Origin of the sequence: Paenibacillus sp. ICGEB2008 (assembly GCF_000307675.1) — a bacterium.
In the GTDB taxonomy this organism is placed as follows: domain Bacteria; phylum Bacillota; class Bacilli; order Paenibacillales; family Paenibacillaceae; genus Paenibacillus; species Paenibacillus polymyxa.
Genome location: NZ_AMQU01000022.1, coordinates 57,672 through 115,342 on the forward strand (window position 1 = coordinate 57,672; position 57,671 = coordinate 115,342).

Annotated in this window: 52 protein-coding genes and 4 pseudogenes (2 of these 56 cut by a window edge); 55 read left to right on the forward strand and 1 reads right to left on the reverse strand. The window is 45.6% G+C overall.

The window, feature by feature from the left end; all coding sequences use genetic code 11:
* The 22 genes and pseudogenes from fliM to C400_RS0119490 form a co-directional block, all read left to right on the forward strand.
* On the forward strand, window positions 1-159 hold the 3' portion of the coding sequence (gene fliM, locus C400_RS0119385) for a flagellar motor switch protein FliM (RefSeq protein ID WP_016820956.1). 840 nt of this gene lie to the left of the window's left edge; only the last 159 of its 999 coding nucleotides appear in the window; its start codon lies off the left edge, out of view; its stop codon occupies window positions 157-159.
* Window positions 149-1,459, forward strand: a complete 1,311-nt coding sequence (gene fliY, locus C400_RS0119390) for a flagellar motor switch phosphatase FliY (RefSeq protein WP_016820957.1) — start codon at window positions 149-151, stop codon at window positions 1,457-1,459. Before fliM ends, fliY begins: the two co-directional genes overlap by 11 nt.
* A 29-nt stretch (window positions 1,460-1,488) precedes the next feature.
* Window positions 1,489-1,854 carry a response regulator gene (locus C400_RS0119395; protein WP_013370687.1) on the forward strand — a complete coding sequence of 122 codons (366 nt, stop codon included), beginning with the start codon at window positions 1,489-1,491 and terminating at the stop codon, window positions 1,852-1,854.
* A gap of 12 nt (window positions 1,855-1,866) precedes the next feature.
* Complete coding sequence (locus tag C400_RS0119400; protein WP_017427929.1) at window positions 1,867-2,403, forward strand: flagellar biosynthetic protein FliO; 537 nt, start codon at window positions 1,867-1,869, stop codon at window positions 2,401-2,403.
* On the forward strand, window positions 2,400-3,155 hold the full coding sequence (fliP, locus tag C400_RS0119405; RefSeq protein ID WP_013309901.1) for a flagellar type III secretion system pore protein FliP: 756 nt from the start codon (window positions 2,400-2,402) through the stop codon (window positions 3,153-3,155). The genes C400_RS0119400 and fliP overlap by 4 nt, the downstream gene beginning before the upstream one ends.
* Window positions 3,156-3,192: 37 nt before the next feature.
* Complete coding sequence (gene fliQ / locus C400_RS0119410) at window positions 3,193-3,462, forward strand: flagellar biosynthesis protein FliQ (RefSeq protein WP_007430038.1); 270 nt, start codon at window positions 3,193-3,195, stop codon at window positions 3,460-3,462.
* Window positions 3,463-3,472: 10 nt separating this feature from the next.
* Complete coding sequence (gene fliR, locus C400_RS0119415; RefSeq protein WP_038978126.1) at window positions 3,473-4,258, forward strand: flagellar biosynthetic protein FliR; 786 nt, start codon at window positions 3,473-3,475, stop codon at window positions 4,256-4,258.
* Entirely contained in the window at window positions 4,258-5,370 is a 1,113-nt protein-coding gene (gene flhB / locus C400_RS0119420; RefSeq protein ID WP_016820962.1) for a flagellar biosynthesis protein FlhB, read from the forward strand. Before fliR ends, flhB begins: the two co-directional genes overlap by 1 nt.
* 23 nt (window positions 5,371-5,393) lie before the next feature.
* A complete protein-coding gene (gene flhA / locus C400_RS0119425) occupies window positions 5,394-7,427 on the forward strand; it encodes a flagellar biosynthesis protein FlhA (RefSeq protein WP_016820963.1) in 2,034 nt (677 codons plus the stop codon).
* On the forward strand, window positions 7,424-8,869 hold the full coding sequence (gene flhF, locus C400_RS0119430; RefSeq protein ID WP_017427932.1) for a flagellar biosynthesis protein FlhF: 1,446 nt from the start codon (window positions 7,424-7,426) through the stop codon (window positions 8,867-8,869). Before flhA ends, flhF begins: the two co-directional genes overlap by 4 nt.
* Entirely contained in the window at window positions 8,866-9,753 is an 888-nt protein-coding gene (locus C400_RS0119435; protein WP_017427933.1) for a MinD/ParA family protein, read from the forward strand. Before flhF ends, C400_RS0119435 begins: the two co-directional genes overlap by 4 nt.
* Before the next feature lie 31 nt (window positions 9,754-9,784).
* Window positions 9,785-11,329: a chemotaxis protein CheB gene (locus tag C400_RS0119440; RefSeq protein ID WP_016820966.1), complete on the forward strand. Its 1,545-nt coding sequence runs from the start codon at window positions 9,785-9,787 to the stop codon at window positions 11,327-11,329.
* A gap of 33 nt (window positions 11,330-11,362) precedes the next feature.
* Window positions 11,363-13,459, forward strand: a complete 2,097-nt coding sequence (locus tag C400_RS0119445) for a chemotaxis protein CheA (RefSeq protein ID WP_016820967.1) — start codon at window positions 11,363-11,365, stop codon at window positions 13,457-13,459.
* Window positions 13,460-13,521: 62 nt separating this feature from the next.
* Window positions 13,522-13,983, forward strand: coding sequence for a chemotaxis protein CheW (locus C400_RS0119450; protein ID WP_013370696.1), 462 nt, complete (start codon window positions 13,522-13,524; stop codon window positions 13,981-13,983).
* Window positions 13,984-13,986: 3 nt separating this feature from the next.
* On the forward strand, window positions 13,987-14,613 hold the full coding sequence (locus tag C400_RS0119455) for a chemotaxis protein CheC (protein ID WP_013309909.1): 627 nt from the start codon (window positions 13,987-13,989) through the stop codon (window positions 14,611-14,613).
* Entirely contained in the window at window positions 14,606-15,103 is a 498-nt protein-coding gene (locus C400_RS0119460) for a chemotaxis protein CheD (protein WP_010346358.1), read from the forward strand. The genes C400_RS0119455 and C400_RS0119460 overlap by 8 nt, the downstream gene beginning before the upstream one ends.
* Before the next feature lie 2 nt (window positions 15,104-15,105).
* A complete protein-coding gene (locus tag C400_RS0119465; protein WP_013370699.1) occupies window positions 15,106-15,519 on the forward strand; it encodes a hypothetical protein in 414 nt (137 codons plus the stop codon).
* A gap of 14 nt (window positions 15,520-15,533) precedes the next feature.
* The gene (locus C400_RS0119470) at window positions 15,534-16,322 is read left to right on the forward strand and encodes a FliA/WhiG family RNA polymerase sigma factor (protein WP_016820968.1); all 789 of its coding nucleotides are present in this window, start codon (window positions 15,534-15,536) and stop codon (window positions 16,320-16,322) included.
* 44 nt (window positions 16,323-16,366) lie between these two features.
* Window positions 16,367-17,775: pseudogene (locus tag C400_RS0119475) on the forward strand (DUF342 domain-containing protein).
* Between the two features lie 81 nt (window positions 17,776-17,856).
* A complete protein-coding gene (locus C400_RS0119480) occupies window positions 17,857-18,177 on the forward strand; it encodes a hypothetical protein (protein ID WP_017427934.1) in 321 nt (106 codons plus the stop codon).
* Window positions 18,178-18,218: 41 nt separating this feature from the next.
* On the forward strand, window positions 18,219-18,743 hold the full coding sequence (locus C400_RS0119485; protein WP_017427935.1) for a DUF6115 domain-containing protein: 525 nt from the start codon (window positions 18,219-18,221) through the stop codon (window positions 18,741-18,743).
* Entirely contained in the window at window positions 18,740-19,387 is a 648-nt protein-coding gene (locus C400_RS0119490) for an endolytic transglycosylase MltG (RefSeq protein WP_017427936.1), read from the forward strand. Before C400_RS0119485 ends, C400_RS0119490 begins: the two co-directional genes overlap by 4 nt.
* 341 nt (window positions 19,388-19,728) lie before the next feature.
* Here the strand turns inward: C400_RS0119490 and C400_RS28080 are convergent, their stop codons facing one another.
* Complete coding sequence (locus C400_RS28080; RefSeq protein WP_155764926.1) at window positions 19,729-19,968, reverse strand: hypothetical protein; 240 nt, start codon at window positions 19,966-19,968, stop codon at window positions 19,729-19,731.
* Window positions 19,969-20,582: 614 nt separating this feature from the next.
* Here C400_RS28080 and rpsB point away from each other — a divergent pair.
* From rpsB to C400_RS0119660, 33 genes and pseudogenes are all read left to right on the forward strand, one after another.
* Window positions 20,583-21,281, forward strand: a complete 699-nt coding sequence (gene rpsB, locus C400_RS0119500; RefSeq protein ID WP_013309916.1) for a 30S ribosomal protein S2 — start codon at window positions 20,583-20,585, stop codon at window positions 21,279-21,281.
* Between the two features lie 132 nt (window positions 21,282-21,413).
* Window positions 21,414-22,064 (forward strand): translation elongation factor Ts, encoded by a 651-nt coding sequence (gene tsf, locus C400_RS0119505; protein ID WP_013370709.1) that lies wholly within the window; start codon window positions 21,414-21,416, stop codon window positions 22,062-22,064.
* A gap of 120 nt (window positions 22,065-22,184) precedes the next feature.
* The gene (gene pyrH, locus C400_RS0119510) at window positions 22,185-22,913 is read left to right on the forward strand and encodes a UMP kinase (protein WP_017427938.1); all 729 of its coding nucleotides are present in this window, start codon (window positions 22,185-22,187) and stop codon (window positions 22,911-22,913) included.
* The gene (gene frr, locus C400_RS0119515) at window positions 22,913-23,467 is read left to right on the forward strand and encodes a ribosome recycling factor (RefSeq protein ID WP_014599669.1); all 555 of its coding nucleotides are present in this window, start codon (window positions 22,913-22,915) and stop codon (window positions 23,465-23,467) included. The genes pyrH and frr overlap by 1 nt, the downstream gene beginning before the upstream one ends.
* 85 nt (window positions 23,468-23,552) lie before the next feature.
* A pseudogene (locus C400_RS0119520) lies at window positions 23,553-24,321 on the forward strand (isoprenyl transferase).
* 17 nt (window positions 24,322-24,338) lie between these two features.
* Window positions 24,339-25,130: a phosphatidate cytidylyltransferase gene (locus C400_RS0119525; RefSeq protein WP_016820975.1), complete on the forward strand. Its 792-nt coding sequence runs from the start codon at window positions 24,339-24,341 to the stop codon at window positions 25,128-25,130.
* 145 nt (window positions 25,131-25,275) lie between these two features.
* Window positions 25,276-26,416, forward strand: a pseudogene (locus tag C400_RS0119530) (1-deoxy-D-xylulose-5-phosphate reductoisomerase).
* Between the two features lie 108 nt (window positions 26,417-26,524).
* Window positions 26,525-27,796 carry an RIP metalloprotease RseP gene (gene rseP / locus C400_RS0119535; protein ID WP_017427940.1) on the forward strand — a complete coding sequence of 424 codons (1,272 nt, stop codon included), beginning with the start codon at window positions 26,525-26,527 and terminating at the stop codon, window positions 27,794-27,796.
* A gap of 50 nt (window positions 27,797-27,846) precedes the next feature.
* The gene (proS, locus tag C400_RS0119540; protein ID WP_016820978.1) at window positions 27,847-29,295 is read left to right on the forward strand and encodes a proline--tRNA ligase; all 1,449 of its coding nucleotides are present in this window, start codon (window positions 27,847-27,849) and stop codon (window positions 29,293-29,295) included.
* A gap of 202 nt (window positions 29,296-29,497) precedes the next feature.
* Complete coding sequence (locus C400_RS0119545; RefSeq protein ID WP_017427941.1) at window positions 29,498-33,814, forward strand: PolC-type DNA polymerase III; 4,317 nt, start codon at window positions 29,498-29,500, stop codon at window positions 33,812-33,814.
* Window positions 33,815-34,128: 314 nt separating this feature from the next.
* Window positions 34,129-34,590 carry a ribosome maturation factor RimP gene (rimP, locus tag C400_RS0119550; RefSeq protein WP_013370719.1) on the forward strand — a complete coding sequence of 154 codons (462 nt, stop codon included), beginning with the start codon at window positions 34,129-34,131 and terminating at the stop codon, window positions 34,588-34,590.
* A gap of 101 nt (window positions 34,591-34,691) precedes the next feature.
* Entirely contained in the window at window positions 34,692-35,789 is a 1,098-nt protein-coding gene (gene nusA, locus C400_RS0119555) for a transcription termination factor NusA (protein ID WP_016820980.1), read from the forward strand.
* A gap of 24 nt (window positions 35,790-35,813) precedes the next feature.
* Window positions 35,814-36,122 (forward strand): RNase P modulator RnpM, encoded by a 309-nt coding sequence (gene rnpM / locus C400_RS0119560; RefSeq protein WP_007430067.1) that lies wholly within the window; start codon window positions 35,814-35,816, stop codon window positions 36,120-36,122.
* Window positions 36,115-36,438 (forward strand): L7Ae/L30e/S12e/Gadd45 family ribosomal protein, encoded by a 324-nt coding sequence (locus C400_RS0119565; protein ID WP_007430068.1) that lies wholly within the window; start codon window positions 36,115-36,117, stop codon window positions 36,436-36,438. Before rnpM ends, C400_RS0119565 begins: the two co-directional genes overlap by 8 nt.
* Complete coding sequence (gene infB / locus C400_RS0119570) at window positions 36,431-38,959, forward strand: translation initiation factor IF-2 (RefSeq protein ID WP_017427942.1); 2,529 nt, start codon at window positions 36,431-36,433, stop codon at window positions 38,957-38,959. The genes C400_RS0119565 and infB overlap by 8 nt, the downstream gene beginning before the upstream one ends.
* A gap of 20 nt (window positions 38,960-38,979) precedes the next feature.
* Window positions 38,980-39,330, forward strand: coding sequence for a 30S ribosome-binding factor RbfA (gene rbfA / locus C400_RS0119575; RefSeq protein ID WP_013370723.1), 351 nt, complete (start codon window positions 38,980-38,982; stop codon window positions 39,328-39,330).
* A gap of 49 nt (window positions 39,331-39,379) precedes the next feature.
* The gene (locus C400_RS0119580; RefSeq protein ID WP_016820982.1) at window positions 39,380-40,357 is read left to right on the forward strand and encodes a DHH family phosphoesterase; all 978 of its coding nucleotides are present in this window, start codon (window positions 39,380-39,382) and stop codon (window positions 40,355-40,357) included.
* Entirely contained in the window at window positions 40,354-41,292 is a 939-nt protein-coding gene (gene truB / locus C400_RS0119585) for a tRNA pseudouridine(55) synthase TruB (protein ID WP_017427943.1), read from the forward strand. The genes C400_RS0119580 and truB overlap by 4 nt, the downstream gene beginning before the upstream one ends.
* Window positions 41,293-41,459: 167 nt before the next feature.
* Entirely contained in the window at window positions 41,460-42,398 is a 939-nt protein-coding gene (locus C400_RS0119590) for a bifunctional riboflavin kinase/FAD synthetase (RefSeq protein ID WP_016820984.1), read from the forward strand.
* Between the two features lie 132 nt (window positions 42,399-42,530).
* Entirely contained in the window at window positions 42,531-42,800 is a 270-nt protein-coding gene (rpsO, locus tag C400_RS0119595) for a 30S ribosomal protein S15 (protein WP_007430074.1), read from the forward strand.
* A 215-nt stretch (window positions 42,801-43,015) separates the two neighbouring features.
* On the forward strand, window positions 43,016-45,118 hold the full coding sequence (gene pnp, locus C400_RS0119600; protein WP_016820985.1) for a polyribonucleotide nucleotidyltransferase: 2,103 nt from the start codon (window positions 43,016-43,018) through the stop codon (window positions 45,116-45,118).
* 224 nt (window positions 45,119-45,342) lie between these two features.
* Window positions 45,343-46,350, forward strand: a complete 1,008-nt coding sequence (locus C400_RS0119605) for a polysaccharide deacetylase family protein (RefSeq protein ID WP_017427945.1) — start codon at window positions 45,343-45,345, stop codon at window positions 46,348-46,350.
* Window positions 46,351-46,416: 66 nt separating this feature from the next.
* The gene (locus C400_RS0119610; protein WP_017427946.1) at window positions 46,417-47,676 is read left to right on the forward strand and encodes a M16 family metallopeptidase; all 1,260 of its coding nucleotides are present in this window, start codon (window positions 46,417-46,419) and stop codon (window positions 47,674-47,676) included.
* Window positions 47,660-48,106, forward strand: coding sequence for a dUTP diphosphatase (dut, locus tag C400_RS0119615; RefSeq protein ID WP_016820988.1), 447 nt, complete (start codon window positions 47,660-47,662; stop codon window positions 48,104-48,106). The genes C400_RS0119610 and dut overlap by 17 nt, the downstream gene beginning before the upstream one ends.
* 191 nt (window positions 48,107-48,297) lie before the next feature.
* Complete coding sequence (gene dpsA / locus C400_RS0119620; RefSeq protein WP_016820989.1) at window positions 48,298-49,197, forward strand: dipicolinate synthase subunit DpsA; 900 nt, start codon at window positions 48,298-48,300, stop codon at window positions 49,195-49,197.
* Window positions 49,194-49,786, forward strand: a pseudogene (locus tag C400_RS0119625) (dipicolinate synthase subunit B). Before dpsA ends, C400_RS0119625 begins: the two are co-directional and overlap by 4 nt.
* Window positions 49,787-49,920: 134 nt before the next feature.
* Complete coding sequence (locus tag C400_RS0119630) at window positions 49,921-50,958, forward strand: aspartate-semialdehyde dehydrogenase (RefSeq protein ID WP_016820991.1); 1,038 nt, start codon at window positions 49,921-49,923, stop codon at window positions 50,956-50,958.
* A gap of 36 nt (window positions 50,959-50,994) precedes the next feature.
* A complete protein-coding gene (gene dapG, locus C400_RS0119635) occupies window positions 50,995-52,212 on the forward strand; it encodes an aspartate kinase (RefSeq protein ID WP_017427947.1) in 1,218 nt (405 codons plus the stop codon).
* 41 nt (window positions 52,213-52,253) lie between these two features.
* On the forward strand, window positions 52,254-53,135 hold the full coding sequence (dapA, locus tag C400_RS0119640) for a 4-hydroxy-tetrahydrodipicolinate synthase (RefSeq protein WP_016820993.1): 882 nt from the start codon (window positions 52,254-52,256) through the stop codon (window positions 53,133-53,135).
* 345 nt (window positions 53,136-53,480) lie between these two features.
* A complete protein-coding gene (locus tag C400_RS0119645; protein ID WP_013370737.1) occupies window positions 53,481-55,160 on the forward strand; it encodes a ribonuclease J in 1,680 nt (559 codons plus the stop codon).
* Between the two features lie 229 nt (window positions 55,161-55,389).
* Window positions 55,390-56,238 (forward strand): ClpP family protease, encoded by an 849-nt coding sequence (locus C400_RS0119650; RefSeq protein ID WP_017427948.1) that lies wholly within the window; start codon window positions 55,390-55,392, stop codon window positions 56,236-56,238.
* Window positions 56,235-56,447: a YlzJ-like family protein gene (locus C400_RS0119655; protein WP_016820995.1), complete on the forward strand. Its 213-nt coding sequence runs from the start codon at window positions 56,235-56,237 to the stop codon at window positions 56,445-56,447. The genes C400_RS0119650 and C400_RS0119655 overlap by 4 nt, the downstream gene beginning before the upstream one ends.
* 103 nt (window positions 56,448-56,550) lie before the next feature.
* Window positions 56,551-57,671: the 5' end (the start) of an FtsK/SpoIIIE family DNA translocase gene (locus C400_RS0119660; protein ID WP_017427949.1), read on the forward strand. Its footprint extends 1,561 nt past the window's final position; only the first 1,121 of its 2,682 coding nucleotides appear in the window; it begins with the start codon at window positions 56,551-56,553; the stop codon falls past the right edge of the window.

The following is a 57,671-nucleotide window of genomic DNA, read 5'->3' on the forward strand; positions in this document are numbered from 1 at the left end:
GGGGATGTCATTTCATTGAACAAGCCAGTCAAAGAAGGACTATCCATCCGGGTAGGCGAGAGATTGAAGTTTATGGGAAGTCCCGGCATGGTAAGAGATCGTGTTGCCGTACAAATTGATGAAATTGTCAACGAAGGAGTTGAAGAAATTGACGAGTAAAGACTATTTGTCCCAGGAGGAAATTGATGCCTTGCTGAAACAGTCTGAAGCGGGGACGGATTCTACTCCCGCAGGCAAGACCGTTGACGATTTTCTGACTTCCCTGGAGCAAGATGCTCTCGGGGAAATCGGTAATATAACGTTCGGCAGCGCAGCTACGGCTCTTTCCACACTGCTCGGTCAAAAGGTGGATATTACGACACCTAAAGTTTCAATTATTACACGTTCTGAATTTGAAACTGCATTTCCAAAGCCGCACGTAGCCGTACATGTAAATTATGTCGATGGATTTGAAGGCATTAACTCGCTCGTAATTAAAAAGCGTGATGCGCAGGTTATAGCAGATTTAATGCTTGGTGGTGGAGGAAATCCGGCAGATGAAGAATTGAATGAAATTCACATCAGTGCCGTGCAGGAAGCGATGAACCAGATGATGGGATCGTCTGCGACCTCTATGTCTACCATGTTTAATCGTTTTGTTAATATATCTCCACCAGGGATTGATATTTTGGATCCTCTGCACGGTGATGGAGTATCCAGCCTGCCAGATGAAGAGACGTTGATTACAGTATCCTTCCGGTTATTGATTGGAGATCTGATTGACTCTACGCTGATGCAACTGTTACCTGTTAATTTCGCCAAGAAGATGGTGAGTATCTTAATGAATGGCGGAGAGGATGACGAGCAACCGCAAGCATCCGTACAGCAGGCAGCTGCAACAGCTGCTCCCGAAGCGCCGACACAAGCTAGTACTCCGCAGCCGCCGTCACCAGCCTACCAACAGCCGCCTGCAGCCGCGCAGGTGCCGCAAGATGTAGGCTATGGGCAACAACCGCCGATGTATCCTCAAGACCCGGGATATGGGCAGCAGGGCGCTCCAGGGTATGGAACGCCGGGTTATGGAATGCCAGCAGGTGTACCGCCGCAAGTGCCTTATGGAACGCCTCATCATTACGGAGCTGTACCGCCAGGGCGCAATGTAAATGTGCAGCCTGTACAATTTTCTAACTTGCAGTCCGGTGGATTTCCGCAAGTGGATGAAAACAATTTAAATTTATTGATGGACATTCCCCTTAGAGTCACCGTAGAATTAGGAAGGACCCAAAAGCAAATTAAAGATATTCTGGAGCTCTCACAAGGTTCAATTATTGAACTGGACAAGCTTGCCGGGGAGCCGGTGGACATTATGGTTAACAACAAACTGATTGCCAAGGGCGAGGTTGTCGTAATCGACGAGAACTTTGGCGTGCGTGTAACGGATATTGTAAGCCAATGGGACCGAATTCAAAAATTACAATAAAAGCATAATTTAGGGAGGATTTATTTCAGATGGCAAACCGTATTTTGATCGTGGACGATGCTGCATTTATGAGAATGATGATTCGGGACATCCTGTCCAAAAATGGATTTGAAGTAGTAGGAGAGGCCCAGGATGGATCACAGGCCATTGAAAAATTCAAGGAGCTTCGTCCGGACCTGATTACGATGGATATCACGATGCCTGAGATGGACGGCATTGCCGCTCTGAAGGAAATCAAACAAATTGACCCGAATGCAAAGGTTATCATGTGTTCCGCGATGGGTCAGCAAGCTATGGTAATTGATGCCATTCAAGCTGGCGCAAAAGATTTTATCGTTAAGCCATTCCAATCGGATCGGGTTATCGAAGCCATCAACAAAACACTGGGTGTGTAAGGCGCATCCAGTATGGATACACAACAGGGTGCCTCTGACGCTTTGAGTACATCCAGCAATATAGGAAACATTGCTTGGGTCCTTTTCGTGCTAATCTTTATCATCGTACTGATCGTGTACTTGATACGGTTTTTGAGTAAAAGAAATCAGAGCTGGTTCAGCAACCGCTCCGTTCGCATACTGGGAGGCGTGGGGCTTGGCCCCAATAAATCCCTTCAGCTTGTTGAAGTTGGTAGCAGTGTGTACCTCATTGGTGTGGGAGAAGATATCCGGCTTGTTGACAAAGTATCCGATCCTGAAGAAGTGGAGCAAATTTTGGCCGCACTGGAGCAGGAAGCTTCTCTGCAGCGCGGCCCAATTGCCCCGCTATTCGCTAAAATTGCGGATAAGCTTCGCCGGAACAACGCGGCACAGCAGCAGCAGTCTGAAGAGGAGACGTCTTTTCATGAGATGTTTGAATCCAAGCTCCGGCAGATGCCGAATCGCAAGGATAAACTTGAAAAGCTGCGCAATGAGGAGAATACTACAGATCGGTCGGGAGATTCATGAGAAAAAAGATTATACTAGCATGTTTGCTGCTTGTCTTATTCAGCTTCATTTCGGTGACGGCGGCCTCTGCGGAACCGATTCCGAACATTGATATTCAAGTCGGCAATTCGGACAAAGGACAGCCCGGTGCCACCTCGCTGTCTATTATTTTACTTATTACTGTCATTAGTGTAGCGCCCGCGTTGCTTGTACTTATGACAAGTTTTACGCGTATCGTGATTGTACTTGGCTTTGTGCGAACTTCACTGGGAACTCAGCAGATGCCACCCAATCAGGTGCTTGTCGGACTGGCCTTGTTTCTCACCTTATTTATTATGGCACCGACCTTCTCCGCTATGAACGAAACTGCGCTTCAGCCGTATCTCAAGGGGGATATAACACAGTCTCAGGCACTGGATAAGGCATCGGTACCCATTAAGACCTTTATGTTCTCTCATACACGTGAGAAGGATCTACTGCTCTTTATGAAATACACCAAGATGGAAAAACCAAAGAATTATCAAGATATTCCACTAACGGTGATGGTTCCGGCTTATGCAATCAGTGAGTTGAAAACGGCATTTCAGATGGGCTTTATGATTTTCATACCCTTTTTAGTTATAGACATTGTAGTGTCCAGTACACTCATGGCTATGGGGATGATGATGCTACCACCAGTAATGATCTCGCTTCCTTTTAAGATACTGCTCTTCGTACTTGTAGATGGTTGGTATTTGGTCGTCAAATCATTACTTCTGAGTTTTAATACATGAATACTTTCTGCAAGGACAGCAATCAAGGAGGACGGCAATGACTTCGGAGTTTATTATTTCCCTGGCTGGGCAAGCGGTGTACATTGTACTCAAGGTGAGTGCTCCGATGCTGATTTTGGGGCTAGTCGTGGGTTTGATCATTAGTATTTTTCAAGCGACAACTCAAATTCAGGAGCAGACACTGGCCTTTGTTCCGAAGATTGTCGCCGTATTGCTGGCATTGCTTTTGTTCGGGCCCTGGATATTGACCACATTAGTGGACTTTACGTATAACATTCTGGACAATCTGTACAAATATATAGGTTAGGCTGAAAGTGATGAACATATTGTTGCAGAGTTTTCCTGTTTTTTTGCTGATTTTTTGTCGGATTACCTCGTTTTTTGTAGTAGCGCCTATTTTTTCAACCCGAGGGGTACCTAATATCTTTAAGGTCGGAATTTCAGGATTTCTAGCTTTGGTCGTGTATCTTACATATGGTACGCATCAACAGGTGCCGAACGATGTAGCATATGTGCTGTTAGTAGGGCGTGAGGTGCTGATTGGGTTGTTGCTGGGATTTACTGCATATTTGTTCATGACAGCGATCCAAACCGCAGGTTCATTTATAGACCTACAGGTGGGATTCGGAATGGCCAGTGTATTTGATCCCATGACAGGGGCTTCAACGCCTCTTACGGGTAATTTCAAGTTCGCCATAGCTGTATTGTTCTTTTTGAGCATAAACGGGCACCATCATCTGCTAAACGCTATTTTATACAGTTATGATTGGGTACCGCTGACAAATGATTTTTTTATAAAGCTGTATGGTGGCAGTGTAACTGAATTCCTGGTACGTTCTTTTGCGGAATCGTTTATGCTGGCCTTTCAAATTGCTGCTCCCATTGTAGTAGCTACCTTTTTAACGGATGTGGGACTCGGTTTTTTAGCTAAAACAGCACCGCAATTTAATATTTTTGTCATTGGCGTGCCGCTAAAAATAATTGTGGGATTGTTCATGTTACTGCTTCTTATGCCAAGTTTTGCTTTTATATTCGAAAGATTGTTTTCTGTGATGTTCGAATCCATGCGCAACTTGTTGGATATTATGGGTAATCGTCCTTAATGTCTGGTCTGGAGGAACGTAGTTTGTCATTTAAATATGCTATGAACCTGCAGTTGTTCTCAGGGGAAAAAACGGAAAAAGCTACACCCAAGAAGAAACAGGATGCAAGACAAAAAGGGCAGGTTGCCAAGAGCATGGAGTTGCCCGCTGCTGGTGTCCTGCTAGTTACGTTTTTTTGCCTCATGATTTTCGGCGGGTATTTTAAGGATCATGCGGTCCGCTTATTTCGGGATATTTTTGTGAATCGGCTGTCTATGGAAGTAACACCGAATACAACGCTGCTCATGATGGGTGAGTATGGTGTGCAAATTTTAATTATGCTGGCTCCTATTTTTGTGGGTGCCATTGTCATCGGGGTAGTGGCGAATTACATGCAGATCGGTTTTTTATTAGTTGGAGAGGGTATTACACCCAAATTCAGCAAAATCGACCCAATTAAAGGATTCAAAAATATTTTTTCCATGAGGTCATTAGTTGAATTCCTGAAATCTGTTTTAAAAATGACCGTAATTGGTTATCTGGTGTACAGCGTACTTTGGAAAACAAAGGCTGACCTACCCAAACTGGCTGAGATGTCCGGCGACCAGATGTTGAGTTTTACGGCTTCATTAACAATGGAACTGGGACTCAAAATTGGTGTGGTGCTGTTCATTTTAGCAATATTGGATTATATGTATCAACGTTATGAGCATGAGAAAAATCTGAAAATGTCCAAACAGGATATCAAAGATGAGTACAAGAAAATGGAGGGTGACCCGCTGATCAAAGGGAAAATTCGCGAGCGGCAGCGCCGTATGGCTATGCAGCGCATGATGCAGGAGGTTCCTAATGCAGATGTCATCATCACCAACCCTACGCACTTTGCTGTGGCTTTGAAATATGACGGTTCGGAGATGGAGGCGCCGCAGATTATTGCGAAAGGACAAGATTATGTCGCGCTCCGAATTAAGGAAATTGCCAAGCAAAACGGCGTTATAACGATGGAAAACAAGCCGCTGGCGCGGGCGCTGTTTCAAAGAGCCGAAATCGGGGATGCGATACCAGCTGATCTTTTTCAGGCCGTTGCTGAAGTGCTGGCGTATGTATATAAATTAAAAGGTAAAGTGAAATAAAGGGATCGGAGGCCAAGAGACCCGTGAAAATAAAAGAAATAACCGTCCTTGCAGGCGTCATCGGTATCGTTCTTATGATGATTCTCCCGATCCCTTCATGGCTGCTGGATATTCTGCTCGTCATTAATATTTCTATTGCTTTGATGATTCTACTTGTTTCAATGAACACGAAGGAAGCTTTACAGTTCTCTATCTTTCCTTCATTGCTGCTCATTACAACGTTGTTTCGTTTGGCGCTCAACATTTCTACGACCAAACTTATTTTAGGTGAGGGTCATGCCGGCGAAGTAGTTGCTACGTTTGGTAGCTGGATTGCAGGCGGCCAAATTGCCGTCGGCTTTGTTGTCTTCCTCATTCTTGTGGTCGTACAGTTCATTGTTATTACCAAAGGATCGGAGCGGGTAGCAGAGGTGGGCGCCCGGTTTACATTGGATGCGATGCCAGGTAAACAAATGAGTATTGATGCTGATTTGAATGCAGGTCTAATTAATGAGCAGCAAGCCCGTGAACGACGCAGTAAAATCGAACGGGAAGCGGATTTTTACGGAGCTATGGATGGTGCGAGTAAATTTGTTAAAGGCGATGCGATCGCCAGTATTATCATTTTGATCATTAACCTGGTGGGCGGCTTTATTATCGGTATGGCCGTTCAGGGAAAAGGATTTCAAGAAGCGCTGTCAACGTATTCTGTTCTCACGATCGGTGATGGATTGGTCAGCCAGATTCCTGCGCTGCTCATATCCACGGCTTCAGGCTTGATTGTTACGCGGGCTACGTCGGATGGCAACTTGGCAGAAGATTTAACCGGACAGCTCTTTTCATATCCAAAATTGATCTACATAGTGGCTGCCACCATTGCATTATTGGGCCTTTTCACACCTATTCATATTATTACAACTCTTCCACTTGCGATTCTATTGTTTTTTGCAGCCCGAAGAATGCAGGGCAATATGGAACGCAAGCAAATTGCTGATGAACAGCTGGAGGAGGAGCAACAAATCGAAGAGGTGCGTAGTCCGGAAAGTGTCATTAATTTGCTTCAAGTAGATCCGATTGAATTTGAGTTTGGGTACGGGTTGATTCCGTTGGCGGATACACAGCAAGGCGGTGATCTACTGGATCGGATTATTATGATTCGCCGTCAATGCGCCTTGGAGCTGGGGTTGGTTGTGCCGGTTATTCGTATTCGGGATAACATTCAGCTCAAGCCTAACGAATATGTAATTAAAATTAAAGGCAATACGGTAGGCGGTGGAGAACTGTTGTTGAATCATTATCTGGCTATGAGTCCGGGATACGACGACGACTCCATTACAGGGATTGAAACGACAGAACCGGCCTTCGGACTGCCTGCGCTCTGGATTGACGAGAACACGAAGGATGTTGCTGAACTGTCAGGTTATACGGTGGTTGATCCACCTTCAGTTGTAGCTACTCATCTAACAGAGACGATCAAGAAACATGCCCATGAGTTGCTTGGCAGACAGGAAACACGTTCGCTGGTTGACAATCTCAAGGAGAATTATCCAGTGCTGGTGGACGACCTTATTCCTTCTGTGCTTGCGATTGGGGACGTACAAAAAGTGCTGGCCAAGCTGTTGAAAGAAAAAATCTCTATTCGCGATATGGTGACTATATTCGAGACGTTGGCTGACTATGGTACTTATACAAAAGATCCAGACGTGCTAACTGAATATGTTCGTCAAGCGTTATCACGTCAGATTACGCAGCAATTTGCACAGCAGGGAGAAACGTTGCGTGTTATTACCGTGGGACCAGGATTGGAGAAGAAAATTGCTGAGAGCGTGCAGCAGTCGGAGCAAGGTAGCTATTTGGCTCTTGATCCGGTGTCAACGCAAACGGTGTATCAAAGGATGATGGAGCAAATCAACCGTCTTATTCAATCGGGACAGCAGCCTATTGTGTTAACGTCACCGACAATACGTATGTATTTGCGGCAAGTGATGGAGCGGACGATGCAGGATGTCCCGGTGCTGTCGTACAGTGAGCTGGAGCCGAACGTTGAAATTCAAAGTGTCGGGGTGGTGAACTTATGAGAGTGAAACGATATCTAGTGGATACCATGCCAGAAGCCATGCTGCAAATCAGGGGTGACTTAGGAACAGATGCCGTCATTTTAAGTACCAAGGAAGTGAAGGTCGGCGGTTTTATGGGGATGTTCAGTAAAAAGAAAATTGAAGTGGTTGCTGCAGTTGAGGAGCAGCAACCTCAAAAGCCTCGGCGGACTGAACGCTCGTCACACCAGCTTGCCCGGGCTGCTTCGCCTCTAATGAACACCCCTGAGAAGCTAGAAAAACCATCAGTACCTGTAGTCCCCAGACAAGCAGCTCCAGAAGCTTATCGACGGGTTACACAACAGATAACCGGTAGTTCCAAAGAAGAACAAGCTGAATTAACGGTTAATACAGAACAAGTTGCATCAGCAACGGAGCATTTGTCGCCAAGGTCTGCTAATAACCTGGAGACTCTATCTCAGGCATTTGATCAAGAAGTATTGCTTTCGAACCTGAAATCATCCAGTGAGCTGCATAAACGGCCAATCGAAGCAAGTGTTCCAGACAAGAGTGGAGCTGAGGAAAATCAGGCATTGCTTAATGAATTGCGGGAAATGAAAGCGATGATGACTCGGTTCTCCAGAAACTCTTCAATGGAAAGTACTTGGCCTGAGGCGCTACAAGAGATTTGTGAGCATGTGTTGGAACAGGAAGTGGCACGTGATTTACTGGAATATTGGATCGAACAGGTACATGTGCGTCGAAGTGAGCATCCTTTTGCGCCTGAAACTTTTGATTGGGAACAAGCCTTTCGTGAGGAAGTGACCAGTTTTATACAGACAAGACTGGATAAAGGGATCTCCCAAGATACCAAAATTGTGTATGTTGCAGGACCTACCGGAGTAGGAAAAACGACAACCATTGCAAAGTTGGCAGCGGAACAGTTGTTCAAACATCATCGCAAAGTTGGATTTATTACTTCTGACACGTACCGGATTTCAGCCGTCGAGCAACTGCGTACATACGCTACGATTTTGAATGTACCGCTTGAAGTTGTGCAATCTCCCGGTGACGTCCAAAGGGCTATTCAACGTCTGGAGCATTGTGACTTGATCCTCATGGATACTGCAGGGCGAAATTATCGTAATGAACTGCTTGTATCAGAACTGCAAAGTCTGCTTTCGCCTATTAATGAAAGTGAGACGTATCTGGTACTCAGCCTGACATCCAAAAGCAGGGATATGCTCAATATAACTGGACATTTCAGTAAGTTTGGTCTTGGGAAGGTTGTATTTACCAAGATGGATGAGACGGGCAGTTGTGGCGGAATGTTCAATCTTTTGCACCAGTTTCCGATGCAGTTGGCCTATATTACGAATGGACAAAATGTTCCTGACGACCTGCTTCATCCCGATGCAGAAATGGTGACAAATATGCTGCTTGGAGCCAAAGTATCGTCAGGAGTTAACGGAGATTCCATATGAGTGATCAAGCCCAATCACTTAGACAAATGGCTTCATCTTTGGATAGGTATCGATTACCCCCACGTAATCGTCACGCAAAAATTATAACGATCACCAGTGGTAAAGGCGGGGTGGGCAAATCCAATTTTACGCTGAACTTTGCATTGGCCCTGCAATCTCTTGGTCGAAAGGTACTTGTGTTTGATGCTGACATCGGTATGGCTAATATTGATGTGTTGATGGGGGCCCATTCACAATACAATCTTCTTCACTTGTTAAAACGTGAAAGATCAATTGATGAGATTATTCAAACGGGTATAGGTGGTTTGCCTTATATTGCTGGAGGCTCAGGCTTAAGCGAACTGTTTGCGTTATCAGATGAGAATCTGAATTATTTTGCCGAAGAAGTAGAAAAAATGGCAGCAGACATGGATTATATTCTTTTTGATACAGGTGCAGGTTTATCCAAAGAAAATCTTAAATTCATCACTTCAGCTGACGAATGTATGGTAGTAACCACCCCAGAACCGACGTCTTTAACAGATGCGTATGCACTAATTAAAGTCGTCAACGGGTTGCAGAAAGATACGGTATTCAAAATTATAGTCAATCGTGCCGATAACGATAATGAGGCCCGTCAAGTTGCCGATAAGATCGCACTTGTTGCGAAACGCTTTTTGGAGATCGAAATCCCGCTGCTTGGACATATCAGTGATGATACTCATGTCATGCAGGCAGTCAAAAGACAAGTACCTTTTATGGTTGCTTTTCCGGGATGCGCGGCTTCAAAAGATGTACTGAATCTGGCACACCGTTTTGCAGCAATGCCACAGGTTCCACAACCAGGTGCATTGAGTGGAATCAAAGGATTTATGCAAAAATGGTTGCGGCGTTCTATGCATTGATTTTTGATGAGAGGAAACAGGGGTGTTTAACATGTGTGCTTACCGGGTGCTGGTTGTAGATGATTCGGCCTTTATGCGCAAAATTATTACAGATCTTATTGTAAGGGATGAGTCGTTCAACATCGTAGGTACAGCCGCCAATGGCAGAGAGGCTGTAGAGAAAGTGAAAGAATTGCAGCCTGATTTGGTCACCATGGATGTCGAAATGCCTGAAATGAATGGTCTTGAAGCATTGCCACTGATTATGGCAGCCCATCCGCTACCTGTCATTATGTTGTCAGGCATTAATGAACAAGGCATGAAGGAGACCATCATGGCTCTGGAGGCAGGAGCTTTCGATTTTATAAGAAAGCCTTCCATTGCTCATGCGCAAGATATTGAGCAGGTGAGCAAGGCATTGCTCGAACAGATGCATACTGCTATGCAAGCAGTACGTAGCCGCTTGGAGCGCAAGGAAGCGAATGAGCGCAAAGCTGCAATGGAACAAGCGAAAAAAACGCCAATGGAAAAGCCACCTGGACAGGCTGCGGCTGAGAAACGAGCTGGAAGTCAAGCTTCGGCAGACAAGCCTCCTGTTGTTCCGCTTGCTCCTCCACCTGCTGCATCGGCTCAACCCAAGAAAGATGCTGGGAAGTCCGTCCCAACAGCTGCCAAGCAGGAAACTAAAAAGCAGCTGTCTGGAACATCTGCTACAGGTGGCCGCATAGACAAGCCAGCTGTTCAGCCAAGGAAACCAGTGCAAGCACCTCATGTGCAGAAAAAAGAAGACTTGTCCATGAGTACGGGAATAACGTCGGGACAGCTGAAGAGCTCTGATCCGGCTGCTGGCAAATCAATACAGGGTAAGGATAAAGCAGGGCTTGTCAAGCCGGAGTCACGGAAGACGGTAACTTCATCAGCTTCTTCCGCTCCTGCGGCTGCAACGCCTCCAGTAACAGCACCTACAAGTCCAGCTGCACCACAGGGATTGTCACTTAAAAAAGGTGTGCATACGTCCAGCTTTCGAAAACTGGTGGCGGTCGGATGTTCTACTGGCGGACCACGGGCTCTTAAGACCCTGTTGGAGCGCATTCCTGGGGATTTTCCAGCTCCAATCGTTATCGTTCAGCATATGCCACCAAACTTTACTCGTTCGCTAGCACAACGTTTGAACACGTTGAGTCCACTACGCGTTGTGGAGGCTGAGCAGGGGATGACGCTAGAGACGGGAACAGCCTACATCGCACCAGGGGGATATCAGCTAAGAATTGTGCCTGGAGCCGGTGGTAAATACACGGTGTCACTGAAGATGGAGGAGGCTCGCAATGGTCACCGTCCTTCTGTAGATACGATGTTCGAATCGCTGCTCTCTTTAACCGCGCTGGAAAGACATCTAGTATTGCTTACTGGAATGGGTAGCGACGGGGCTAAAATGATGAAAAAGCTTTATGACGCTGGGGTTCAATCCACATTTGCTGAAAATGAGGAGACTTGTGTAGTGTACGGAATGCCCCGCTCAGCAGTTGAATTAAAATGTGTGCGCCACCTTCTGCCAATGCAGGAGATCGCCCCCAAGCTTGTACAAGTTGTGAAATAATCGGAGTGTAACTCATGGAGGAGGTGTCTCACAATGGACATGAACCAATATTTAAACATGTTTATTGATGAGTCGAATGATCATCTGCAATCTCTTAACGAAAATATGCTTCAACTGGAAAGCAACCCAACCGATCTAGGCATCGTTCAGGTGATTTTCCGTTCTGCCCATACCCTCAAAGGAATGGCTGCTACGATGGGGTTTGAAGACCTGGCATCGCTCACTCACCAAATGGAAAACGTTCTTGATCTGGTACGTAACAACAAGCTGGCGATGCATGAATTTATATTCGATACCTTATTTAAAGGTTTGGATGCCCTGGAATCCATGGTGCAGCACATTACAGAGGGAGGCGATGGAAAAGCGGATGTCTCCTCTATTGTATCTTCATTGCAATCTATCGTGAGCGGGGATTTCCTAAAGTCCGGCTCAAATGCTGCCACTGAAGAGTCTCCTTCTACAAAAGCAGGCACTAACGATAGTGCTGGATTGGTTTTGGACCAATTCCAGTATTCTGTACTGGAGCAATCGATTTCTGAAGGGCATCGTGTTCACTATATACAGGTAACAATCAGTTCAGAGAGCCAGCTGAAGGCGGCACGTGCCTTTATGGTATTCAACACACTGGAAAACTCTGGTGAAATCGTCAAGGCCTATCCGTCCGTACAGGATATCGAGCAGGAAAAATTCGAACAAAGCTTCTCGTTATATTACATAACGCAGAAAGAAGTTGGGGAGCTGGAAAAGGAAATCACGGGTATCTCTGAAATTGACACGGTCTCAGTGGTACAACTGGATCAGGAATCGCTTAAACAAATGAGCGAAGTTACTGCTGGACTTGCTGAGACAGCGGCGGTACAGGAAGCAGCTGTTGCCGTGCAGCCACCCGCTCCATCTCAGCCGCAGTCTCCAGCTGCGGCCTCTGTTGCCAAGCCAGCTGCAGGTAAAGCGCCAGCAGCCAAGGCGGCTGCTCCTACGCACAACCGTACGATTCGCGTAGATATTGAACGTCTGGATGTACTTATGAATTTATTCAGCGAGTTGCTCATTGACCGTGTGCGCTTAGAACAGTTAGCCAGTGAGGCTTCCAATCCAGCACTGACGGAAACGGTTGAGCATATGAGTCGTGTGAGCAGTGATTTGCAAAATGTTGTTCTCAAATTGCGGATGGTACCTGTAGATACTGTTTTCAACCGTTTCCCGCGTATGGTTCGCGATCTGGCCAAGTCGCTGGATAAAAAACTGGAATTGGTTATTACTGGAGCAGAGACTGAAATGGATCGGACGGTTATCGACGAGATTGGTGATCCTCTGGTGCATTTGCTACGTAACTCCGTGGATCATGGCATCGAGTCGGTAGCCGACCGGATTGCAGCTGGTAAACCAGAAACTGGAACCGTTCAACTGCGTGCTTTTCATAGCGGTAATAACGTATTTATCGAGATTGAGGATGATGGGAACGGGATTAACCGTGAAAAGGTACTAAACAGTGCTATTTCCAAAGGGATTTTGACAGCAGAACAAGCAGCTTCCATGACCGACGAGGAAGCTTATCAAGTATTGTTTGCTCCGGGCTTTAGTACAGCTGCAGTCATTTCAGACGTATCAGGACGCGGTGTCGGTCTGGATGTTGTTAAATCTAAAATTACCGCTTTGGGTGGTAATGTTACGGTTCACTCCACATTGGGCCAGGGCACTAATTTCTCTGTACAATTACCGTTGACTCTATCCATTATTGCAGCCATGATGATACAGATCGGTTCTGAAAAATATGCGATTCCTTTGTCTTCCATTGTGGAAACTGCGATCGTCAAGCGTAAGCAAATCCGTTCTGTGCATGGCAATAAGATGATTGCTTTCCGCGATTCTCATATCCCGCTTATCTCCTTGAGTCAGCTGTTTGAGGTACCGGACTTCAACGAAGATGAAGAAGAAGAGACAGAGGTCGTGGTCATCCGTAAGGGAGACCGTCTGGCAGCTCTTTCCGTACAGGACTTTTTGGGACAAAGTGAAATCGTCCTTAAAAATCTGGGCAAGTATCTTCCAAACATCCAAGGAATTTCAGGTGCCACGATTCTGGGTGACGGTCAGGTTGCTTTGATCATTGACCCGAATGTTTTCATTAAATAATGTCTTCATTAAAAATGAAAGAAATATGAGATTGCGGACATCAATAAGGAGGGTTTTTAAACATGGGAGAAGAAATTAAAGTTATCGTATTTAAGCTTGGTGAAGAGGAATACGGTGTTGAAGTAGAAAAAGTCCAATCTATTGAACGCATGGTGCCGATTACACGGGTTCCGAGAACTTACGATTTTGTTAAAGGTGTATTCAACATGAGAGGCGTGGTTATTCCGGTTATTGATCTTCGTGGCCGTTTTGGATTACCAGAAGCTGAATATACCGATCAAACACGTATTATTATCGTTGCTGTGGGCGAGATGCAAGTCGGCTTTATCGTGGATTCAGCGAATGATGTTATTGACCTGAATACTGACAACATTGAGACACCACCGGAAGTGGTTGGCGGTGTTAAGGCTAAATATCTTCGCGGAGTTGCTAAAATTGGTGAAGAACGTCTGTTGATTATGCTGAACTTGTCCGAAGTTTTGAACCGTAGCGAAATGAACCAACTGGAAGGTTTAGAGGATTAATATATGGAGAATCTGGGAAATCTCGAAGACTTCAAGTTGGATGTATTGAAAGAAGTCGGCAACATTGGCTCGGGGAACGCTGCTACAGCGCTCTCCCGGCTTCTCAATAAACCAGTCGATATGGGTGTGCCCAAAGTGCAAATGCTGCCCTTTGAGGAAATTGCGGACAAAGTCGGCGGAAATGAACAACTTGTTGTTGCAATATTTTTTAGAGTCGAAGGGGAAGCCCCTGGTAATCTATTCTTCATATTGCAACCTCAGGCGGCGAAAAGCTTACTTTCCCGTTTGGCGAATATTCCTTCGGATGACGAGGATAGCTTTAACGAAATGGAGCATTCAGCTCTGTCGGAGATCGGTAACATTTTAGCAGGCTCCTACCTTTCTTCGTTGGCGGATTTCACACGTTTATCCATGTATCCAACAGTCCCTGCGCTGGCACTGGATATGGCAGGAGCTATTCTCAGCTACGGACTGCTGCAGTTTGGGCAGATGGGGGATGCTGCTTTATTGATTGACACATCGTTTCTGGAAGGGCAGAATCAGATTGAGGGTCAATTTTTCCTGATTCCTGATCCAGAATCGTTCGGGAAAATCTTTAGGTCGTTAGGAGTCCCGATGAACGATGATTGAGGATAAAAGCATCATTAAAGTCGGCATGGCAGATTTAAATGTTACCAGCAACCCGAACTCGATTCGCACGACAGGGCTTGGCTCCTGCGTCGGATTGACCCTCTATGATCCTCATTTGAAACTGGCAGGCATGGCACATGTGATGTTACCGTCCTCGGATATTGCGCGTGAAGGGCAGTTGAATATTGCCAAATATGCGGATACAGCACTGCCAGAGTTATTTGAACGAATGTTGAAACTGGGTGCTGAACGGCGCAGACTGATTGCCAAAATGGCAGGAGGAGCGCAGATGTTTGCCTTTGCAGGTAGTGGAGACACCATGCGGATTGGCCCGCGCAATGTAGAATCGTGCAAGGAAATGCTTGTAGATCTGGGCATTCCTTTAATTGCGGAAGATACGGGTGGCAATTATGGACGAACGATTGAGTTGGACTCTGAAACTGGCGTTTTGAATATTCGAAGCGTACAAAAAGGTGTAAAGGAATTATAAACATGTTATTTGGTAGCTTACGCATTAATCTTTGGTCTGGAGTAGTCGGATTTATTCTGACTTTTGTGTTGTCCGTTGGCAGCAATCTGCTGACCACGAGCTTAATTCGTGGCTTAATCGCCTTCGTTTTTTGGTTCCTACTTGCATTTGTGCTGCGCTGGACACTGGGTGTGGTAGCGCGGCCAGATCTGGGTAATGCCCAAGACCGGGCAAGCTCTCAGGTAGATGGCGTAGGGGGAAATCTGGACCTGACGACACCAGACGAAAATGAAAACCTGAATGAATTGCTGAAACCGAAACCAGAGCAGACGGACGAGGGGAATAATGGTTTTGCACCTTTAAACCCACCCAAGCTGGTTTCCAACAAGGACCCTGAAGAATTGGCCAAGGCCGTTCGTCACCTGACAGACAAATAAGGAGGGTGAAGCCGATGAACGAGCGAAAAGCCGCTCATTTGAACCATTCCGAGCTGTGGGAGCAATGGAAAGAACACGGTGACAAGGAAGCAAAAAAGCAGTTAATTGAAAAGTATCTCCATATTGTGGAATATGTGTCGGGTCGTCTTGCAGTAGGTTTACCTAAAAATGTATCCAAGGATGATCTGGCGAGCAACGGTGTTATGGGTTTGATTGATGCTTTAGAGAAATTTGATTATGAGCGTGGTTTGCAGTTTGAGACTTATGCTTCTTGGCGTGTTCGCGGAGCAATTTTGGATGGTCTTCGTCAAGGAGATTGGGTTCCTCGTTCAGTTAGGGAAAAAGCGAAAAAAATCGAAGACGCCTACCAGCATTTAGAACAAAGGTATTTACGCACAGTAAGCGACGAAGAGATGAGTCATTATTTGGACGTCTCCGAGAAAGAGTTTCAAAGTATGATCCAAGAGGTCGCTGTAATGTCGATTGTCTCACTGGAGGACCCGATCCGCGAAGAAGAGTCGGAAACACGGCTTTCCTTGTTGGTAGATGAAAAGGCGAAAAATCCAGATCATAAGGTCAATGAATTTACACTGCGTGATGCCTTGGCACAAGGCATTGATAAATTAACTGAAAAAGAGCGTATCGTTGTTTCTTTATTGTATTACGAGGATTTGTCACTCAGCGAAATTGCTGAGGTCATGTCACTTTCTCCTTCGCGAATTTCTCAGTTGCATTCCAAAGCAATATTACGTCTGAGAGCGACACTGGACAAACAACGGGATTTGCTAATGCGTAAAGATTAACGTACGGGAGGTTACAGTAACAGTTAGACGGAAGGAGCACCCATGTGGAGAAGCAGTATGCTTTGGATCAGTTTTTAAAAGTGGTTGTCTCACCTGACAAACAATCCGCCTACTTGGAGTTTGCCAAACGTGAAGAAGGCTTTGCCTGTTCTGTGGAAGAATTAGAACGTTTTCTAAGCAACCAAAAAATATCCTACGGTGTAATTACCGATGCAATCCGCACATTTGCGGCAAATCCGGAAGATCATTTCTTCGGGAAATTACTGATTGCTCAGGGAAAGCAGCCGATCCACGGTACAGACGGAAAAATTAATCTGGCCGATATTGTGACCGGGGAAGATGCACATAAGCCACTTGAAACTGTGGATGGACGGGTAGATTATAAAGAATTAACTCGTCTAAGAAATGTAAAACGTGGACAACTGATTGCCGAACGTGTGGATCCTCTGCCAGGTGCACCAGGGATTGCTGTAACCGGAGAGGAAATTCCTTTTCTTCCAGGTAAAGAGGCACGCTTTAAAGTTGGAAAAAATGTAGTGATCCATCCGGAAGGCGTTGCGATGTATGCGGCTATTGATGGTTTAGTGACTACAACTGAAAAGGGCAAGCTTAATGTGTTCCCTGTGTATGAAGTGAACGGGGATGTCGATTATAGCGTCGGTAACATCGATTTTGTTGGAACCGTCGTCATTCGCGGGAATGTCTTGACCGGTTTTCGCGTTCGGGCGGCTGGTGACATTCGTGTCATTGGCGGTGTGGAAGGCGCTGAAATTGAGGCAGATGGTTCAGTGGAAATCAGCGGCGGTATTATCGGATACCATAAAGGATTTGTGAAAGCTGCACAAAATGTGAAATGCTCGTTTATACAAGATGGTAACGTCATCGCGGGAGCCGATGTGCTTGTATCCCAGAGCATCATGCATTCCCAGATCAAAGCGAGTAATAATGTAATCTGCGAAGGCACAAAAGGCTTATCGTAGGGGGCAGTGTACAAGCTGGTAAAAAGGTAGTGGCTCGTACCGTCGGTAACACGATGTCCACAGCTACTAATATTGAAGTGGGTGTGCTTCCCGAACTGCGTGATGAACTGACAGAACTTCGCGCACGGTTGAAGCAACAGACAGACAGCCAGGATAAAACGAACAAAGCTCTTACAATATTGGATCAGCTAGCGGCTGCTGGACAGCTTGCACCTGACAGAATGGCTATGCGAATCAAGCTGACATCTACTAAAAAATCTAATGAACAGGAACTTTTGGAAACTAAGTCCAGAATGCTTGAAATAGAACGAACATTAGAAGATACGAGCCGCGCCCGGGTAGAAGTGAAAAATGTAATTTATGGTGGCTCTAAGATAGTTATCGGCAGATATACAAAATTTATTAAAGATTCTGTGGAAAGAATGGCGTTTTATTATCATGAGGGAGATATCAGCATGTCCTCCTACATGTAATTCATTACACTGATAATAATTCAATTTATTATATTTCTCGGTAGTCTGATACGGATGCCCAATCGGAAAGGGTGTGGTCCCATGAGCTTGAAGGCTGTTGAATTGCAAATTGCTGTACCTCGCACCAGTGAAGCAGGCAAATACCATAGTGAGTCCCAGCAGCGGCCAATGAATGACCAGGCATTACTTGGACAAAAGACTGCGCTGGAGACGGAGAACATGCGTCAGCGAAGCAGTGCCATAGATCAGTCTGCGGAAACATTCGTCGGGGAGAGGCAAACAGGTGAGCAGAGCAAAGATTCTTCCCAGCAGAGCCGCTCTCGCTCAGATGAGACTGAGCTGCCTAAGGAGCATCCGGCAGAGCATCCGTATAAGGGACATCATATTGATTTTTCGCTCTGATCCAATGGGTGGAGAAGCGTTATAAAAGGAGACGATGGGCAGTGGATCAACCATGGATTTATATTGTTCTGCTGGGAGCCGCAGCTGTTGTCTACGCCTGGCTTCTGCCAAAGCGCCAGCCAAGCCGGGGAACAGAAGAGGCCGTCGTTCAAAAGGTTGAGGCTACATTGGAGCAATATATGGCCGATATTGAAAACGATAATGACGAGCTGATTGAACTCGTATCTGGTATGAAGCAGGAGCATGCGGTTAAGCAGGCAGCATTACAGGAGCAAGTAGCTGAGCTTCGGAATCGTATTGTGGAGCTTGAGCGTCAGGCAATGCTTGCTACCGCCTCTATGCCAATCTCAGATTCAGAAGCTTCTTTTGTAACTTTAGAGGAGCAAACGGCATTGCAAGAGCCTCAAACTGAGCAGGAACAAGAGTCCATCCGAGATCGTTATCAAGAGTTGTTCGCGATGCATGAGCAAGGCAAGTCGGTGGATTATATAGCTAAGCAATCAGGCATCCAGCGGGGCGAAGTACAGCTCATATTACAACTCGCAGAACGGGAGGATGTGACATGATCAAAAACCGCTCATTTATGTTAGGCATGGGTACTGGTCTTATCATGGGGGCATTGCTGCTGCAGCTGGCAATAATTGGTCAGGGGCAGTCGCAGCAATCTTCGGCAGACCCGAAAAACATGACGCGAGAACAACTAGAAAAGGCAGCAGCCGAGTTAAATCTTCAGATCAGTGACAGTTCTGATCCGAAAATGACAGAAGAGGAATGGCGTAATAAGCTGATCAAGGAAGGCAACAAGACTCCAGTTGCACCTCAAAAGGCTAAACCAGCTCGAACGCCTTCAACACCTAAGGTACCTACAAACAGCACATCCTCGGCTGCTTCTAAGCCTTCGACCAGCACGTCGGTACCACAAAGTCCGAACAAGCCGGAAGCTCAAAGAACTGGCACTACAACTACTCCTAATATTCCCAAGCATCCTGCCCCCCCACAAGTGCAATATAGCATTGCATCAGGGAGTAATTTAAGAAGTGTGGCATCTGGATTGGAACGGGCAGGTGTCGTATCGGATGCTAGTGCATTTGAGGCAGCAGCTAAGGCTCAAAAAATCAATACCAAAATTCGTACAGGCACCTATCAGTTTGCTAAAGGTGAGGATTTCAGTTCTATTATTACTAAAATAACGAAAAAGCCGTCCAACTGACCTAATCAGGAAGAGGACGGCTTTTTATTTTTTTCAGTGCAAATAAAGTATTTTGTCAGTGTTTAGTTCAGAAGAGGGTGTGAACCGCCCCCCCATAGTTTATAACATAGCCTATTGCAATTCAGAGCTAGTGAACATAAAAAGACCCCTGAAGGATTCAAAGGTCATTTCCTGGCGGATTACACCATGGTGTATTGTTAAAACTATCCTCAATTTGGATCAATATTCAGATCTATCGGAGAGGGATATAAAATAAATTGAACACAAATTAACGCTATGAAATAATCGATAGCGGCATTGATGAATAAAAAACAATAAAACAATTCTATTCCTAATTTTCTCTATTCATCTTGTCCCGTATATCGGTGGATTCTCCGCTCTGGGTTATTATCCCATGCATCTGCACCATGGGTCTCGGAATGGGCTTCTCCATGATGCCGCTCAACACGCATGTTCTGAACTCTGCGCCTTGCCGCCTGGTGAGCCGAGTCACACCATTGACAACAGCGGCTCAGCAAGTTGTCCTCTCGTTCGCGGTCGCAGGCCTGACGGGTTATCTGACGTCGCAAATCGCTTCCCACACCGCAAATGCGGGAGCGGACGCGAATCCGTTGAATGCTGTCGTCGCAGGTTACGGCGATACGTTCTTCCTGTCCGCGTGCCTAACGACTGCGGGTGTAGCTCTGTCGCTCCTTCTGCGTAAACCGCAGCAGCAGGAAGAAGAAGGTACCGTCGGCGGGGACAGCTAGGACCCAGCGATGATGGTGCACTAATCGGGAATTGGTACCGATTTCGATCGTGTGTAAAAAGCCTTGGCCGTTAGTCGGTCATGGCTTTTTAATGTACGCCCAGCATGGCGCCATCTATATAAGAAAGACTTGAACAGATGCGGCTAACAGGGCACATATTGGAACTATCTGTCCGTTCAATGCAGTGCGAGAGTCTAACACTTTATTTTCACAAACATTTTTCTAAGAAGCCAGGCAGATGGAAGTGTACAGGCCGCTTTGTACACCGTTTCAATTATTGTCGAAAAGCTGGTTGCAACGCTGCAAGTGTTATGGTATATTAATTGACGGTGTTAAAAACGCACGTCGGTTAATTTTATAAAGGGTGCTTCTAATAGGAAGTCTTTATAAAAAATGATGTCGGCGGAGGACACACAAAAAAAACCAAACTTAGGAGGTGCGTGAAGATGGCAGTAATCTCCATGAAACAGCTTTTGGAAGCTGGGGTTCACTTTGGTCACCAAACACGTCGCTGGAACCCGAAAATGGATCGTTATATCTTCACTGAAAGAAACGGTATTTACATCATTGACTTGCAAAAGACAGTGAAAAAGGTTGAGGAAGCTTACAACTTCGTAAAAAGCATTGCAGCTGAGAATGGTACAATTCTGTTCGTAGGCACGAAGAAACAAGCGCAAGATTCTGTTAAAGAAGAAGCAGCACGCGCTGGTCAATTCTACATCAACCAACGTTGGTTGGGTGGTACACTGACTAACTTCCAAACCATTCAAAAACGTATTGATCGTTTGAAACAATTGGAAGCTTGGGAAGAAGATGGTACATTTGCTGTTCTTCCTAAAAAAGAAGTTATCATTCTTCGCAAAGAAAAAGATCGTCTTGAAAAATTCTTGGGCGGTATCAAGAACATGAAGGGCCTTCCAAGTGCTCTGTTCATCATTGATCCGCGCAAAGAACGTATCGCGGTTGCTGAAGCTCGCAAATTGGGTATCCCAATCGTGGGTATCGTTGATACAAACTGCGATCCAGACGAAATCGACTATGTTATCCCAGGTAATGACGACGCGATCCGCGCTGTTAAATTGCTGACAGGTAAAATGGCTGATGCAGTTATGGAAGCTAACCAAGGCGAAGAAACTACAGCATAATATTTCCAAACGGAAATACCTATACGAATTAAATGAAAAGGGTGGTTGGTAGGTGGAAAACCTCTCACTACCCTTTTTTTAAGGAATAAAGCTCGCATATACCACTGAAAATCAAATTTGGAGGGAAATAATATGGCAGTTAATGCTAGCGCAGTAAAAGAGCTTCGTGAAAAAACAGGCGCAGGAATGCTGGATTGTAAAAAAGCGCTTGAAGAAGCAAATGGTGATTTGACAAAAGCGGTTGAAGTTCTACGTGAAAAAGGACTTGCAGCTGCAGCCAACAAAGCAGGCCGTATTGCTACTGAAGGCGTTGTTGAATCCTACATCCATGCTGGCGGCCGTATCGGCGTACTGGTAGAAGTAAACTGCGAAACAGACTTCGTGGCGAAAACTGACCAGTTCAAAGATTTTGTTCGTGACATTGCAATGCATATCGCTGCATCGAACCCTCGTTATGTTCGTCGCGAAGAAGTGCCTCAGGAAGAGATTGAAAAAGAAAAAGAAATCCTGAAAGCACAAGCTTTGAACGAAGGTAAACCAGAAAAAATCGTTGAAAAAATGGTTGAAGGCCGCATCGGTAAATTCTATGAAGAATTCTGCTTGCTGGAGCAATCTTTCATTAAAGATCCAGACAAAACGATTTCCACACTGATCAACGAGAAAATCAGTACGATTGGTGAAAACATCTCCGTACGTCGCTTTGTTCGTTTCGAACTGGGTGAAGGTCTGGAGAAAAAAGAAGACAACTTCTACGAAGAAGTTATGTCTCAAGTGAAACAATAATTACCAACGATCGGTAATTGCATATGAATAAACAGAAATGGAACACATCGGTGTTCCTTTTCTTGCAACAGGACACCTATCCTGTTACATAAAGAATATATGAAATTGGAGGGTGATCATTTGGATAAACCTGTGTTTAAACGTGTTGTTCTGAAAGTTAGTGGGGAGTCGCTGTCAGGTCCTAACGGTTACGGTATTGATGCGGATACTATTGCGTCGATTGCTGAGCAAGTCAAGGACGTGGTGGAACTAGGAGTAGAAGTTGCTATTGTGTGCGGAGGCGGTAATATCTGGCGTGGTATTGCTGGAAGTGCCAATGGGATTGACCGGGCAACGGCAGATTACATGGGTATGCTCGCAACCGTGATGAACTCACTGGCTTTACAGGATGCTTTGGAACAAATTGAAGTGCCTACGCGTGTACAAACATCCATAGCGATGCAACAGATTGCAGAACCTTACATCCGCCGTAGAGCTATCCGTCATCTGGAAAAAGGTCGGGTCGTAATTTTTGCTGCAGGTACGGGTAATCCGTTCTTCTCGACTGATACTACAGCTGCTCTACGTGCCGCTGAGATCGAAGCAGAAGTGATTCTGATGGCTAAAAATAAAGTAGATGGTGTGTACTCCGCCGATCCGTTTAAAGATAGCACAGCTGAAAAATATGAGCAGCTTACGTATTTGGATGTGCTTAACAAAAATCTCGGTGTCATGGATTCTACAGCTTCCTCGCTGTGCATGGATAACAATATTCCGTTGATTGTCTTTGCTATTACAGAGCAAGGTAACATTAAACGTGTCGTACTGGGTGAAAAAATTGGTACGATCGTCAAAGGGAGTGTAAATTAATGCCACAATCTGTGAAAAAGAGCGCTGAAGAGCGCATGCAAAAAGCAATCCAGGCATTGCAACGTGATCTTGCATCTTTGCGTGCAGGACGGGCAACACCAGCATTACTGGACCGTGTGCAGGTTGAATATTACGGCGCAATGACTCCAGTCAATCAGCTGGCGAATATCAATACACCTGACAGTCGGACCTTGATGATTCAGCCTTGGGACAAATCTTCTTTGGCTGATATCGAGCGTGCTATCCAAAAATCCGATTTAGGTTTGACGCCTTCGAATGATGGTAACACCATTCGTCTGAGTATTCCTGCTTTAACGGAGGAGCGCAGAACTGATTTGGTGAAGCTGACGAAAAAGAGCGGTGAAGAAGCAAAAATCGCTATTCGTAACATTCGTCGTGATGCAAATGATGATATCAAAAAAATGGAGAAAAGTGATATTTCCGAGGACGAATCTCGTAAGCATCAGGAAGATATCCAGAAGACGACTGACAAGTTTATCGCTGAAGTAGATAAAGTTTTAGCTGCAAAAGAAAAAGAAATTATGGAAGTTTAAAAAGATTGGCAGCCCCTCCCTTACGGTGGGGTTTGTCTCTTTTCAAGCCTGAGGCACATTTTCAGAGAATGCTGGAGGAACTGGAATGATCAAACGGGTTCGGTCTTGGTGGAACGGGGAACAAAAACAGCAAACACCGGCCATTTCAAAAGACAATATTCCGCAGCATGTTGCTGTCATCATGGATGGGAACGGCAGATGGGCCAAACGGATTGGAATGCCGCGGATTGTAGGGCATCAAAATGGAATGAAGGCAGTGAAACGCACAGCAATTGCAGCGGATGAACTGGGTATTAAGTATTTAACTTTATTTGCTTTTTCAACTGAGAATTGGACACGTCCAAAGGACGAAGTTGATTTTCTAATGAAACTGCCTCAAGAATTTTTGGCAATTGAGCTGGATGAGCTAGTTGAAAAAAAATGTGCAAGTGCGTATGATGGGAAACAAGGAGCATTTACCTTCTCATACCGTTGAAGCGCTGACTGAAGCGACTCGACGTACCGAAAATAATACCGGACTTGTACTTAATTTTGCATTAAATTATGGCAGTCGGTTGGAGATCACAGAATGCATGCAAGCATTGGGCCGTCAAATTGAGGATGGAAAGCTGAAGCCGGAAGATATAACATCTGAGCTAATTGGCAACACGTTGCTTTCTACGGGTATGCCAGATCCTGATTTATTGATTCGAACAAGCGGGGAGCTTAGACTCAGTAATTTTATGCTTTGGCAGCTTGCTTACAGTGAACTGTGGTTTACTGATATTTATTGGCCCGAGTTTAAGAAAGAGCACTTATACGAAGCAGTGATCGAATATCAGAAAAGATCACGACGGTATGGCGGACTGAAGTAAATGGAGGATGAAAGCCGTTGAGACAGAGATTAATTACCGGTATTCTGGCAGGCATATTCTTTTTGGCAATGGTCCTGTGGGGCGGCTTGGCCTACCATTTGCTTATATTGGTGATGGCCCTAATCGGATTTTATGAGTTCGCTCGAATGACGCAGGTATCTCCTTTTGGAGGTACAGCAATACTTGGCTACGTAAGCATATTAGCATTTGTATTCCCATATCAACCTTTGGGTTTGCATTCACCGCTACCCTTTGCCAGTTTGCTCTGGTTGGTAATGATAGTGTTTATGATGATCACAGTAGGAACGAAAAATAAAATCCCGATTCAAACGGTAGCTATACTATTTCTTGGTACTGTATATATAGGATTTGGATTTTCGTATATTGCGGAATCACGTCATATGGAACATGGACTGTTATGGACTTTTTTGTTGTTGTCTTGTATTTGGGCAAGCGATGCAGGGGCATATTTTGTAGGCAAAATGGCAGGGAAGACGAAGCTATGGCCTGCGATTAGTCCAAATAAAACGGTCGAAGGGTCCATTGGCGGAGTTGTTTTAGCGCTGGTTATAGCTCTGGTATTCGCTGGTTTGTCAGGTGGACTGTTACCCTGGGGTAAAGCCTTCGGCATCGGTTTGTCATGTGCTGTTGTAGGACAACTGGGCGATTTGGTACAATCTGCATACAAACGAGTGTACGGCATCAAAGATTCTGGTAATCTGCTGCCAGGGCACGGTGGTATACTAGACCGCTGCGACAGCTGGATTGTCGTTTTTCCATTTGTACATATGCTGATGCTGCTTCCATAAGCCTGGTGATTACAACTTATGCTGAGGATCAACCTTTATACTGTTAGCCTTGCGCTATTAGAAGGATAAAATCAGCTCCATAGTTGCCTGGATAACAAACAATGAGCTCCTGATAAAAGTGATTTTCAGGATAGGAAGGTGCATCATGAAAAGAATTACGGTACTTGGTTCAACCGGATCTATTGGAACTCAAACGTTGGATGTGGTGTCCATGCACCCAGATCAGTTCACTGTTGAGGCTTTAGCAGGTGGCTCCAATATAAAGTTGCTTGCTGAGCAAGCGCGTCTCTATCATCCCAAAAAAAGTGTCTGTCGGTACTCAGCAGTTAGCGGATGAAATTCGTCCTTTACTGCCTTCTGGAATCGAACTACACTGGGGAAATGAAGGACTCGTTGAGCTGGCCGCGAACACAGAGGCGGATATGGTTGTGACAGCTGTAATGGGCAGTGTCGGATTGCACTCCACGCTGGCCGCGATTGAGGCTGGAAAACAGATCGGTTTGGCCAATAAGGAAACACTGGTTACGGCTGGTCATCTGGTCACAGCGCGGGCTCGGGCGAAAGGAGTGCCGTTGCTGCCGATTGACAGTGAGCATTCAGCTATTTTCCAATGCTTGAATGGTGAGCGTATGAAAGATGTGGCACATATTACCCTCACAGCATCAGGCGGTTCTTTTCGAGATTTGACAAGAGAACAGCTGCGTGAAGTTACCGTGGAAGATGCACTTAAGCATCCTAATTGGTCAATGGGGGCCAAAATTACAATTGATTCAGCAACGATGGTAAACAAAGGGCTGGAAGTCATCGAGGCACATTGGTTGTTCGGGCTTAGCTATGAGCAGATCCATGTGCTGCTTCATCCGGAAAGCATTATTCACTCCTACGTCGAGTTTCAAGATACAAGCATTGTTGCTCAACTTGGGAACCCTGACATGAGAGTACCCATTCAATATGCATTAACTTATCCTGAGCGGATGAAGTCTCCGGCAAAGCCTCTGTCATTGGCTGAAGTGGGCAAACTCCACTTTAAGGAAATGGATTTTAATCGTTTTCCTTGTTTAAGGCTTGCCTTCGAATGTGGTAAAATGGGTGGTACAGCACCGACCGCTTTTAATGCTGCTAATGAGATTGCTGTTGCTCGTTTCTTACGTGGAGAAATTTCTTTTCTGCATATTGAAGCGATTATTGAACAGGTGCTAGAACAGCATGTCAATATGGCTGATCCTGATTTGTCTGCGATTGAAACTTGTGACCGCGAGACTCGTAGTATAGCTTCGAAGTTGTAGGTTAATGTTGGGGTCAAGAAACGAATTGTGATTCTCTTGTGCGGGTTCGGAGAATAATGATAATCTAGGAAGACAAACTCGATCTCATTGAAAGGGGAACGGAAACGATTGGAAACGATTCAAATAGTGTTGATGACGGTGCTCATGTTTTTCGTCATAGTGACGGTGCATGAATGGGGGCATTATTATTTTGCCAAACGCGCCGGGATTCTGGTACGGGAGTTTGCGATCGGTTTCGGTCCGAAACTGTTCTCTTATAAAAGAAACGAGACACGATTTACGCTACGGTTGCTGCCGTTCGGTGGTTTTGCACGTATGGCGGGAGAAGATCCGGAGGTCAATGAAATTGAAACCGGACAAACGATTGCTGTACGCGTGACAGATGGCGTCGTTAAGACCATCTATTTGGACCAACTGGATAACCGCAAGAATGTAGTGCGCGGTGAAGTGTTGGAGATTGATCTGGAACAAGCGTTAACTGTAAAATTGGATGTGGATGGCGAAGATCAGCAATACACTGTACACCCACAAGCGATGATGGTAACCAAAGGACAATCCATTCAAATTGCACCGAAGGATCGACAGTATGGGAGTAAAACAGTAGGACAGCGTGCGATGGCTATATTTGCTGGACCCCTGATGAATTTTATTCTTGCCTTTATTCTGTTTGGTTTGCACATCCAGATGGTCGGCATACAAGTGGACAACCCGACGTATGTCCAAATTAGTGAAATTACAGCAGGTATGCCAGCTGCTGAAGCTGATTTGCATAAGGGAGATATCATCGAATCGGTGAACGGAGTTGCAATTGGTGCGAATGTTGAAAACATGATCAAACTGATTGCGGATTCTCAAGACAAGCCGATGAAGTGGACAGTTCGCCGTGATGATAAAACCTTTGATCTTACGATTACACCTCGTGCAATGGAAGGACAAAAGGGTGGCAAGGTGGGCATTGTGCCTGAACTTCCAAAACGTCAAGCTGGTGTAGGGGAAACATTCAAATTTGCCGGACAATCCATGGTCAGAACGACAGATATTATTTTTCAAGGATTTAGCCAGCTTATCCAACGTTTTTCTATCAATGACCTGGGAGGCCCCGTACGTACTTTTGAAGTGACCGGACAAATCGCTAAGCAAGGCATTGAGCAGTTGACATATTGGACTGCGATCATGAGTCTTTATCTGGGGATATTCAATCTACTGCCTATTCCGGCGTTGGATGGAAGTAGACTTGTTTTCCTTGGTGTTGAGGCGGTAAGAGGACGTCCTGTTGATCCGAGCAGGGAAGGAATGGTCCATTTCGTTGGTTTTGCTATGCTATTCCTGCTAATGATTGCGGTCACGTATAACGATATTTTACGCTTAATTAATGGTTAATTAGAGACGGTCATTATAAAAATGGTCTGTATGGGAGGACATGCATTTCTATGTCGAACGATAAACAGTTTGTCGAGGAAATCACGCCGCAGAGCGAAGATTTTTCCCGATGGTATATTGATGTTATTAAAAAAGCAGAACTGATGGATTACTCGCCAGTTCGCGGGTGTATTGTATTCCGTCCCGATGGTTTTGAGATTTGGGAGCACATTAAGGAAGCTATGGATGTGCGTTTCAGAGAAACGGGACATCGCAATGCTTATTTTCCAATGTTTATCCCAGAAAGCTTTTTCCAAAAAGAAAAAGAGCATGTGGAGGGATTTAATCCTGAACTGCCATGGGTGACTGAGGCTGGTGGGGAAAAGCTGGAAGAGCGTCTTGCAATCCGTCCAACTTCGGAAACCATGATCGGTCATATGTACTCGAAATGGATTCAATCCTATCGTGACCTGCCTGTGCTAATTAACCAATGGGCTAATGTGGTGCGTTGGGAAAAACGTACGTTGCCTTTCTTGCGCACAAGTGAATTTTTGTGGCAAGAAGGTCACACAGCACATGAAACAGAAGAAGAAGCACGTGAAGAAACGATGAAAATGCTGGAAGTTTATCGTGAGGTCATCGAGGAAGTTCTAGCTATTCCGGTTATTACTGGACAGAAAACACCTTCTGAAAAGTTTGCAGGTGCGAAGGATACATTTTCACTGGAAGCGATGATGAAAGATGGACGAGCGGTACAAGCTGGAACATCCCACTATATGGGGACTAATTTTGCCGTTGCATTTGACATTAAATATTTGAGCCGTGAAAACAACCTGGAATTCGCGCATACGACTTCATGGGGAACAAGTACACGTTTGATCGGTGCATTGATTATGGTCCATGGAGATGACCGTGGTCTTGCACTGCCTCCTAAGGTGGCACCTACGCAGGTTATTATGGTTCCTATTGGACCACCTAAGAAACGTGATGCAGTTATCGCTCGTGCAGATGAATTGTTTGCCGAGTTGAAACAAGCGGGTGTCCGTGTTAAAATGGACGACCGCAGCGATGTAAGTCCAGGCTGGAAGTTTAATGAATATGAAATGCGTGGTGTACCGGTTCGTCTGGAAATCGGCCCTCGTGATATGGAAAACGGTGTCTGTGTGCTCGTATCCCGTATCAGCGGCGAGAAAAAGATTGTCCAACAGGACAATCTGCTTGAAGAAGTACACGCGATGCTCGCACAGGTACAACAAGAGATGTTTGACCGTGCAAAGAACTTCATGGAAGAAAACTTCTATTCCGTCGATACATTGGATGAGATGAAGACTCTCATGGAAGAGAAACGTGGCTTTACTTTGGCTGGTTGGTGCGGATCTGAAGAATGTGAAGACAAAGTTAAAGAAGTGACAGGCGCTACAAGCCGTAACATACCGTTTAAAACAACCGAGCAAAAGACAACATGTTTGTGCTGTGGCAAACCAGCCAAGCATACAGTAGTGTTCGCACGGGCGTACTAATAAAGAAGAGCAATACCCTATACTCACTTCATTCTCTTCGCCAACAGGAATAGCTGTTACGGATTAATATTCCGGACTACTATCTATATTATTGTGATGAGGGTTGAAGAAGGCTACGAAAAGCTTTTGCGGTCGGAGATGTTTTAGACGCAGAAGCTTTTCATGTTTTCAGAAAGGTAGATTGGAAATCGGGGGGAGAGCCATGGGCGGAGCTGAAGAAAAGAGAAAGCGGCTGGAGCTGCTAATGAAGCAGGTTGTAATGCCGGCAGGAGTGGTGGATCCTTATTTTTTGGACGGTTGGATCGATCAGGTTGAGATTAGCCGTACCAACAAGGATTGGAATATCACTATTGCCAAGGAGACACTGGTCCCCGCTCAGGTGTATCGTACGTTCTGTATTCAAGTACAGGAAAAAATGAGTCATATCGCTAAAATCACATTCCGCTTTCAGTACAGTGAGCAGGTTCAACCTGGTGATATTATCGGTGAATACTGGAAGCTTTTTTTAGAGTGGGTGCACCGTGAAATTCCATCTGTTAACGGTTGGATGAACCGGGCTGTGCATGAGTGGGAAGACGGTCTATTATTACTAACAATGAGCGATAGTATGTCATTGGAACTAGCGCGTAAAAAGCAGATAGATCAAGCTATTATTAAGTTTTACGATAAATATTTCGGGCTCTCTATGCGTATTAAAGTTCAGGTGGGTGAAAGTAACCAGGAGGCATTACAGGAATTCCAGGAAAAGAAAATGCAGGAAGAACGCGAAGTCATTCAGCAGATGATGGAAAGTATGGAAGCTGAAATGCCGCCTTTGGAAGAAGAAGAAGGGGACGTGCGGCTTCAATTTGGTTATGACATCAAAGAACCCGCTATTCCGATGCAAGAGATTCAGGACGAAGAGAAGAAAGTCACCCTACAAGGAACAATCTTCGGTTTGGACAGTAAAGAATTGCGCAATGGCAGTACGTTGTTTACGTATTATTTGACAGACTTTAGTGATTCCTTGCAAATGAAAATGTTTGCTAAAACTAAAGAAGATCTAAAAATTCTCAGTCTGTTGGCTAACGGTAAATGGGTCAAAGTGCGGGGACGAGTTGAATATGACCGTTTTATGCAAATTCCTGAGCTGGTTATGATTCCTTCCGATCTAGTTGAAGTACAGGCTCCACCCGGACGTAAGGATAATGCAGCGGAAAAACGGGTTGAGTTTCATCTACACACAAAGATGAGCGCCATGGATGCTGTCGCCTCGATTGATCAATATGTCAAAACAGCCGCCAAATGGGGGCACAAAGCGATTGCGGTCACAGATCATGGCGGTGTGCAATGCTACCCTGATGCTGCTAAGGCTGCAAAGAAGAACGGCATTAAAATGATCTACGGCATTGAGGCCAATGTAGTTAATGATGCTGTCGAGGTTGTAATGCAGGCACAGCCTTTAAATTTGAAAACAGCGACTTATGTCGTTTTTGATATTGAAACCACCGGTTTGTCAGTTACACAAAATAAAATCATTGAGATTGCTGCTGTTAAAATGCATGAGGGCAAGGAAATTGATCGTTATGCAACCTTTGTCAATCCGCATGAACGTATACCCTACAACATTCAGCAACTGACCAACATTAACGATGAAATGGTCAAGGATGCGCCGGATGTCGAACCTGTTATAAAGGAGTTCGTAGCTTTTGCTGGTGATGCAGTATTGGTTGCTCATAATGCGCGGTTTGATGTCGGCTTTATCCAGGCCACTCTTCGAAAGATGGGTTTGCCCGAAATGACCAATCCGGTGCTGGATACGCTGGAACTGGCTCGTTTGCTGTTTCCTACGTTGAAAAATCACCGTCTGAACACACTGACTACTAAATATAAAGTCGCGTTGGAAAGCCATCACCGGGCTATTGATGATACAGTTGCGTTGGCAGAAGTGTTAAACGGACTACTAAACGATGCAGAGCAAATTAAGGGTTTTAAAATGCTCGACCGCTTGAATGATTATGTGGGAAAGGACCTATCGACTGTTCGTCCTTTCCACTGCTGCATTTATGCTCTCAATCCGGTTGGTAAAAAAAATCTGTACAAGCTGGTTTCTATGTCTCATACCGAATATTTCAAGCGTGTGCCTTGTATTCCTAAATCGAAATTGTCTGAGATGAGAGACGGATTGCTTATTATTTCTGGCTGCGAAAAAGGAGAATTCTTCGAGGCCGTGTTAAACAAGTCCGAGGAAGAAGCCGAGGAGATTGCACAGTTTTATGATGTGTTGGAAATTCAACCTTTGACGATGTATATGCATCTGGTGGAAAAGCAACTGGTAAGCGGGCCTGATGCACTAAAAACGGCCATACGTAAAGTATGCGAAATAGGAAAACGTCTTGATAAGCCCGTGATTGCTACAGGCAATGTTCACTATTTGGAAACTCGCGATAAGCTGTACCGTGATATTACCATTCACGGCATTACTGGATTTAGCCCGCTAAAGGATATCCGAAAGCCAGATGCTCATTTACGTACAACGGATGAAATGCTGGCAGAGTTCGAGTTTTTGGGTGAGGAAAAAGCGTATGAAGTTGTTGTGACAAATACTAGCGAGCTGGCAGAGCGTTTTGAAGAACTGGAACTGTTCCCTGACAAGCTTTTTACGCCATTACTGGACGGAGCAGATGAGGAAATTCGCAATACATGCTATGAGACGGCTCGATCCATTTATGGTGAATCCTTACCTGAGGTTGTTGTAGCTCGCCTTGAAAAAGAATTGGAACCTATTATTAAATACGGTTTCTCCGCTAACTATCTCATTTCTGAACGTCTGGTTAAAAAGTCTAACCAGGATGGATACTTGGTAGGTTCACGGGGGTCTGTTGGTTCTTCTGTAGTTGCTACTTTTCTCGGTATTTCTGAGGTAAATCCGCTGCCCGCCCATTATATTTGCGGTAATTCTGACTGTAAACACAGCGAATGGTTTTTGGATGGAAGTGTTCCAAGCGGTTTTGACTTGCCAGATAAAAACTGTCCAAATTGCGGTGGCAAGCTCAAGGGTGAGGGGCAGGATATACCTTTTGAAACGTTCCTCGGTTTTAAAGGAGATAAAGTTCCCGATATTGACTTGAACTTCTCTGGTGAATATCAACCTGTTGCCCATAATTATACGAAAGTATTGTTTGGTGAAAAAAGCGTTTTCCGTGCAGGAACTATTGGTACAGTAGCTGAGAAAACGGCGTTTGGATTTGCCAAAAAATATGAAGAGGCACATCATAAAAAATGGCGCGGAGCCGAGCTGAACAGGCTGGCTTCTGGTTGTACGGGTGTAAAACGTAGTACCGGACAGCATCCGGGCGGGATCGTTGTTGTTCCTGATTATATTGAGGTCGAGGACATTACACCAGTACAGTATCCGGCTGATGATACGAGCTCGGAATGGAAAACGACGCATTTTGATTATCACGCTTTTGATGCGAACTTACTCAAGCTCGATATTCTGGGCCATGATGATCCGACCATGATGAGAATGCTTCAGGATTTGACCGGGGTTGACCCTACGACCATTCCAATGAATGACCCCAAGGTGATGAGCATGTTCAACTCCACGGAGGCACTCGGTGTAACACCGCAGCAAATCCGCACGCCTGTTGCCACCTATGGTGTACCAGAGATGGGGACCAAATTTGTACGCCAGATGCTGGTAGAGTCGCAGCCGAGTTCTTTTGCCGATTTACTGCAAATATCCGGTTTGTCTCACGGTACGGGTGTATGGCTGGGGAACGCACAAGAGTTGATTAAAAATAATACATGTAACATCAAGACCGTAATTGGTTGTCGGGATGATATTATGCTGTTTTTGATTTACAAGGCGGGGATGGATGCAGGTCTGGCCTTTAAAATTACGGAGAGCGTACGTAAAGGTAAAGGGCTTAGTGCCGAATGGATTGAAGAAATGAAAAAATGCAAGGTGCCGCAGTGGTACATTGATTCCTGTCTAAAAATCCAGTACATGTTTCCGAAGGCGCATGCTGCAGCCTATGTTATTTCAGCAGTGCGTACAGCGTATTTCAAGCTGTATCATCCGATCGAGTATTATGCAACTTACTTCTCAGTACGTGCGGCCGATTTTGATATTGATCTGTGCTGTCAAGGGTATGATGCGATTGCACGGAAGATTGTCGAAATTGAGCAGCTTGGTTTTCAGGCTCCACCTAAAGAAAAAGGGATGCTTCCAATTCTGGAGATGGCTTTGGAAATGACGGCTCGCGGGTTTAGTTTTAAATCTATTGATTTGTACCGTTCCGAAGCTACTCGTTTCAAAGTGGACGGGGACTCGCTCATTCCTCCGTTCGGAGCTCTTCAGGGTATTGGAGATAATGCAGCACGTAACATCGCAGCGGCCCGTGAACAGGGTGAATTTTTGTCCGTTGAGGATTTTCAACAGAAATCGAAGGCTAGTAAAACCATTGTCGAAATGCTGTCCCAAATGGGTTGCTTTCGAGGTCTGCCAGAGAGTAATCAGCTGTCTCTGTTTTAATCTGAACCACAGTAGTCAAGCTCTGGCACTTGTCACATAACTACGGTTATGTTATAATTTTTTTGGTAATCATGGAGATAAAACCGTTGCTAAAAGAGTGGGGAAACCCACTCTTTACTGTTTGATATACAGGTACAACGTGAAAAAAGGTTATTTTTGGGCAGGCAACCGGTACGCCGGTTTATTTGCAGTGAGCCCAAAATGAACATTACATCAAATGAAAATGAAAATGCCGGTGATGGAGAAGCATTGCCCACAGTAAGAGGGTATCTCTTTTTCACCACAGGAAAGTTCACTTTTGGAGGTTATAATCTTTGAGCACACCAAAGATCAAATCAGTAGTAGAAGAAATGGCCCAACCTTACCTCGATGAGCATGGTTTTGAACTGGTCGATGTCGAGTATGTCAAAGAGGGTAGCAATTGGTTTCTTCGCGTTTTTGTAGATAAAGACGGAGGAATTGATCTGGACGACTGTAGTATGATCAGTGAATATTTGGGTCAAAAGCTGGATGAAAATGACCCTGTTTCTACAGCATATTTTCTGGAAGTGTCTTCACCAGGCGCCGAAAGACCGCTGAAAAAAGCGGAGGATGTCACTAAAGCGGTAGGCAAAAACGTATTCGTTACTACATACGAGCCGATTAACGGTCTGAAGGAATTCGAAGGCCGTTTGCTTTCTTTTGAAGATGGGGAACTTACCGTCCAAAGCGGACAAAAGAAGCATACCATACCTTATGACAAGGTAGCTGGTGCAAGGCTCGCGATCATATTTTAATTCAGATTTGATTGTTGCTGTTTGACATGTACTACATGTTTTTTGCCTCGTGTGCCGACCAGTACGCAGGTGCCATCATTTGAAAGGGGGAGCAGTAATCCATGAGTATGGATTTTATTGAAGCAATGAACGAGTTGGAAAGAGAAAAGGGGATCAGTAAGGACGTGCTGTTTGAGGCCATTGAAGCAGCCCTGATTTCCAGCTACAAACGGAATTTCAATACCGCACAAAACGTGCGTGTTGATATGAACCGCAACTCGGGAGTCATTAAGGTATATGCCCGCAAGCTGATCGTTGAGGAGGTATTGGACCCTCGCACCGAGATTTCGTTGCCAGCAGCCCGTGAGATCAACCCACATTTTCAGTTGGAGGATATCGCTGAAATTGAAGTCACACCACGTGATTTTGGACGGATTGCTGCACAAACAGCGAAGCAGGTTGTGACTCAGCGCATTCGCGAAGCGGAACGGGGATTGATCTACAACAAGTTTGTGGACAAGGAAGAGGATATTGTAACAGGAACTGTACAGCGCCAAGACCCACGTAATATTTATATTGATCTTGGCAAGGTGGAAGCAGTTCTTCCGTTGAGCGAGCTGATGCCTAATGAGAAATTCAACCATTTGGATCGGATTAAGGCTTATATTACCAAGGTGGAGAACACAACCAAAGGACCGCAAATTATGCTGTCCCGATCACATCCGGGTCTGCTTAAGCGTTTGTTCGAACTCGAAGTACCTGAAATTTTTGACGGTGTTGTAGAGATTCGTTCCGTAGCGCGTGAAGCAGGCTTCCGTTCTAAGATCGCAGTTCATTCTCGTAACGCCGAGGTTGATCCAGTAGGTTCTTGTGTGGGACCAAGAGGAACGCGGGTGCAGACCATTGTAAACGAGCTGCGTGGCGAAAAAATCGACATTGTACGCTATTCTGATAATGTTGATGAATACGTGGCTAATGCTTTGAGTCCGTCCAAGGTGCTTGAAGTACAGGTATTTGAAGAAGAGAAAATGGCTCGCGTTATAGTACCTGATTATCAACTTTCTCTAGCTATTGGTATCAAAGGGCAAAATGCTCGCCTTGCTGCTAAGCTTACTGGCTGGAAAATTGATATTAAGAGTGAAACACAGGCGGAGGAAGAGCTCGGCAGACCGAGAACATCCACCGATGAAATGCATCAGGATTCCGTTTCTGTAGATTAAGCGGAGTGTAGGGGGGGTTAATGCATGAAACAGAGAAAGATACCTTTGCGCAAATGTGTCGCCTGTCATGAAATGATGCCAAAGAAACAGTTAATCCGTGTCGTCAAAACCCCTGAAGACGAAGTGTTGATTGACTTGACTGGCAAAAAGTCGGGACGCGGCGCTTACTTGTGCGGCAAAGCCGCCTGCTTCAAGCTGGCTCAAAAGAGCAAGGCACTGGATCGAGCATTGAAGCACTCGGTCCATCCTGATATTTATGAGCAGCTAAGTCGTGATTTTGCTGCCGTCGAGGAAGAATTCCTGGCGGCACAAGGCAGCGTGCAGGATGAATAAGGCGCTGTCTGGATTGGGGCTTGCCATGAGAGCTGGCAAGCTGCTAACAGGTGATGAGATCGTTTATAAAGCGATCAGGTCTTCAGAAGCCAAGCTGGTCATTCTTGCGAAAGATGCTTCAATGAATACTCAAAAGAAATTCCGCGACAAATGCGGGACGTACAAAATCCCCTTATTGATAGGATTTGACCGGGAAAGCTTGGGAAGCAGCATCGGCAAACCTGAACGGGTCGTGCTGGCTGTGACGGATCAAGGATTCGCGAAATTGATCATGAAACATGCGGGGATAATGTCGGAGGTGGAGTATATTGAGTAAACAAGAAAGCAAAGACAAAGTGCGGGTATACGAATACGCCAAATCGTTGAACATGAGCAGCAAAGAAATTATCACCATTCTTAAACGGCTGGATATTCCCGTAAACAACCATATGAGCGTCATGGAACATGATGCCGTAGGTAAAGTGGAAAACTTTTTTAAGAATATTAAATCCAATGCTGCGGTCAAGCAAGGCGAAGCAGGCACGGCGCAAGTAAGCTCGAATCAGACCGGTTCAAGCCAGAATAGTAATCATTCAACGGAGCAAACCAAAAATCAACAGGAAAAGCAGGTAAGTATGAATAGGACAAACAACAACCAAAACAGTAACCGAAGTAGCGCTCCAAAAGCGCAAAGCAGTCAGCAGGGCGGTCAAAACCGCAGTCAACAAGGTTCTAGTAGACCAAGCGGCCAGCAAGGCACTCAGAACCGCAGTAATGGTCAACAGCAGGGAGGACAACAGCGTACCGGTAGCAATAACACAGGTTCGCGTCCTCAGGGAAGCAGCCAGGGTGGTGCGGCAGTAAGAACTTCTTCTTCCGCAGGAAGCAACAATTCCAACCGCAGTGGTGGCAACCGTACAGGTGGTAACTCCAACAACAGCGGTAACCGTTTCGGTCAAGGACGTTTTGACGATAACCGTCAAGGCGGAGGACGGGGTGGTAACGGTGGCCGTGGAGGCAACAACCGCGGTGGAAACAATCGTGGCGGCAAATTCAACAACCGTGGTAAAGGTCAACAACAGGAGCGTCGCGAGAAAATCGACAACACGCCTAAGAAAATTATTGTGCGTGGTGAGATGACTGTTGGTGAAACAGCCAAGCTTCTTCATAAGGATGCGTCAGAAGTCATCAAGAAGCTAATTATGCTCGGAACAATGGCGACCATCAACCAAGAACTGGATATGGATACCATTCTCTTGCTTGCTGGTGACTTTGGCGTCGAGGTAGAAGTGAAAATCCCAGTGGAAGAAGATCGTTTTGAAACTGTGGAAGAAAATGATGATCCAGCGGATTTGAGAACACGTCCACCGGTTGTAACCATTATGGGTCACGTCGATCATGGTAAAACAACTTTGCTGGATGCCATTCGCTCCACGAATGTAACAGGTGGCGAAGCTGGTGGTATTACACAGCACATTGGTGCATACCAAGTTGAAATTAACAGCAAAAAAATCACTTTCTTAGATACACCGGGTCACGAAGCCTTTACCGCTATGCGTGCACGTGGTGCTCAAGTAACAGATATGACGATTATTGTGGTTGCAGCTGATGACGGTGTTATGCCACAAACGGTTGAAGCCATTAGCCATGCAAAAGCAGCAGGTCTACCAATAATCGTTGCTGTAAACAAGATCGACAAACCGGATGCCAACCCGGACAAAGTAAAGCAGGAACTTACAGAATATGAATTGGTGCCCGAAGAGTGGGGCGGCGATACAATTTTCGTTAACGTTTCCGCTAAACAAAGAATGGGTCTGGAAGACTTGCTCGAAATGATCCTGCTCGTAGCTGAAGTGAATGAGTACAAAGCGAACCCTGATAAACGGGCACGTGGTACTATTATTGAGGCTGAGCTGGATAAAGGTCGCGGTTCTGTAGCCCGTATTCTCGTTCAAAACGGGACACTGAAAGTCGGCGACGCATTCGTAGCAGGTAACTGCTTCGGACGTGTACGTGCCATGGTCAACGATAAAGGCCGTCGTCTTAAGGAAGCAGGTCCTTCCACACCAGTTGAAATTACTGGTTTGACAGAAGTTCCACTTGCAGGCGATCCGTTCATGGTGTTCGAGGATGAGCGTAAAGCTCGTGCTATCGCTGATAAACGTGCGATTACACAACGTCAATCCGATCTGGGCAGTAATACCCGCGTAACGCTGGATGACCTGTTCCAACACATCAAGGATGGCGAGATGAAGGATCTGAATGTCATTATTAAGGGTGACGTACAAGGTTCTGTCGAAGCGCTGAAAGGCTCCTTGAACAAGATTGAAGTTGAAGGTGTACGCGTCAAAATCCTTCACAGTGGTGCAGGTGCAATCACTGAATCCGATATTATTTTGGCTGCGGCATCCAATGCCATTGTTATTGGCTTTAACGTTCGTCCTGATAATCAGGCGAAGTCTACAGCAGAAGCTGAAAAAGTGGACATTCGTCTACATCGCGTCATTTACAATGTCATTGAAGAAATCGAGCAGGCTATGAAAGGCATGCTGGACCCTGAATATAAAGAAAATGTGATTGGTCACGCTGAAGTTCGTAACGTGTTTAAAGTTACTAAAGTCGGTACGATTGCTGGTTGTATGGTAACGTCTGGTAAAATTACTCGTTCAGCAGAAGCACGTCTGGTCCGTGACGGTATCGTTATTTTTGAAGGTAAAATCGACTCACTGAAACGCTTTAAGGACGACGCAAAAGAAGTTGCCCAAGGTTACGAATGTGGTATCACCCTTGATGGTTATAATGATGTTAAGGAATCCGACATTATTGAAGCGTTCGTCATGGAAACAGTGGAGCGCTAACGGCAGAGAGGTGAACACCCATGGCTAAAATACGTACAGGTCGAGTTGGCGAACAGATTAAGAAAGAACTAAGCCTACTCATACAGACCGAATTAAAAGACCCACGTATCGGTTTTATTACGGTGACTGGTGTCGATGTCACAAACGATTTGTCCCAAGCGAAAGTATACTTGAGCGTACTTGGAGATGAAGAACAAAAAACTTCTTCTCTAAAGGCGCTGGACAAAGCGAACGGTTATCTTCGTTCTGAACTTGGCAAACGGATACGGCTTCGCCATATTCCTGAGCTGATTTTCAAAATTGACGAATCTATTGCTTATGGCAGCCGAATTGAAAAGCTGTTGAGTGATATCGACAAGGATGAGAAATAGGGATTTTTGTTAGTCTGAAGAACCATAACTGAATGTAAAGGAGACGGCAATGCATACCTATGAACAGGCGCTTCAACAAGCGAAGGAATTTATTCTGGAGCATGATGATTACCTGATCGTATCGCATGTACAGCCGGACGGAGACGCAGTCAGCTCCACCGTAACGGTGGGCTGGCTTCTCTCATGTCTGGGGAAGAAATTTACCATGCTGAATGAGGGACCTATTCCTAAACGCATGGATTTTTTATGGCATGCCGATGAGATTATGGATATGAGTCAACAACCGCCAGAACGGAAATACAACCGAATCATTTGTGTAGATTGTGCGGATTACCGTCGTGTTGGTTTGACAGAGCAGTTTTTTACGGAAGATGCCATTATTCTGAATATTGATCATCATCCAACGAACGACGCTTATGGTGCAATTAATGTGATTAAGTCAGATGCTGCGGCAACAGCGGAAATTCTTTTTGATTTATTGGAAAAGTTTGCAGTAACTTGGGATGTAGAAGTAGCAACAGCTGTATATACAGGGTTGTTAACGGATACGGGAGGCTTCCGCTACTCCAACACTTCACCGAAAGTGATGTCTACGGTATCGCAACTACTTGCTTATGGTGTTGATGGCCCATTTTTGTCCGAGAAATTGCTCGAGGAAATGACATTTCCCCAAATGAAAGTGCTGACCAAAGCATTGCAAACGCTCACGATGTCAGAGGATGGTAAAGTTGCTTGGGTCGTTGTAACACCTGATGATATGACGGAATGCGGTGCTGTAAATGAGGACTTGGAAGGTATCGTGAATTATCCAAGAAATATTCGTGGGGTTGAAGTAGGCATTTTCTTTAAAGTTATTAATGATCAAGCGACCAAGGCAAGTTTGAGATCGGCAGGGAACGTTGATGTAGCTGCGCTCGCTCAATCGTTCGGAGGCGGTGGTCATGTACGTGCGGCTGGCTGTCGGCTAGAGGGTAAGCTAGAAGATATCATTGAGACCGTTGTAGGGCGGGTGAAGTCTGAGCTATGAACCCAATAAAGAAGGGACAGGCAACTTGGGAAGGTGTTCTACCTGTCTATAAACCTGCTGGATTTACTTCTCACGATGTCGTGGCCAAGGCTCGCCGTTTACTGGGGATGAAGCGAATCGGACATACTGGGACGCTAGATCCGCAGGTAACTGGTGTTCTGCCCTTGTGTCTGGGACGCGCCACCCGAGTGGTGGAGTACATGCAAGAGCGGCCCAAGGAATACCGGGCTACACTGCGATTAGGCATTGCCACTGATACCGAAGACCTGACTGGGACAATTACAGAAGAGAGCGAACGTCCGGTTGAGGTTACCGAAATGGAAGCCAAAGCGGTTCTGGAACGTTTCGTTGGTACGATCTCCCAAGTCCCACCCATGTACTCTGCTCTCAAAATAGATGGAAAACGTCTATACGAGCTGGCTCGAGAAGGCAAAACTGTGGAGCGTAAAAGCCGTGAAGTGAGCATTTATGAGCTGGAAATGACAGGATTTGCGAAGATGGGGCCGCATGTGGATATTTCTTTTCGTGCTTTGTGCTCCAAAGGTACTTATATCCGTACACTATGTGTTGATATTGGCCGTGAATTGGGATATCCTTCAACAATGGTTAAGCTGGAGCGAACGATGTCTGCGGGAATTTCTGCGGAACATTGTTTAACATTTGAAGAAATTGAGCGCTATGTAGCCGAGGGTAGCCTGGGTGAGCGGCTTATCGCCACCGATAAAGCGATTGACTATATGCCTGAGCATACAGTGGCTGAAGCTAAGGCAGCTGCAGCTCTGCAAGGCCAACGCCTGTCGCTGAGTATGATTACACCACCAGTGACAGACAACCAACCTTTCCGATTATATAAAGAGGATAAAACGTTTTTAGGCATATATGGACGGGATGAATCAGGTGCAATCGCCCCAATTAAAGTTTTTTTAAGTTTATAGAATTTATAAAATTACAGCGGTGCTGAACCATACTATAAACGCCAGATATCTTCCCCAAGGCACGGCTTGGCTTCCGTGAAATTATGCTGATAGACGTTTTTCACCTTGAATTGTGCTATAATTTTTGACGAAGTTAGTCAAATGATGTGAAATGCAGGTGAATGAATATGATTACCGTATCGTTATCTTATCCTTTGAGTGATGAGTTATTGCAGCAATGGGGACGTCCACAAGTCACGGCGATCGGCCAGTTCGACGGCCTTCATCTGGGACATGCAAGCGTAATACGTAAGGCTGTCGCGCTCGCTCATGAACAGAATGTGCCAGTATCTGTCATGACATTTCACCCTCATCCGAAGGAAGTCATGAAAAAAGGCGATTATGAAGGTTATTTAACACCGCTTGCGGATAAGCAGACTATTCTGTCCGATATGGGTGTGGATGTACTTTATATTTTAAGTTTTAACGAAGAGTTTTCCAAGGTTAGCCCGGAGGCTTTTATAACAGACGTGCTGCTTCCATTACAAATTCGAACGGCGGTAGTAGGTTTTGATTTTAGGTTTGGCCACCGGGGAGCCGGGCATGAGGATACGCTTCGGAAGCTGGGAGGGGAGCTGATGTCTGTTTACACTGTACCACCGTTCGAACTGGATGGGGATAAGGTAAGCAGCTCCGGCATTCGCCGTGCTTTACAGACGGGGGATTTAGCACATGCGTCACGCTGGTTGGGACGCCCTTATCGTATCCAGGGTACTGTGATGGATGGAGAGAAGCGCGGACGCACAATTGGTTTTCCGACAGCTAATCTCAAGCTGGATGATTCATATGTCATTCCAGTTAAGGGTGTGTACGCTGTACGGGCGCTCGTGGGTGATCATTGGATAAATGGTGTAATGAATGTAGGAGTTAAGCCTACGTTTCATGAAGGTGTGCTGAATCCGTCGTTTGAGGTACATCTTTTTGATTTTAATCAACAAATTTATGGGGAGCCTGTGCTTGTTGAGCTTCACCATTACATCCGTCCTGAACGCAAATTCTCTTCAGTGGATGAGCTGATCAGCCAAATTGGCAATGACGCACAAACGGCTAAAAAGCTGTTGGGCTAATTTATTTACATAAGACAGGCGCTGTGTTATACTGACTTATGTTGTGTAAACAACGATGAACCTTAGCTTGGTTGTCCGCTTTCACCGGCGGTTACGAGGCTAATGGCGATTATAATGAAGGAGGTGAACAGGATGGCATTGACTCAAGAGCGTAAACAGCAATTGATCGAGGAGTACAAAACTCATGAATCCGATACAGGATCACCTGAGGTACAAATCGCTATCCTTACTGAAAACATCGTCAACTTGCAAAGTCACTTTCGTTCGCACAAGAAAGACCATCACTCCCGCCGCGGGTTGTTGAAAATGGTCGGTCAGCGTCGTAAACTTTTGGCTTACCTGAAGAAGACTGATGTTAAACGTTACAGTGCGTTGATCGAGCGTCTCGGACTGCGTCGTTAATTTTCAGACATGTAATGAGAAAAGAAGCCTGGTTGTTCACCGCTTGTCCCTGCTAAGGCGACGGCGGACAGCAGCCGGGTTCTTTTTTGAAATGAGGAATCTTTTTTTTGAATTACATATCCTATTTTGTCTGTGAGCTTCTTATGAATAAGACCTGCGCAGGAAATACTGGATGTGTATAGAACTTTTACAATGAAATGAAATGGAGGGATACCATGGAGCAACGCGTAGAAATGCAACTCGGCGGAAGAAAGCTGGTGCTTGAAACAGGACGTCTTGCAAAACAAGCCAATGCGGCAGTTAAGGTGAGTTACGGAGAAACAGTTGTGCTGTGTACTGTGACCGCTTCCCGTGAACCGAAAGATTTGGACTTTTTTCCGCTGACCGTGAACTATGAGGAAAGATTGTATGCTGTGGGGAAAATTCCTGGCGGATTTATTAAGCGTGAAGGACGCCCGAGTCAAAAGGCGATTTTATCCAGTCGTTTGACAGACCGTCCAATTCGCCCATTGTTCCCTGAAGGTTTCCGTAATGATGTGCAGGTGTTAAACCTAGTCATGAGTGTTGATCAGGATTGTGAACCTGAAATTGCAGCCATGATTGGAACCTCGGCAGCACTCAGTATTTCGGATGTTCCTTTTAACGGTCCAATTGGCGGGGTTGCTGTAGGTCGTGTAAACGGACAATTTGTAATTAATCCAGATATTGCACAGCAGAACGCAAGCGATCTGTATCTCGTTGTAGCTGGAACAAAAGATGCCATTATGATGGTAGAAGCAGAAGGCGATGAGATTCCAGAGGAAGTTATGCTCGAAGCTATTATGTTCGGACATGATGAGATTAAGAACATTGTGGCAGTTATTGAACAATTGGTGCAAGTAGCAGGTAAAGAGAAAATGCAGGTTAAGCTGCATGCTGTTGATGAAAAAGTGAACAGTGAAGTACGTGCTTATGCAGCTGATCGTTTGGTGGAAGCTGTTAAAATTGCAGAAAAACATGCCCGTCAAGAGGCGATTGATGCCGTTAATGAAGAGACCGTTGCCCATTTTGAAGCACAATACATAGAGACACCTGAGCTTTTGAGTGATGTGAGCGAAGTTCTCTATGATATCGTTAAGGAAGAAGTCCGTCGTCTGATTACGCATGATAAAGTGCGTCCTGATGGTCGTAAGCTTGACGAAATTCGTCCAATTGAAAGTGACACTAGCATTTTGCCGCGTACGCACGGTTCAGGCTTATTTACACGCGGGCAAACGCAGGCGCTTAGCGTTTGTACTCTTGGTGCTCTAGGGGATGTACAAATTCTAGACGGTATTGATCTGGAAGAAACCAAACGCTTCATGCATCATTACAATTTCCCTCCATTCAGCGTAGGTGAGGCTCGTCCTTTGCGCGCGCCAGGTCGTCGTGAAATCGGACATGGTGCTCTTGGTGAGCGTGCGCTTTCCAAAGTAATTCCTTCCGAAACTGAATTTCCGTACACGATCCGTCTGGTTTCCGAAGTACTGGAATCGAATGGATCGACCTCACAAGCTAGTATTTGTGCAAGCACACTGGCTATGATGGATGCAGGTGTACCGATTAAAGCTCCAGTTGCAGGTGTGGCCATGGGATTGATTAAGGATGGAGATCATGTTTCCGTACTGACAGATATCCAAGGTATGGAAGATCATCTGGGCGATATGGACTTTAAAGTTGCTGGTACAGCGGAAGGCGTAACTGCCATTCAAATGGATATTAAAATTGACGGTATTGACCGCAATATTTTACAGGATGCGCTCAAGCAAGCCAGAGAAGGACGTTTGTTCATTCTTGGCAAAATGATGGAAGCGATCCAGAAGCCACGTGAGCAATTGTCTCCGTACGCTCCAAAAATTATGACAATGCACATTAACCCGGACAAAATCCGTGATGTTATTGGAGCTGGTGGTAAAATCATCAACAAGATCATCGAAGAAACCGGCGTGAAAATCGATATTGAACAAGATGGTCGTGTGTTCATCGCTTCTACAAATCAAGAGATGAATGAGAAGGCGCGTTCCATTATTGAAGGTATCGTAAAAGAAGTCGTGGTCGGCGAGATTTACATCGGTACAGTCAAACGAATTGAAAAATTCGGCGCATTTGTTGAAATTTTACCGGGTAAAGATGGTCTGGTTCATATTTCTCAACTGTCTACTGAGCGTGTAGCCAAAGTTGAAGATGTCATTGCTATTGGTGATACGATTACGGTGAAAGTAACTGAAATCGATCAGCAAGGTCGCGTCAATTTGTCCCGTAAGGCAGTACTGACGGCTGAAGCTCCTGCTAAGTCCTAGGTTGTGAGACCGCGAACTACTGTAATAGGGATTCTATACGTTTGTACAGAATAAGGGATTTGAATAGCATAAATTAAGCTTTTGGAAAGAGGCAGAGCTACGTTTCTGGCTCTTTTTTCATACATATGCACAAGCTGCACCCAAGAGGGCTTCTATAGCTTACTACGTCATAGATCTTGTCCTCCCCGCATACAATGTGGACAAACGAGCGGGAGGATGAAGGAATGATGAGTAGGGTGAAACGAGCGGTGTGGGTGGTAGCCACTTTAGCCGTCACACTGGTAATCGGGCAGTTTAGCGGGGTTCGTGACTACGCTAGTCAATTACGCAATGGAAACGCTACAGGAGCCGAAGAGCTTGAAGCTACACCCACGATGGCGGTGGTAGCTTTGCCTGATAATGCGCTTATGCAGCGACTAAGGACAGAAGCAGCACGTCAGCGGAGAGAACCAGTTGATGCCAAGGTCGACAGGGTATGGAAGGCTATTCCAGGTTATAACGGACTGGAAGTCGATTTGGATGCTACATATCGCAAAGCCATTGCAGCTCCAGATCGGCCTATTCAATATGTATATCGCCAATTGGCACCCAAAATACATTTAAATCAACTGGGGAATGTCCCCATTTACAGGGGCAATCCTGAAAAACCGATGGTATCCTTCATGATCAATGTAGCATGGGGGAATGAGTTTATCGTGCCTATACTGAATACATTGGATCAGGAGAGGGTTAAGGCTACATTTTTTCTTGATGGAAGTTGGCTGAAGAAAAATCCTGAACTTGCCAAGGAAATTCAAAGAAGAGGGCATGAGCTTTCGAATCATGCTTATTCTCATCCCAATATGAGTCGTTTGAGCCGAGCCAGAGCCGTACAAGAAATCGAAAAGACGGAAATGCTTCTTCAAGAAACTTTGGGTGTCAAAAATAATTGGTTTGCCCCTCCATCGGGGGATTTTAATCAACAAACAGTGGATATAGCCGCAGAGCATGGACTCAAAACTGTGTTGTGGACATTGGACACCGTAGATTGGAAACATCCGTCACCGGAATCGGTGGTTCATAAAATCAACAGCAAGGTTGAGTCAGGCTCCCTGATATTGATGCACCCAACAGATTCCTCGGCTGCTGCTCTCAAAGGTATGATTCATGCCATTCGTAGTAAAGGACTTGTGCTTGGAACTGTCAGTCAGACGCTTTCCCCTGATCGGCAGCTACCAGCTCCGGTTGAGTGAACGTCTTTTTTCTGTTAGGATTGAACATTATGGCAAAGTATGCAATTCAGTTTAGGAGGGCCAAGCGTGGAAAGAATTCAACTCAAAAACGGCCTAAGAGTGGTCATCGAAAAAATTCCAACCGTGCGTTCTGTTTCTTTCGGCATCTGGGTTAAAACCGGTTCCCGGAACGAAACACCGGACAATAGCGGTATTTCTCATTTTATTGAACACATGCTTTTCAAAGGAACAGAGCGTTTTAGTGCTAAGGAAATCGCTGAGCAATTCGATGCCATCGGAGGAAATGTTAATGCTTTCACTTCGAAGGAATATACGTGCTATTATGCGAAAGTGCTAGATGAGCATCTACCGATCGCAGTCGATGTACTGTCTGATATGTTCTTTAATTCCAAATTGGATCAGGAAGAGCTCGCAAGAGAGAAAAATGTGATTTTGGAGGAAATCTCCATGTACGAGGACACACCGGATGATATGGTGCACGATCTTGTATCTCGGGCGGCCTATGGCGAACACCCACTGGCTTATCCGATTCTCGGAACCGAAGATCACCTGCTAGCTATGGATAGCTCACATCTCAGCCATTATATGAAGGAGCACTATACAATCGACAATACAGTTATCAGTGTAGCTGGTAATGTTGACGATCGTCTTGTAGAATTGCTGGAGCAACATTTTGGGCATTTCGATAATCACGGAACCGTTTCGCCACTGACAGTACCTGCGTTTAACGGTCAGCTCTTGTACCATGAGAAAGCAACGGAGCAGAATCATATTTGTCTATCTCTGCCTGGATTTGCAATAGGCGACGATCTCCAGTATGCTATGGTTTTGCTGAATAACGCGATCGGCGGGGGCATGAGCTCACGTTTATTTCAGGAAATTCGTGAAAAACGCGGACTGGCTTATTCGGTCTATTCCTATCATAGCTCCCATGCCGATAGTGGAATGTTCACAATCTATGCAGGTACCGCTCCTAAGCAAACAAAGGATGTGCTCGATTTGACGCTGGAGCTGTTACGAGATGTGGCTATCAATGGTTTGGACGCTAATGAGCTTCGTAAAGGCAAGGAGCAGCTAAAAGGAAGTCTGATCTTAAGCCTTGAGAGTACGGGTAGCCGAATGAACCGTCTTGGAAAAAATGAGTTAATGTTGGGTCAGCATTATACGCTGGATCAAATGATCGAACACATCGAACAAGTGACGGCTGATGATGTGAACAAAGTGCTGGATCGGATGTTTTCGGAGCCGTTTGCTCTGTCAATGGTCGGAGCGAGCGATTCAGCGGTTAAGGATATGAGGAGGGACTATTTTGTTAACTTACGTTGAAATTAACAGACTCGGGGGCAATGAAGATATTGAGCTCCCCCGCAAAATGTCAGAGCTTGCATCGGGATTTGACTTGTATGCAGCAGTACAGGAGGATTTGGTTCTGGAACCTGGCAAACGTTGTCTCATTCCAACTGGATTTGCAATAGCCATGCCAGCAGGATTAGAGGCACAAATCCGTCCGCGTAGTGGACTGGCTCTCAAGCATGGTATTACTTGTCTTAACACGCCTGGAACGATTGATGCAGATTATCGTGGAGAGATTAAGGTGCTTCTTATCAATTTAGGCGAGGAACCGTTCACCATTACGCGCAATGAGCGAATTGCACAAATGGTATTTCAGGTTGTGCCTGAGGTGGAGTTAAAACAAGTAGACCATTTGTCTGAAACTGTACGCGGTGCTGGAGGCTTTGGTCATACAGGACGCTGAGTCTACGGTTCACTTGCATGCAGTGTAATACAATTGTCCATTTTGTAGGAAGCTTCAATATTACTCGCTTAAGAGTAAGCATACACATAAAAGTCGTTCCGTAGAGGGGCGGCTTTTTTGTGTTTTTTCACCCCTTCCCGGGCATCTGCATAGAATAAAAGCATATCGTGTCTCGGAAAGGAGTGATCCGGATGCTAACAGGAATGCGCATCGTTGTTTTGGGTGGCGATGCGAGGCAGCTTGAGGTAATCCGCAAATGTGTCGACATGGATGCTACTGTCACTGTGGTCGGCTTTGACAAGCTCGAAGTACCACTCAAAGGAGTTACATTAGAGCCATTGTCTGTCAAGCTGCTGGAATCGTCAGACGCACTGATTCTGCCAGTGGTGGGATGCGATGAGGAAGGCAACGTGAATGCACTTTTCGGAGCACAAAAGCTCCAGTTTCTGAATGAGCATGCTGCTGCTCTTCCACCGCATTGCGTTGTATATACAGGGATGGCGCGAGCGTACTTAAAAGAAATTTGTACCAGGCATGAATTGAAGCTGGTTGAGCTGCTGGAGAGAGATGATGTGGCCATATACAATTCTATACCTACGGCTGAAGGCGCACTGATGATGGCAATTCAGCATACTGATTTTACGATCCATGGTGCAGATTGTATGGTTCTAGGCATGGGACGGACTGGATTTACCATGGCAAGGGCACTACAGGGGTTGGGAGCCAAAGTGAAAGTTGGAGTACGGCGGGCGGAGGATGCAGCGAGAGCCGTGGAGATGGGTTGGAAGCCTTTTATGACAAGGGATTTAGCGAATGAGACAAAGGGAGTTGACTTGATTTTTAATACGATACCCTCTATGATTATCACAGCGCAAATTCTGTCTAAATTGCCACTGAGTACCGTGATTATAGATCTTGCTTCCGCCCCAGGCGGTTGTGATTTCCGGTATGCGGAAAAGCGTGGAATTACGGCTATGCTTGCCCCCGGTCTTCCCGGTATTGTTGCTCCCAAAACTGCTGGTACCATTATAGCGAATACGCTGGTGCAGTTGTTAATGGAAGATAATCCTGATCGGGGGGATGCACAATGAGTTGGCAAGGGAAAACGGTAGGTTATGCTATTACAGGCTCACATTGCACATTTGAAGAGGTAATGCCTGTTATACAGCGCTTTGTTGATGAGGGTGCGAAGGTCGTTCCCATTATATCCAATACCGTACTAACAACGGATACTCGCTTCGGTACTTCGCAAAGTTGGCAAAAACAGTTGAAAGATATAACAGGGAATGATATCATTTCTACAATTGTGGAGGCTGAGCCACTGGGACCCTCCCAAATGCTCGATGTGCTGGTGATTGCACCTTTGACGGGGAATTCGATGAGCAAGTTAGCGAATGCGATGACGGACAGTCCGGTTTTGATGGCTGCCAAGCGCAATTACGCAACGGCCGTCCACTTCTTTTAGCCATATCTACTAATGATGGACTTGGTCTAAATGCTGCCAATATCGCCAAGTTACTAGTAGCCAAGAACATCTTTTTTGTGCCGTTCGGACAGGATAATCCAGTTAAAAAGCCGAACTCGCTTGTAGCCAATATGGAATTGATTCCCGAGGCTGCCTATGAAGCATTGCAGGGCAGGCAGATTCAGCCGATGATTGTGGAACGCAAGACCCCATGAAGTACTATAATTAACTGCTGAGCATCCCTCGCCTAGAAGATGATTCGATAATCCATCGGGTCTAATTTCTTGTTGACGGTGGATGCTTTCAGAATAAAAAATGGTTTTTTAGTCGAGAAGGGGAGATACACCAGATGAGCAATAGAAAGTTTAATGTAGCTGTCGTTGGAGCGACAGGCGCTGTAGGGGAACAGATCGTAAATCTGCTGGAAAAACGCGATTTTCCTGTGGACAAAATCAAATTTCTTTCTTCGCCTCGTTCTGCCGGCACGTTAATTAGCTTTAAAGGTCAGCAGATTCCAGTAGAGATTGCTACCCCCGACAGCTTTGAAGGAATCGACATTGCTTTGTTTAGTGCAGGCGGAGACGTGAGTAAGGAACTGGCGCCGCATGCTGTTCGTCATGGGGCAGTTTGCATTGACAACACCAACGCATTCCGAATGGAACCGACAGCTCCTCTTGTAGTACCTGAGGTGAACAGCGACAAAATTGCCGAGCATCAGGGAATTATCGCGAACCCGAACTGCTCCACCATTCAGATGGTAGCTGCTTTGAAACCATTATATGATCAGTATGGCATTTCTCGTATCATAGTATCCACGTACCAGGCCGTTTCCGGCGCTGGAAGCCGTGCTATTGATGAATTGAATCGTCAAAGCGCAGCCATTCTTAACGGTGATGAAGTTCAGCCAGATCTGCTGCCGGTAGGTTCGTTGCCAGTAAAGCATCAGATTGCTTTCAATGCTATTCCGCAAATTGACAAATTCCAGGATAATGGTTATACACTGGAAGAAATGAAAATGGTACGCGAAACGAAAAAAATACTAGGTGACGATTCTGTAGACGTAACGGCAACGTGTGTTCGTATTCCTGTTGTATATGGTCACTCGGAATCTGTCTATGTAGAGCTTAAAAATGATTATGATCTAGAAGAAGTTCGTAATCTGCTGGCTTCCGCACCTGGAGTAACGCTGGTAGACGATCCTACTGCCCAGCTTTATCCGTTGGCATCCGAAGCTGCTGGAAAACCTGACGTATTCGTAGGGCGTGTACGTCGTGATTTGGGCAATAGCCGTGGATTGAATTTGTGGGTCGTATCCGACAATCTGCTCAAGGGAGCGGCATGGAACGCGGTGCAAATCGCGGAAATTATTGCTGCAAAGGCGGAGTAACGTTCCTAAAGCAGGGAGTAATATGGGGGAAAAATAATGGGTATTTTGGTGCAAAAATTTGGGGGAACCTCGCTGTCCACACCTGAAGCGCGTCAACTTGTGCTGGCACATGTGAAGCGGGAGCTGGAGCAAAATCTTCGATTGGTTGTTGTTGTGTCGGCCATGGGGAGAAAAGGAGAGCCCTATGCAACGGACACGCTGCTGGATTGGGCGGCTTCTAACGGTGACAGTCTTCCTAAGCGCGAGCGGGATTTACTGCTGTGCTGTGGTGAAATCATTTCTGCCGCTACGTTATGCAGCCTGATGGAGAAGGAAGGTATTCCTGCTACGGTGCTGACTGGAGCACAGGCAGGCTTTATTACGGATGATCAATATGGCAATGCTCGCATTTTGGATATCAAGCCAGACCGAATTGTGGAAGAGCTGAACCAAGGCAGAGTTGTCATTGTGACAGGTTTTCAGGGACAAACTGCTGATGGTGATATGACTACCCTTGGTCGGGGAGGCAGCGATACGTCAGCTACGGCGCTGGGGGCTGCTCTACATGCAGATATGGTGGATATTTATACAGATGTGAATGGTATATTAACCGCTGATCCGCGTATTGTGGAAAATGCGAAGCCGCTTGCACATGTTAGCTATACAGAAATTTGTAATATGGCTCATCAGGGAGCCAAGGTGATCCATCCTCGTGCTGTTGAAATCGCCATGCAGGCGAATATTCCGGTACGGGTTCGCTCAACCTTCTCCGAAGGAGAGGGGACGTTGGTTACCCACCGAGAAGGCTTTAAAGACGTGCAGGCAGATATCGTAGACCGTTTCGTGACCGGTATTGCGTATGTCGGCAATGTTACTCAAATTACTGTTGAATTAAAGTCAGGTTTGGAGCACTTGCAATTACAAGTGTTCAAATCTATGGCTGAACATGGAATCAGCGTTGATTTTATTAACGTAACTCCATCAGGGGCGGTTTATACCGTATTTGATAATGATGGAAGCAAAGCGGTTGAAGTACTTAACGGTTTAGGACTAGAGCCTAAGATACTGGCCGGATGTGCTAAAGTTTCGGTCATAGGCGGTGGTATCAACGGGGTACCAGGTATTATGGCGACAATTGTGGAGGCATTGACAGAATCAGACGTACAGATCCTTCAATCGGCAGATTCCAACACCACGATCTGGGTACTTGTTAAAAAGGAAGATATGGTGCAGGCTGTACGCGCATTGCATAATAAATTTGAACTCCATCAATAGGCGCATTGTCCGTGCTCGGACTTGCAAAAAAAGGAGGCAGCATGGTGAACTTCGGCAGATTGATTACCGCAATGGTGACACCTTTTGATCAGCAAGGAGAGATTGACTGGACTGCATTGTCCTCGTTGATTGATTACTTAATAGAAGAACAGCATTCAGAGTCACTTGTTGTATCTGGAACAACAGGGGAGTCTCCTACCCTGAGCGATGATGAAAAAATTAAGTTGTTTGCATTTGTTGTAGAAAAAGCAGCTGGGCGATGTAAAATTATTGCCGGGACGGGAAGCAATAATACACGTCATTCCATCCATCTCACCCGTGCTGCGGAGCAGGCGGGAGCAGACGGTGTGCTGCTGGTAGTGCCATATTATAATAAACCGAATCAGGAAGGGATGTATCAGCATTTCAAAAGTATTGCAAACTCCACATCCCTTCCAGCTATACTGTATAATGTTCCAAGCCGTACCGGAGCCAGCCTAACAGCTGAAACGACACTGCGACTTGCACAAATTCCGAACATTGTAGGAACCAAAGAATGTGCATCACTTGCACAGGTCACACAGATTGCAGCGTCAGCACCAGAAGGCTTTCTGGTTTATTCCGGGGATGATGCATCCGGACTGCCAGCCATGGCTGTAGGTGCTTATGGCATTATCAGCGTAGCGAGCCACGTGGTAGGTGCAGAAATGAAGCGGATGTTGGATTCATTTGTAGGGGGACGCGCGCAGGAGGCAGCCAAACTGCATCAGCAGTTGTTCCCAATTTTTAAGGGCATGTTCGGCTGTCCTCATCCTCTACCTAATCCGGTGGCTGTAAAGTATGCATTAGAATTACGAGGGATTAAGGTAGGTTCAGTTCGGTTGCCGCTTATTCCTCCTACCGAAGATGAAGCGAAGTTTATTAAGAATTTATTTACCCGCTAAAAAGAAATAGCTGTAAGATGTTTACAAATATAAGGAGTACCCTTGTTAAGGGCAGTCGGTAGGTGCAACACCGACTCGGTTATTGTCTGACAAGGTCCTCTGGCATGAAGGGCGTTCTTATAGAACGTCCTTTTTGCTATGCTGTTAATCAGGTATGTAGATAAAATGACACTTACTTATGGTTTGGGAAGGCAATGGGAAACCTAGCGTAACGAACAGGATGACTTGTTTTTTCGTATTTTAATCATGTATAATGGGGTCAAGTGACTGGGTGCGGTATTTTTTTGAAAATTAAATAACAAATCAAGGTACGACGTCCAACTACCATAGGAGGTTTAGATTCATTTGTCTAAAAAAACAAACAACGATAAATTGATGATTTTCGCTTTGGGCGGCGTCGGTGAAATCGGGAAAAATATGTATGTCGTTCAATACGGCAATGACATTGTCGTGGTGGATTCCGGTCTGAAATTTCCGGAAGAGGACATGCTTGGCATCGATATCGTTATTCCTGATATTTCCTACCTTACAGAGAACCGCGACAAAGTAAGAGGCATTGTGCTGACTCATGGTCACGAGGACCATATTGGCGGTTTGCCTTACGTGCTGAAACATTTGAATGTACCTGTATATGGTACCAAATTGACGCTGGGACTGGTGGAAAACAAGCTGAAGGAAGCGAATCTGCTTGGTGAAACCAAACGTATTTTGATCAATGCTGATTCCGAAATCAAACTGGGCTCCACATTGAAAGTAACATTCTTCAAAACCAACCATAGTATTCCTGATTCAGTAGGTGTTTGCATTGATACTCCTGAAGGCGCTGTTGTTCATACAGGAGACTTCAAATTTGATCATACTCCGGTGAACGGACAATATGCAGATTTGCAGCGTATGGCTGAGATTGGCACACGTGGCGTATTGGCTTTATTGTCAGACAGTACCAATGCCGAAAAACCGGGCTTTACACCTTCGGAAAAGAGCGTTGGCATTGTGTTGGAAGATATTTTCCGCAAGTCGAGACAGCGTGTGGTCGTAGCCACTTTTGCTTCGAACGTACATCGCATTCAGCAGGTCATTAATGCTGCTGAGGCAACCGGACGCAAAGTAACGGTGATTGGTCGCAGCATGGTTAATGTCGTAGGTATTGCTTCTGATTTGGGCTACTTGGAAATTCCAGATGGAATGCTGATTGAGCCTGAAGAAGTGGGCAAAATGTCAGCGGATCGCGTAGTTATTCTCTGCACAGGTAGTCAAGGTGAACCGATGTCCGCTTTGACAAGAATGGCTCGTTCTACGCATCGTAAGGTAGATATTCTTCCAGGGGACTCAGTGATCATCGCAGCTACTCCGGTACCAGGTAATGAAAAATATGTTGGACGCACTATTGATGAGCTGTTCCGTCTGGGTGCCAATGTATACTACAGCGCAGCTAATCCTGGTATCCACGTTTCTGGACACGGCAGCCAGGAAGAACTCAAGCTGATGCTGAATCTGATGAAACCAAAATTCTTCTTGCCAATTCACGGCGAGTTCAGAATGCAACGTCGTCACGCTCTTCTGGCTGAAGGAGTAGGTATCGAGCCTGAAAATATCTTTATCACGGATATCGGTGAAGTCATTGAAATTCAGAATGGCGGAGCACGCAGAGCTGGTAAAGTTACAGCAGGTAACGTACTGATCGATGGACTAGGTGTAGGAGATGTAGGAAATATCGTGTTGCGCGACCGCAAATTGTTGTCACAGGACGGTATTTTGGTAGTGGTTGTCACACTGAGCAAGCAAGATGGCACGATTAAGTCAGGCCCAGATATCATTTCCCGTGGTTTCGTGTATGTTCGTGAATCAGAAGGTTTGCTAGATGAAGCAAATCGTATTGTTTCAAGTACACTGCATAAGCTCATGAGTGAAAATGTAAATGAATGGGCTTCCCTGAAGACAAATGTCAAGGATGCACTAGGTCGCTTCTTGTATGAGCAAACTCGTCGCAGACCGATGATTCTGCCAATTATAATGGAAGTGTGATTCGATTGAAATATGTTCAAAAACTTGAATTAAAAACTTAAGTCACAGGCACACAGTCGCCTCTCTTCCCGCAGGAAATATTGGACGGTTTCCGCGGAAAGAGAGGCTTTTTTTGATTTTAGGGTCGAGGAAAGGCATGGAGGTGGGTATAAAATATTCCATTTCCATCCCATACTATAGGGTGAAGACGGGGCACATAGATGCGTATAGCGAAAGGAAGATCACCCATATGGAACATTACAGCAATTTATCTTCTGGCAACGAGGAAACGGAAGCGCCAGAACAACCAGAGGTTGGACAAAGACCCGTTTTACCTGCTATGGAGGCTTTACAGCAGCTGGGTCAAACCTCCATGCCCGGAAGCGAGTCCAATATTTTTTGTATGACGATTATCGGTCAGATTGAAGGACACCTCATCTTACCGCCTCAAAACAAAACAACAAAATATGAGCATATTATTCCGCAGTTGGTAGCGGCAGAGCAAAACCCACGTATCGAAGGATTAATGATTTTGCTGAATACAGTTGGTGGTGATGTAGAGGCAGGACTGGCTATTGCAGAAATGATCGCATCGATGAGTAAACCAACAGTGACCATTGTTATAGGAGGTGGACATAGCATCGGTGTGCCGATTGCTGTATCTTCTACGTATTCTTATATTGCCGAGAGTGCGACGATGACCATTCATCCAATTCGTATGAGCGGCCTGGTCATCGGAGTCCCACAGACTTTTGAATATATGGAAAAAATGCAGGAGCGTGTCGTCCGCTTCGTCGTTTCTCATTCTCGCATTACAGAAGAGCGGTTTAAGGAACTGATGTTCAAAACTGGTGAATTAAACCGCGACATTGGTACAGCGGTCGGAGGAATTGATGCAGTAAAATACGGTTTGATGGATGCGGTTGGTGGTATAGGAGAGGCGCTGAAACAGTTGAATACCATCATTGAGACGCGCCGTCAGCAGAACGGCATGACAGGGACTCCACAGCAGCCCCCTTATGCACCTTTTTCGCCCAATGCCACAGGCACCCCTACAGGAACCCTTTCAAGTGAGCACAGCAAGGAGCTGCCCCAATGACACTATATACTGTAATGCCAATGGAATTGGTGTGGGAAGGTATGTGGAAGGAGGCAGAGGAGCTTGTAGAGGTCCGGGTAGATGGTCTACTTATGCAGGTACAGCCGCTTGAAAGTCGTCGGGGGATCATAGTAAGGCTCTTGGACTGTCCATTAAATGCCTACCTCAATCCTCGTTATGGACCAGGTCAGATCATTGAGTGGTCATAGAAGCTGTCGAATAGTACAGAAATAGGTCATTTGCTGCTGAAAAAGAACATATGTGCGGATAGCGAGTGACGTGGTATAATATTCTTCTGGGGGGTGACCTTGTATGTCCAGAAGAAGAAAAAGAAAAAAGAAAGCCATATTTGGCGGAGTTTTAAAATATGAAATTTACGGAATTGTGCTGATTACATTGGCGGTCATTGCGTTGTCGGGTGAAGCGGCAGTTGGTCGGTCGCTATCCAAGATGTTTGGGCTTGTGCTGGGGAAATTCTATTTTGTGATCCCCCTGATTGGCATTTATTATGGCCTGATGGTGATGATTCACCGCAAGTGGCCGAACCAGTGGAACTCACGGAAGACGGGTTTGCTGTTGTTGGTATTTGCCTTTACACTTATGAGTTCTATTTCATCCATGGAGCAGCGTTTGGGACCGATTAACGCGCTTCAGCCGGGCGGAGTGATGAGCCAGATACATATAGATATGCGTGAGCAGTTGCTGTCGCCTGAGCAGCAAGGCCATACCTCCATGCTGAATAAGGATATTAGCGGGGGCTACATTGGCGCATTACAGCTTACCGTTCTGTTGTGGCTGTTTGGTCTCACAGGAGCTAAGCTGATCATGATTGTCATGTTCGTCATTTGTTTTATGCTGATGACCCAGCTGTCTTATGTGGATTTAGTGCGGATTGTAAAGACCAAGCTACTGACAGCCGGGGGAAGCGTGCGGAAAAAATGGACTGGTAAAGCCACTCCGCTTTCTGCATCTAGCAAAGGCAGTGGAAATAGAAAACCCAAATCTGAGCCTATTCCTGCCTATGAAGAGGATATGGATGATGATTTTGATGAAATGCAGCCTCCAGCACGCAAGCAGCCAATTTTCTTTCAGTTGTTTGGCCTTAAAAATACAGATAAGGCGGACAAGGAAGAGCAAACTGCACATGCGGATGAAGATGAACATGATCTTCTATATGAGGCTGGTGACGCGCAGCCTCAGTGGAGAAATGGCAATCAGGGAGAAGAGCTGTCTGACGTAATCGAACACGCTGAGCAGGAAGCCTCAATTCCGGTAAAAAGATCGCCAATCATTAGGGACTTCTTCGAACAAGTGAAAAATGAGGAAAAAAGATCAGAGGCTGAACTTGAAGACTCCCTGACAGGTGGAGTGCGGAACGATTCCATTGATGAACCTCTGGATAGTAATTTTATGGATGCCGATGCGAATACGAA

What these genes read in the sequence shown, in the direction of transcription:
- C400_RS0119395 (WP_013370687.1), top strand. Translation starts at nt 1,489, where the DNA reads ATGGCAAACCGTATTTTGATCGTGGACGATGCTGCATTTATGAGAATG.
- C400_RS0119400 (WP_017427929.1), top strand. Translation starts at nt 1,867, where the DNA reads ATGGATACACAACAGGGTGCCTCTGACGCTTTGAGTACATCCAGCAAT.
- fliP (WP_013309901.1), top strand. Translation starts at nt 2,400, where the DNA reads ATGAGAAAAAAGATTATACTAGCATGTTTGCTGCTTGTCTTATTCAGC.
- fliQ (WP_007430038.1), top strand. Translation starts at nt 3,193, where the DNA reads ATGACTTCGGAGTTTATTATTTCCCTGGCTGGGCAAGCGGTGTACATT.
- fliR (WP_038978126.1), top strand. Translation starts at nt 3,473, where the DNA reads ATGAACATATTGTTGCAGAGTTTTCCTGTTTTTTTGCTGATTTTTTGT.
- flhB (WP_016820962.1), top strand. Translation starts at nt 4,258, where the DNA reads ATGTCTGGTCTGGAGGAACGTAGTTTGTCATTTAAATATGCTATGAAC.
- flhF (WP_017427932.1), top strand. Translation starts at nt 7,424, where the DNA reads ATGAGAGTGAAACGATATCTAGTGGATACCATGCCAGAAGCCATGCTG.
- C400_RS0119435 (WP_017427933.1), top strand. Translation starts at nt 8,866, where the DNA reads ATGAGTGATCAAGCCCAATCACTTAGACAAATGGCTTCATCTTTGGAT.
- C400_RS0119440 (WP_016820966.1), top strand. Translation starts at nt 9,785, where the DNA reads ATGTGTGCTTACCGGGTGCTGGTTGTAGATGATTCGGCCTTTATGCGC.
- C400_RS0119445 (WP_016820967.1), top strand. Translation starts at nt 11,363, where the DNA reads ATGGACATGAACCAATATTTAAACATGTTTATTGATGAGTCGAATGAT.
- C400_RS0119450 (WP_013370696.1), top strand. Translation starts at nt 13,522, where the DNA reads ATGGGAGAAGAAATTAAAGTTATCGTATTTAAGCTTGGTGAAGAGGAA.
- C400_RS0119455 (WP_013309909.1), top strand. Translation starts at nt 13,987, where the DNA reads ATGGAGAATCTGGGAAATCTCGAAGACTTCAAGTTGGATGTATTGAAA.
- C400_RS0119460 (WP_010346358.1), top strand. Translation starts at nt 14,606, where the DNA reads ATGATTGAGGATAAAAGCATCATTAAAGTCGGCATGGCAGATTTAAAT.
- C400_RS0119465 (WP_013370699.1), top strand. Translation starts at nt 15,106, where the DNA reads ATGTTATTTGGTAGCTTACGCATTAATCTTTGGTCTGGAGTAGTCGGA.
- C400_RS0119470 (WP_016820968.1), top strand. Translation starts at nt 15,534, where the DNA reads ATGAACGAGCGAAAAGCCGCTCATTTGAACCATTCCGAGCTGTGGGAG.
- C400_RS0119480 (WP_017427934.1), top strand. Translation starts at nt 17,857, where the DNA reads ATGAGCTTGAAGGCTGTTGAATTGCAAATTGCTGTACCTCGCACCAGT.
- C400_RS0119490 (WP_017427936.1), top strand. Translation starts at nt 18,740, where the DNA reads ATGATCAAAAACCGCTCATTTATGTTAGGCATGGGTACTGGTCTTATC.
- rpsB (WP_013309916.1), top strand. Translation starts at nt 20,583, where the DNA reads ATGGCAGTAATCTCCATGAAACAGCTTTTGGAAGCTGGGGTTCACTTT.
- tsf (WP_013370709.1), top strand. Translation starts at nt 21,414, where the DNA reads ATGGCAGTTAATGCTAGCGCAGTAAAAGAGCTTCGTGAAAAAACAGGC.
- frr (WP_014599669.1), top strand. Translation starts at nt 22,913, where the DNA reads ATGCCACAATCTGTGAAAAAGAGCGCTGAAGAGCGCATGCAAAAAGCA.
- proS (WP_016820978.1), top strand. Translation starts at nt 27,847, where the DNA reads ATGTCGAACGATAAACAGTTTGTCGAGGAAATCACGCCGCAGAGCGAA.
- C400_RS0119545 (WP_017427941.1), top strand. Translation starts at nt 29,498, where the DNA reads ATGGGCGGAGCTGAAGAAAAGAGAAAGCGGCTGGAGCTGCTAATGAAG.
- nusA (WP_016820980.1), top strand. Translation starts at nt 34,692, where the DNA reads ATGAGTATGGATTTTATTGAAGCAATGAACGAGTTGGAAAGAGAAAAG.
- rnpM (WP_007430067.1), top strand. Translation starts at nt 35,814, where the DNA reads ATGAAACAGAGAAAGATACCTTTGCGCAAATGTGTCGCCTGTCATGAA.
- C400_RS0119565 (WP_007430068.1), top strand. Translation starts at nt 36,115, where the DNA reads ATGAATAAGGCGCTGTCTGGATTGGGGCTTGCCATGAGAGCTGGCAAG.
- rbfA (WP_013370723.1), top strand. Translation starts at nt 38,980, where the DNA reads ATGGCTAAAATACGTACAGGTCGAGTTGGCGAACAGATTAAGAAAGAA.
- C400_RS0119580 (WP_016820982.1), top strand. Translation starts at nt 39,380, where the DNA reads ATGCATACCTATGAACAGGCGCTTCAACAAGCGAAGGAATTTATTCTG.
- truB (WP_017427943.1), top strand. Translation starts at nt 40,354, where the DNA reads ATGAACCCAATAAAGAAGGGACAGGCAACTTGGGAAGGTGTTCTACCT.
- C400_RS0119590 (WP_016820984.1), top strand. Translation starts at nt 41,460, where the DNA reads ATGATTACCGTATCGTTATCTTATCCTTTGAGTGATGAGTTATTGCAG.
- rpsO (WP_007430074.1), top strand. Translation starts at nt 42,531, where the DNA reads ATGGCATTGACTCAAGAGCGTAAACAGCAATTGATCGAGGAGTACAAA.
- pnp (WP_016820985.1), top strand. Translation starts at nt 43,016, where the DNA reads ATGGAGCAACGCGTAGAAATGCAACTCGGCGGAAGAAAGCTGGTGCTT.
- C400_RS0119605 (WP_017427945.1), top strand. Translation starts at nt 45,343, where the DNA reads ATGATGAGTAGGGTGAAACGAGCGGTGTGGGTGGTAGCCACTTTAGCC.
- dpsA (WP_016820989.1), top strand. Translation starts at nt 48,298, where the DNA reads ATGCTAACAGGAATGCGCATCGTTGTTTTGGGTGGCGATGCGAGGCAG.
- C400_RS0119630 (WP_016820991.1), top strand. Translation starts at nt 49,921, where the DNA reads ATGAGCAATAGAAAGTTTAATGTAGCTGTCGTTGGAGCGACAGGCGCT.
- dapG (WP_017427947.1), top strand. Translation starts at nt 50,995, where the DNA reads ATGGGTATTTTGGTGCAAAAATTTGGGGGAACCTCGCTGTCCACACCT.
- dapA (WP_016820993.1), top strand. Translation starts at nt 52,254, where the DNA reads ATGGTGAACTTCGGCAGATTGATTACCGCAATGGTGACACCTTTTGAT.
- C400_RS0119650 (WP_017427948.1), top strand. Translation starts at nt 55,390, where the DNA reads ATGGAACATTACAGCAATTTATCTTCTGGCAACGAGGAAACGGAAGCG.
- C400_RS0119655 (WP_016820995.1), top strand. Translation starts at nt 56,235, where the DNA reads ATGACACTATATACTGTAATGCCAATGGAATTGGTGTGGGAAGGTATG.